Below are 56,240 nucleotides of genomic sequence, written 5' to 3'. Positions count from 1 at the left end.
GTGCGAATGGAATCGAGCAGCATCTAAAATTAATCCTCAGGCAGTACTTCTTCGCGCCACTGCAGGCCGTCGCGGCCGATCAGTGCCGAGGCCGCAGCAGGACCCCAAGTGCCGGAGGAATACGGCAGCGGGTAGCTGTCTTCCGATTCCCAGCTGTCGAGGATAGGTTCGACCCATTCCCAGGCCGCTTCCAGTTCGTCGCCGCGCATGAACAGCGTCAGCTGGCCGCGCAGCACGTCGAGCAGCAGGCGCTCGTAGGCTTCCATGCGCGGCGATTTGAATTGCTCGCGGAAGTCCAGTTCCAGCTCGGCCTGCTTCAGGCGCATGCCGTCGCCCGGCGTCTTGGCCATCAGGTTCATGCGCAGGCCTTCGTCCGGCTGCAGGCGGATCACCAGCGAATTCGGCTGGAAGCTATTGGTCGGCTGGTTGAAGATCGAATGCGGGATCTGCTTGAAGCGCACCACGATTTCGGCCAGGCCGTCGGCCATGCGCTTGCCGGTGCGCAGGTAGAACGGCACGCCGGCCCAGCGCCAGGTGTCGATCTCGGCCTTCATCGCCACGAAGGTTTCGGTGCGCGAGTGGGCCGGTGCGTCCGGTTCGTCGCGGTAGCTCGGCACGGCCTTGCCATCGACGTGGCCGGCGCGGTACTGGCCGCGCACGATGTTTTGCGCCAGCGTGGTCGGGGTGAATTTTTTCAGCGAGCGCAGCACCTGCAGCTTGGCGTCGCGCACGGCGTCCGGCGCGATCGAGGTCGGCGGTTCCATGGCGACGATACACAGCAGTTGCAGCAAGTGGTTCTGCAGCATATCGCGCAGCGCGCCCGAGGTGTCGTAGTAGCCGAGGCGATTGCCCACGCCGAGTTTTTCGGCGATGGTGATCTGGACGTCGGAGATCCACTCGCGGCGCCACAGCGGTTCGAACAGGATGTTGCCGAAGCGCAGGGCCAGCAGATTCTGCACGGTCTCCTTGCCCAGGTAGTGGTCGATGCGGTAGATCTGCGATTCTTCGAAGACCTTGCCCACTTCGGCGTTGATCTGCTTGGCCGAGGCCAGGTCCCGGCCCAGCGGTTTTTCCAGCACCACGCGCGAATTCGGCGTGACCAGGCCGTTTTCCTTCAGGCTCTCGCAGATCTTGGCGAAGATGGCCGGCGGCGTGGCCAGGTAGTAGACCTTGGTGATCGCTTCATCCTTGCGCAGGGCGTCGACCAGCGGCTTGTAGGTGGCGGCGTCGGTGGCGTTGAGCGACACGTAGACGATGCGCGCGGTAAAGCGCGACCACGCGGCCGGCGTCACGGCCGGCGATTTGATCAGCGGCTTGGAGGTGGTTTCCACGGTTTGCAGGAAGTCTTCCTGGCTGGCGTCCGCGCGGCCGACGCAAATGATGCGCGCGGTGTCGGGCAAGTCGTTGGCTACATCGCGGGCATACATCGCGGGCAGCAATTTGCGCATCGCCAGATCGCCGCTGCCGCCAAACAGAACCAGATCAAAATCGGAAAGAGCCATAGTATGAGTGTCGTCGCAAAAAAAGTGCCGAAGGAATCGCCGCGCGCAGCACGCGGCCGCTGGTGTAAATTTACTACTTATATCGGTGTATTGCAAGTAATTTTACTACATTCTCCTATGGAATGAGCGCTGTGCGGCAGGGTCGCGACATTTAGTTTCCACGTGGAATTATGCGTTATAATGGCCGTATTCCTGCATGCGATCTGTACGCCGTACCGCGCCATATTGCGCGGCCACACCGGATCATGTCGCGCATGCGCCGCCCCAATCGCGGCTCCCAGGTACCCCGGCCCTCTCCCCGCCGACCACCCGATACCCTCAAATTATAAGCTGGCTCGTCGTCGCGTGCAGTCGCATTGCGCTGGATGTTCCAGCCACGGAGCAATTCATGACGAATAAATACGACCCTCTGCAGGCGATTGCCGTACAGGCCGACAAGCTGATGCTGTGCGTACTGTGGGCGCTGCAGCTGTTTTCGCTGGCGCTGGCGGGCCTGAACGACACCTGGATGCTGGCGCTGCTGGTCGGCCTGCCGGCGGCGGGGCTGCCGACCGCGCTGCATTTCAGCGCGCCCGGCTCGGTGCTGACGCGCTGCGTGGTGGCGGTGAGCGTGATGGTGTTCGCGGCCCTGAACATCCACCAGGGCGCCGGCCTGACCGAACTGCATTTCGGGATCTTTGTATACCTGGCGTTTTTGCTGGCCTACCGTGACTGGAAACCGGTGGTGGTGGCGGCTGGCGTGATCGCCGTGCATCACCTGAGTTTCCACTATCTGCAGGAATGGAATTATGGCGTGATGTGCTTCACCCGTCCGCAACTGTCGACCGTGTTCATTCATGCGGCGTATGTGGTGGTGGAGTCGGCGGTGCTGATCTTCCTGGCGACGATACTGCGTCGCGCGGCCTGCCAGGCGGCGGAGCTGGAGAGCATCGTATCGACGCTGGCGGCGATTGAAGGGCGGATCGATTTGTCGGCCAGCGCGGCGGCGCCGCGCAGCCGTTTGGCGCGCTCGCTGGTGGAGATGCTGGTCACCATGCGCGACACCATCGCCGGCGTGCGCGATGGCGCGCATACGATTGCCGGCGCTTCCGGTGAGATCGCCCAGGGCAATGCGGAGCTGTCGCGCCGCACCGAGCGGCAGGCTGGCAGCATCGAGCAGACGGCGGCTTCGATGTCTCGTCTGGCGGCGACCGTAAGGCAGAACAATGAAAGCGCGCGCCAAGCCAATGAGCTGGCGCAGAGCGCATCGCAGATCGCGGCCAAGGGCGGAGAGGCGGTGCGGCAGGTGGTCGATACCATGGGCGAGATCAATGCGTCGTCGCGGCAGATTGTGGACATCATCGGCGTGATCGACGGGATTGCGTTCCAGACCAATATTCTGGCTTTGAATGCGGCGGTGGAAGCGGCGCGCGCCGGCGAGCAGGGCAGGGGCTTTGCGGTGGTGGCGTCAGAGGTGCGCAGCCTGGCGCATCGCTCGGCGGCGGCGGCCAAGGAGATCAAGGAATTGATCGGAAATACGGTGCAGACGGTCGACAGCGGCAGCAAGCTGGTGGACGAAGCCGGCGCCACCATGCTGGAGGTGGTGGACAGCGTGCAGCGCGTCACGGCCATCATGGGCGAGATGAGCAATGCGAATCAGGAGCAGAACGAGGGGATAGAGCGGATCAACAGCGCGATCGTGGAGTTTGACGAGAGCACGCAGCAGAATGCGGCGCTGGTGGAAGAGGATGCGGCGGCGGCCGATGCGCTGGCGCAGGAGGCGCAGCATTTGACCACGCTGGTGTCTGCGTTCAAGCTGGATGTGCGGGGTGCACCCCAAAACCTTACCCCGCGTCAGCCGCACCTCCGACTGGCGTCTGCGCTATAACCCGCACGGCGATCCGCTGAGGGGTCTGACCCCGTACGGGGTCAGACCCCTCTTGCCGTAGTGCGGGTCAGGCGCTGCGGTAGGCCGGCTCCTCGCGTCCCGCAACGTCCATTCGTATCGCCAGCAGCTTGCCGCTCAGCGGATACTGCTCCAGTTCCGGCGCCGGCCGCGCGCCGGCGCTGGTGACGTACAGGGTCTTCAGATCCGCTCCGCCGAATGCCGGCATGGTCGGGCAGCGCACCGGCAGCTTGATCTCGCCCAGCAGCTCGCCCTCGGGCGACAGCTTGGCAATCCGTGCGCCCTCGAACATCGCCACCCAATAATTACCCTCGCTATCCACCGCAGCACCATCCGGACGGCCGCCGTAGTTGTTCTCCTTGTCCATCGAGAACTGATGCAGCAGGCGCTGGTTCTCCACCGCGCCGGTCGAAACATCGAAATCCAGCTTGGTCACGCGGTGCGCGGCCGTATCGGCGTGGTACATCGACTTCTGGTCCGGGCTAAAGCCCGAGCCGTTCGAGTTGGTCATGCCGCCCGACCAGGCCTTGCGCAATTTGCCCTGTTCCAGCACATACATTTCCGCCGCCGGCTTGTCGCGCGGCTCATAAATGGTGCCGACCCAGAACCGCCCGGCAGGGTCCACATGCCCATCGTTGAAGCGCGTGATCGACTGGTCGTAAGGCGCCGCCACGATCTCGGTCAGACGCACCTCATCCGAGCCGGTATCCAAATGCGCAAAGCCGCTGCGCATGGCGACGATCAGGCCACCCTGGTCGCTGATGCCCAGCGTGGCCGGCTCGCTCGCCAGCTTCCACGAACGATGCGCGCCGCTGGCCGGATTCAGGCGGTGCACGGTAAAGGCGGGAATGTCCACCCAGTACAGCACGCGCTCCTGCGGGTGCCACAGCGGGCACTCGCCGGTTTGCATCACGGCGTCGTAGGCGACTTCAATCTGTGGGGTGCTCATATGTGTTGCGCCGCTTTCGCCATGATGATCAAGCCATTGGTCGAGCTGTCGTGACGCTCCGGCTTCACTTCGCCGGTCAGCTCCGACTGGATGTTTTTCGCCAGGACCTTGCCCAGTTCCACGCCCCATTGATCGAAGCTGTTCACGTCCCAGATCACGCCCTGCACAAAGGTCTTGTGCTCATACAGTGCGATCAGCGCGCCCAGCGTGGCCGGCGTCAGCTGGTCCATCAAAATGGTGTTGGACGGACGGTTGCCGGGGAAAGTCTTGTGCGGCACCAGCGCTTCGATTTCGTCGGCGCCGACATTGGCGGCGACCAGGTCGGCGCGCACTTCATCGGCGGTTTTGCCGGTCATGAACGCTTCCGATTGCGCGAAGCAGTTGGCCAGCAGCGCATCGTGATGGCCGGCCAGGTCGTGGGTGGCGCGCAGCGCGGCGATGAAGTCCATCGGCGTGATGTCGGTGCCCTGGTGCAGCAGCTGGAAGTAGGCATGTTGCGCGTTGGTGCCGCACTCGCCCCACACCACCGGGCAGGTGACGGTATCGACTTCGGCGCCGCTGCGGGTGACGCGCTTGCCGTTCGATTCCATGTCCAGCTGTTGCAGGTAGGCCGGGAAGCGGTTCAGGTCCTGGTGGTACGGTGCGATCGACAGCGAACCGGCGTTCAGGAACTGACGGTTCCAGAAGCCGACCATGGCCAGCAGCACCGGCATGTTCTGCTCCAGCGGCTCTTCGCGGAAGTGTTCGTCCATCGCGTGCGCGCCGGCCAGGAAGTCGCTGAAGTAGCCGAAGCCCACCGCCAGCGCCACCGACAAACCGATCGCCGACCATACCGAATAGCGGCCGCCGACCCAGTCCCAGAACGGGAACATATTGGCGGTGTCGATGCCGAATTCGGCCACCGACTTGGTGTTGGTCGATACGGCCACGAAGTGCTTGGCCAGGTTTTCATTCGTGCCGCCGTTCTGCAGGAACCAGGTGCGCGCGGTGTTCGCGTTCAGCATGGTCTCGGCGGTGGTGAAGGTTTTGGAGGCGATGATGAACAAAGTCGTTTCCGGATTCACCTGTGCCAGCGCGGCGTCCATGTCGTGGCCGTCGACGTTGGAGACGAAGTGCATCTTCAGGCGCGGGTGCGCGAACGAGCGCAGCGCCAGCACGGCCATCTTCGGACCCAGGTCCGAACCGCCGATGCCGACGTTGACCACGTCGGTGATCGGCTTGCCGCTGTAGCCCAGCCATGCGCCGCTGCGCACGCGGTCGGTGAAGTCCTTGACGTGGTCCAGCACCGCGTGCACGTCGGCGTTGACGTCCTGGCCGTCCACCACCAGCGCTTTGCCGCGCGGCATACGCAGGGCGGTGTGCAGCACGGCGCGTTGTTCGGTAAGATTGATCTTCTCGCCGCTCAGCATGGCGTCGCGCTGGCGCTCCACGCCGCGTTCACGGGCCAGGTCCAGCAGCAGGCCGATGGTGGTGGCGTCCAGGCGGTTCTTCGAATAATCGAGGAACAGGCCGGCCGCGTCGACCGTCAGTTTGGGGAAACGCTGGGCGTCGGCGGCGAACAACTGGCGCAATTGCCAGTCTTTGGCCTCGGCGGCGTGGGATTCAAGGGCTTTGAAGCTCGCGGTGGAAGTGAGTGCAGGCTGGCGCATAATGTCGGCTGTTGAGATAGGGGGAAGATGGTCGAATAATACAGGAAAATCAGGTAAATTCACTACGGTTTGCCGCCGGTGTTTCGTTTATTTGTCCCTCCAAAGGGAGGATGTAGCCGTGTTACGGACTGCCAGCGCGAGCCAGCCTATCTAAGAAAAGCCAGTCCGTTTTAGTATTTTGTAGTAAAATTTCACGGAAACCATTCATAAGGAACGATCATGGCGTTGCATCCAGTCCTAGAAACCGTCACCGCTCGCATTATCCAGCGTAGCAAACCATCGCGCGGCGCGTATTTGGCCCATCTCGAAGCGGCCCGCATCAAAGGTGGCCCTCAGCGCGGCGCTTTGGCCTGCACCAACCTGGCCCACGGCTTTGCCGCCTTCCCAGCCAACGACAAGCTGGTGCTGAAGGAAGTCAAAAAGCCATCGGTGGCGATTATCTCGGCCTACAACGACATGCTGTCGGCGCACCAGCCGTTCGAGCGCTTCCCGCAGATTATCAAGGATGCCGTGCGCGAAGTCGGCGCCGTGGCGCAATTCGCCGGCGGCACCCCGGCCATGTGTGACGGCGTGACCCAAGGCCAGCCGGGCATGGAGCTGTCGTTGTTCTCGCGCGACGCGATCGCCATGTCGACCGCCGTGGCGCTGTCGCACAATATGTTCGACTCGGCCGTCTACCTGGGCGTGTGCGACAAGATCGTACCGGGCCTGCTGATCGGCGCGCTGCACTTCGGCCACCTGCCTGCGGTGTTCGTGCCGGCCGGCCCGATGACCACCGGCCTGTCGAATTCCGAGAAAGCCAAGATCCGCCAGTTGTACGCACAGGGCAAGGTCGGCCGCGCCGAACTGCTGGAAGGCGAATCGCAGTCCTACCACGGCGCCGGCACCTGTACCTTCTACGGCACCGCCAACAGCAACCAGATGCTGATGGAAGTCATGGGCCTGCACCTGCCGGGCGCCGCCTTCATCACCCCGAACACGCCGCTGCGCGATGAACTGACCAAGGCTGCCGCCCAACGCGCCGCCGTCATCAGCGACCAGTCGGACGAATACCTGCCGGTCGGCCATGTGGTCGATGAAAAGGCCATCGTCAATGCGCTGGTGGCGCTGCTGACCACCGGCGGTTCGACCAACCACACGCTGCACCTGGTGGCGATCGCCAAGGCGGCCGGCATCGTGATCGACTGGAACGACTTCGACGAGCTGTCGAAAGTGGTGCCGCTGCTGTGCCGCATCTATCCGAACGGCGAAGCGGACGTGAACCACTTCCACGCCGCCGGCGGCACCGGCTTCGTGATCCGCGAACTGCTGGATGCGGGCCTGCTGCACGACGACGTCACCACCATCCTGGGCAAGGGCCTGCGCGCGCACTGCGCCGAGCCGTTCCTGGGCGAAGGCGGCAAGGGCGTGGTCTGGAAAGACGCGCCGCTGCAGTCGGGCGACGACAAGGTGCTGCGCAAGGCCGACGCTCCGTTCTCGCCGGACGGCGGCATGGTGCTGGTGCAGGGTAACCTGGGCCGCGCAGTGATGAAGGTGTCGGCCGTGAAGCCGCAGCACCGCACGGTGGAAGCGCCGGCGCTGGTGTTCAATTCGCAGGAAGACTTCATGGACGCCTACAAGGCCGGTTCGCTGGACCGCGACTTCGTGGCCGTGATCCGCTTCCAGGGCCCGCGCGCCAACGGCATGCCGGAACTGCACGCGCTGACCCCGGCGTTGGCCAACCTGCAGGATGCCGGCCGCAAGGTGGCGCTGGTGACCGACGGCCGCATGTCGGGCGCGTCGGGCAAGGTGCCGGCGGCGATCCACGTGTCGCCGGAGATCCTGGCCGGCGGTCCGCTGGGCCTGGTGCGCGACGGCGACATCATCAAGGTGTGCGCGGAAACCGGCACGCTGGAAGCGCTGGTCGATTCGGCGGTATGGCATGCGCGCTCGTTGGCGACCGCCGACATGTCGACCAATGGTGTCGGCATGGGCCGCGAGTTGTTCTCCATGTTCCGCAACAGTGTGTGCGAAGCGGAGAAGGGCGCCACCGTGTTCCCGCTGCCGTCGCCGATTCCTACCACGGTAGGCCTGCATGACAAAGACCCGGTCGGCAACACCGTGCCAGGTTCCGATGAAGATTTCTCGATGAAGAAAGAAGCGTAAATCATGACCATGACTCTGCTCGACATTATGCGTACCTCGGCCGTGATCCCAGTGATCGCGATTGACGAACCTGAACACGCCGTACCGCTGGCCAAAGCGCTGGTGGCCGGCGGCATCCGCGTGCTGGAAGTGACCCTGCGCACCAAGCACGGCCTGGGCGCGATCCGCGCCATGAGCGAAGTGGAAGGCGCCATCGTCGGCGTCGGCACGCTGACGCAGCCGGAAGAATTCGCTGCCGCGCGCGATGCGGGCGCGGTGTTCGGCGTGTCGCCGGGCCTGACCGAGGCGCTGATCGCCGCCGCCAAGAGCAGCGGCCTGCCGCTGCTGCCGGGCGTGATGACCCCATCGGAAATCATGGCCGCGCGCGAGCAGGGCTTCCGTCAACTGAAGCTGTTCCCGGCGGTTCCTGCCGGCGGCATCGGCATGCTGAACGCGATCAACGGCCCACTGCCGGACATCACCTTCTGCCCGACCGGCGGCATCTCGCAAGAGACCGCATCGGCTTTCCTGGCGCTGAAGAACGTCGCCTGCGTGGGCGGCTCGTGGCTGACGCCGAAAGACGCCATCGCCGCCGGCGACTGGGCGCGCATCACCGACCTGGCCAAAGCGGCCAGCGGCCTGCGCAGCTGAACGAAAAAAGACGCTAATGAACTGCCCCCGATAGTTGGCGGGTTTGGTTCGTCATGCAGCCAAGGGCTGAGTTCTGTATTGCACAGGACTCAGCCCTTTTGTTTTACGCGTGCGCCGGTATTGGGGAGAAAAGATTACGCTATTTTGCGGTTGTTTATTTTGTAATTCCGGCGTTTGCCCGGCTCTGCCCACTCTCATTGTTAAGGCGGCCAGATCATGAATTCCCATCCTGTGTTTCTGCGGCTGGCGCCGCTCTCGTTGGCCCTGGCGGCCAGTTTTGCCTTTGGCGCAACGGTCAATCACACCGGCCAACCCGGCGTACCTGGATTGCCGGGCGCGCTGCCCGGCGCTCCGGGTGGCAACGGTGGCGCCGGCCAGCCGGCGGCGGCGGTCGCCGCAGGCAGCGACAATAGCAACCAGGCGTCGGCGCAGGGCGGCACCGGCGGCGCCGGTGGCGACGGCCATGACGAGGGGGCTGGCGGCGGTGGCGGTAACGGCGGCGCTGCGGTCGCCGCCGCTGCCGCCGCGCCGCTGTCCGGCGCGGCCCAGGCATGGGCCAGCGCCGTCGGCGGCAATGGCGGTATGGGGGGGCGAGCCGGGATGCCTGACGCGCCGGGGCTCGTCGGCCTCGGTGGCGCTGCCGCGTCCAGCGCCGTCGCCACTGCCTTGGGCGGCAACGCCGCCAGCGCCAGCGCGGATGCGTATGGCGGCGGCGGTCGCCTTGGCGGCGCGGCCGCAGCCAACGCCCGCGCGGCTTCCGGCCACGGTGCGGTCAGCGTCAGCGCCAGCCAGTACGGCGGCCGTGGCATCGATGCCGTGGGCGCGGCCTATGGCAGCGGCGCCAGCGCTGGCGTAGGCGCCGACAGCATCAGCGTCGACGCCGTCAGCGGCAGCACCAGTGGTGCGCTGAGTCTGGCCCAAACGGCGGTCGGCGGCGCCGGCGGCGCCACCGAAGCCACGAACGCCGCAGCCGGCGCCGGTGGTCGTGCCAATGCATCGCTGACCGTGTTGGACGCGCAGGCGGCGTCGGTGCAGGCGACGGTCACCGCGCGCGGCGGCGCCGGCGGCGCCAATCCGTTCTATACGGCCGGCGCCGGCGGTGGCGCCGACAGTGCGCTGATCTTGCAGTCGTCGCGCAACGGCACGCCGCTGAGTGGCAGCGCCATCGCCGAGGGCGGCGGCACCAATACCGGCGGCACGGGCAACGGCCAGGGCGGGGCGGCGGACGCCTTTGTCGCGCTGTTCGGCAGCGGTCCGATCAACGCCAGCAGCCGCGCCTACGGCGGTTCGGTCGGCGGTCCATTGGTGGATCAGTATCAGCCGGTCGGCGTGGGCGGCGACGCCCATGCGCGCAATATCACCACGGGCGTCGGCAACCACGACGTCCAAGCCAGCAGCCTGGCGGTGGCCGGCGACATCGCCTTCGACCGCTATACCGGCGCCAGCCAGACCGGCGGCGCCGCCAGCAGCGAGACCTTCGGCGCCCTCGACGGCTACGGCGTGACGCTGACCGTCAGCTCGTCCGCTACCGGCGGGCGTGGCAACGGCAGCGGCGCCGGCGGCGCTGCGCTGGCCACGGCCAGCGGCGTCTCGCAGGGCACCGCCAATGTGAATGTCAACGCCACGCAGCGTTCCGGCGCCGGCGGCTACAACGGCGGCAACGGCGGCGATTCCATGATGCGCGATGCGGTGAGCGGCGTCACTACAGGCCAGCTGACGCTGGCGCAGAACGCCTTCGGCGGCAACGGCGGGAGCGGCATTTTCCACGGCGGCGCCGGTGGCAGCGCGCGCTCGACGCTGTCGCTCACGTCCACCTTCGCCAACCGCACCAGCGTCAGCATCAGCGCCCAGGGCGGCAACGGCGCCTCGGGCCGCATCGACGGGCTCGACGAGAGCACCGACTTGCGCGGTGGTGGCGCCACCGCCACGCTGGACGTCACCAGCGCCGGCGCCGGCGGCCTGAGCGCGAGCGCCAGCGCCCTCGGCGGCGCCAGCGGCACCCGCAACAACGAGCTCACCAGCGCCTTTGACGGCCCGGCCGCGCGCGCCAGTGCGGTCGGCGTGCATCAGTACAGTGGCCCGGTGGCCGTCAGCGCCACGGCGACCGGCGGCACCGGCGGCGACGCGCTGGGGCCGGAGCGCAGTCCCGGCATCGGCGGCGCGGCCACCGCACTAGCCAACGCCAGCGGTCAGGATCACGTGGTCAGCACGGCGGTGGCCGTCGGCGGCCTCAATGGCGGCAGCAACCAGGGCAGCGCCAACGGGCGGGGCGCGGCCAGCGCGCTGGCGCTGGCCACCAGCACTGCGGCCGGCGGCAGCAGCCAGGCCCACGCCAGCGGTGTCGGCAACCAGCTCGACGTGCAGGCGCGCGCGTACGCGGTCGGCGCCGGCGGCGCGCTGGCGCGGGCCGACGGCAGCGGTAGCAGCGGATTTGTACAGGCCGCCAGCCATGCCGGCGACGGCGCCGCGCTGCAGGCGGCGGCCAGCGCCGACGCCCCCGGCGCTACCGGCGTGGCGGCGCGCACCCAAGCCAATTACGGCGGCGCGGCCTATGGCGGCGCGACGCCGGCGCTGGCCTTCAATACCGCGTTCTCCGACGCCGCCGGCGCTCCCGGCGCGGCCAGCACGGCGGCATGGCTGGGCGGCGCGCCGGCGGTGGCGGCTGGATTTGCCGATGGCACGGTGGCCGGGCTGGGGGCGCAAGGTGTGCATTACGGCGGCGCCGTCGGCGGCTACAGCTTCACGACCAGCGGCGCCTATTCGGTGCGCAGCGACGGCCAGACCCATTTGCTGCTGGGCCTGCTCGACAGTGTGACGCTGGGTAGCGGTTTCAGCGACTTTGCGCTGACGGTCACCAACCACGGCGTGTTGATTTTGACGCAGAGCTTCAGCGCGGCCTCGGCCGCGCAGCTGTTCTTGCAGAACCAGGTATTGGACTTGGGCGCTTACGGCGCCGGCGTGCAGGAAATAACGGTGAGCGCCACCTACACCCTCGGCGGCAGCCAGGGCTTCGGCTTCAGCTACGCGGTCGGCAGCAGTAATGTGGTGGCGGTGCCGGAACCGCAAGCCTGGGTCTTGCTGCTGCTGGGCGGCGGCCTGATGCTGCTGCGCGCGCGGCGCCACGCTTCCACTCCGGATTGACCTGCCCCTTGGACGGAGGGTAAGAAGAGTTGACCACAAGCACAACTTGCTGCATAAGAAAAAATATTGGCCAATATTCAATTATTTATTTTATAATTTCTTGGCACGACTTGTGGTTACCATGTTTTCCTAACTCACTATCTTTTTGAAAGGGTCTGTTCATGCCGCGTTCCACCTCGCGCTCCCGCTTTGGCGCACCTCTGGTGCCGTTGTTGCTGTCGCTGGCTGTCAGTCAGGCGTATGGCGCCACCGTGACTGTTGTTGGCACCCCCGGTACGCCGGGCGACTTCGGCGTACTGGCGGGGGGCGGCCAGGCGGTGGGCGCCACCGCAACTGGCAACAGCGACGCCGTCAACACCGCCAACGCCACTGGCGGCAGGGGCGGCGACGCCGCATTTTTCACCGAGGATCTCGGTGGCGCCGGCGGCGCTGCGCAGGCCACGGCCGCCACCGTGCGTGCCAGCGGCAATGCGGCGGCCACGGCCGTCGCCACCGGCGGCGACAGCGGCTATAACGGCGGCAGCAGCACCCTACCGGTATTGAACGCGGCTGGCGGCGCAGCATCGGCGGCGGCGGCGGCGCAGACTGGCGGCAGCGGCGCGGTCAATGTCACGTCGTCGGCCACGGGCGGCGCCGGCGGCTTGGGCGGGCTGGCCAGTGCGATGGCCAGCGGCCAGTCCGGCAGCGGCGCGGTGACCGTGTCGGCGTCCCAATATGGCGGTCGCGGCTTGCCCGGCAGTTACGGCATGGGCTTGCCCGAGAACGGCGGCAACGGCGCCGACTCGGTCATGAACAACGCGGTCGCCGGCAGCACCAGCGGCGCGCTGACCTTGTCGCAGCGGGCGGTGGGCGGCAACGGCGGCGACGGCATGTGGGGGAATGAAGATTTCTACGCGCCGCAGAAGGCCGGCAATGGCGGCCTGGCGGGCCATGCCGCGTCCACGCTGGTGTTGACCGATAGCAGCGCAGCGTCGCTGCGGCTCGACAGCGTCGCTACCGGCGGCAAAGGCGGCAGCGCCGGCGCGGCCAATGCCGACTCCCCGCTGGCGTTGCGCGGCGTCGCCAGTGCTGGCGGCAACGCCAGCGCTGCCGTCAACGGCACCGGCAGCGGCGCCGTCACGGTAACGGCCACCGCCACCGGCGGCGCCAGCGGCACGGACGGTTTGAACAGCAAACTGGCCGGTGGCAGCGCCAGCAGCAATGCCCGGGCGGTCAGCCTTGGCGCATACGGCGCCAGCGCCACTGCTGTGGCCACCGGCGGCACGGGCGGCGGTGCTGACAATGGCTATTACGAGACGCCGGCCAAGCTAATCGGCGGCGTCGGCGGCACGGCGGTGGCCAGCGCGTATGCCGAATCGGCCGGTGGGCCGGCCACGGCTAGCGTGTCGCAGACCGGCGGCGCAGGCGGACCCGGCGGCGGCGCCGATTACGGCGACAAGTTTATCGGCGGCGCCGGCGCCGCCTCCAGCCTGTCGAACGCCGTCGGCGGCAGCACCAGCGGCGCGCTGACCCTGCTGCAGCGTGCGGTGGGCGGTGGCGGCGGCGGCGGCAATGGCGGCGGCGGCGCTGGCGGTGCGGCAAGCTCGTCTTTGCAACTGAGCGACAGTAAAGCCAGCGCGCTGAACGTGACGGTCGCGGCGCAGGGCGGCGCCGGCGGCGGCGTGAGTTGGGAGTCGCTTGCGCCGACCAAGGACGCCAGCGGCGGTGACGCCAGCGCCGTGCTGACGTTGTCCTCGGGCAAGGCCGGCGCCGCGCTGACGGCGCAAACCTTGGCGCAGGGCGGGCAGGGCGGACTAGGCGGCAAGGCAAGTTCCACGTTGACCGCCAGCGGCAGCGGTCCGCTCAGCGCCACCAGCCAAGCAGTGGGCGGCAATGGGTATACCACCCACTTTGCGAATTTCGCCGGCGCCGACGCGGGCGATGCCCATGCGCAAGTGAACGTGTCGGGCAGCGGCAATCATGATGTCCAAGGCAGCAGCATAGCCACCGGCGGCGGCTTCGCTTACCAGAACAATGGCTTGCCGAACGGAGCGGCCGGCAAAGCGGTCAGCAGCGCCACCGGCACCTTGAATGGCCAGGGCACGCTGACCATCAGCGCCACTGCGACCGGCGGCAACGGCGGCGGTAACTTTACCGGGGGCGAGGCGTTGGCCACCGCCAGCGGCAGCTCCAGCACCGGCGCCACGGTCATCGTGACGGCCACGCAGACTGGCGGCAAGGGCGGCTGGGGCGGCGGCCGCGGCGCCGACTCCGTGATGAGCAACGCGGTCAGCGGCAGCACCAGCGGCGCGCTGACGCTGAACCAGAACGCGGTCGGCGGCGATGCAGGCTCGGGCATGTGGACCGGCAATTCCGGCGGCGCTGCGTCGTCCTCGTTGACGGTGCAGAATCTGGCCGCCAGCAAGCTCACCGTCAATGCCAGCGCGGTGGGCGGCGCGCAGGACTTCAACCGTATCGGCGATCCGGCCGAAGGGCAGACGCTCGAGAACGGCGCGGCAACTGCGCTGGCGTCGGCACGCGGCATTGGCGTGGTCAGCGCCGGCGCACGTGCGACCGGCGGCCCCCTCTCCGGCTGGCCGTTGACCGGCGCCGGCGCGGCCAAGGCCACCGCCCTGGCCGCCAGCCTGCAGCAGGGCGGCAGCGCCACCGCCCACGCCAGCGGCATCGGCAGCGTGGTGGATGTGAAAGCGCAAGCCAGTGTGGTCGGCAGCGGCACGGCGGCGGCGCGCGCCGACGGCGCCGGCATCAGTGGCACGTTGACGGCCGGCAGCGAGGCCCGCCTGGGCTCGCAGTACGCGCTGGCCGGCGCCAGCGCGTCGGCGGCCAGTGGTGTGGCCGCTGTCACCAACGCCAATTACGGCGGCCTGCCGTATGCAACGACGCTGGTTGCCAACACCGTGACGTCGCAGGTCAGCGGCGCATCGGACAGCGCCGCCGCCGAGGCCTTGCTGGCCGTCGCGCCAGCGGTGGCGACGGCGTTCGACGGCCTCGACGTGGCCGGCATCGGCGGCCAGGCCGCCAGCTTTGGCGGCGTCGGCAGCTACACCTTCACCACCAGCGGCGCCGTGTCGGTGACGGGCAATGGCGGTGGTCATCTGCTGTTGGGCCTGCTCAGCGGTTTCGGCGTCGGCGGCGGCTTTAGCAACCTGGACTTCTCGGTGACCAGCGGCGGCGTGCTGTTGTTTACCCAGAGTTTCGCCTCCTTCGATGCGGCGCAGGGCTTCTTCAACAATGGCGTGCTGGACCTCGGTGTCGCCGGCGCCGGTGTCCATGACGTCCTGGTGAGCACCGCGTTCACCCAGGCCGCCGGCCAAGGCTATGGCTTCAACTATGTGATCGGCGTCGGCAATGCCCTGCTGGCGCCGGTGCCCGAGCCGCAAACCTGGGCGATGATGCTGCTCGGTAGTGGCGTGCTGTTGATGGCACGTCGCCGTAACAAGAAGGAGCGTGCATGAACGCAGTAGAAATGCGTGCGCCGGCAGAGGCGCCAGCCGTTCCCGTCAGGGTCGGCGCGGCGCGTTGGCCGGCGGTGGTGGGGGCGTTGTGCGGCGTGGTGGCGGCGCTGGCGCTGGCGGTGCTGGCGGTTAGCAGCTGGCGCGCGCAGCAGGGGCCTCGGCTGGACCCTGCCGCGCTGGGGACGTTGTGCGCAGTGCAACTGGTGAACGGGCCGATTTATTACGGCAACCTGGCGCGCATTGGGCACGACTTCCTGCAGCTTGATCAAGTGTATTACGTCCAGGCCTACACGCAGCCGAACGGCCAGCCGGGCAACCGGGTGGTCAGCCGGGCCCGCAATGACTGGCACGGCCCGTCATCCCAGACCATTCCGGTGGAAAAAATCCTGTTCGTGGAAACGGTCGGCCCGCAGTCTCAGCTGGCCGCCCTGATCGCGCAGGACAAGGCAGCCAATCAGCCCAAGTAAGCCCCTGCTTGTGCATTGAAACGACGCTTCGGCGTCGTTTTTCTTTACACGTGGGCGCAGACGTGCTCGCGCAGCCATTGGTGCGCGGGATCGCGGTGCGAGCGTTCGTGCCACAGCATCGCCATTTCATAGCCGGGAATATCGACCGGCGCGGCCGCCACGCGCAGTGCCGGATTGCCGCGCACCAGGCGCTCGGGCAGCATCGCCACCAGGTCGGTTTGTATCAGCGCCGAGATCACGAACAGGAAGTGCGGCACCGATAGCACCACGCGCCGCTCCAGGCCGGCCTGCGCCAGCGCTTTGTCCGTGGCGCCGCTGAAGCCACCGCCGTCCGGCGATACGATTACATGTTCCAGCTCGCAGAACTGTTTGGGCGTCGGCCGCCGTTTTAGGCGTGGATGGCCGGCACGGCCCGCCAGCACATAGCTTTCCTTGAACAGCAGGCGGTGGCGCATGCCTTGCGGTGCGCCGTCGCTGGTGTGGAAGGCAAGGTCGATGATGCCTTGCTCCGCCTGCCGGGCGATGTGCGGCGGCGCCAGTTCCGTAACAGCCAGCCGCGTGCCCGGCGCGGCCAGTCGCAAGCTTGCCATGGCGGGCAGCAGGATGGTCGATTCGCCGTAGTCGGTGGCGGCCACGCGCCAGGTTTGTTGGGCCTGTGCGGGATCGAAGGCTGTGGCAGGGGAGACTGCGTGACTCAGCGCTTCCAGCGCCAGTCGCAGCGGCTCGCGCAGTTCCTCGGCACGCGCGGTGGGACGCATGCCGCGCGGTCCGGGCAGCAGCAGCGGGTCGCCGAAGATGTCGCGCAGCTTGGCCAGGTGGACGCTGATCGACGGCTGCGAAAAGTTCAGCCGCTCCGCCGCGCGCGTGACGTTGTGTTCGGCCAGCAGTACATCCAGCGTGACCAGCAGGTTGAGATCCAGTCGCCTGAGATTAATCATGTCTATAGCAGGAATGTTGGGAATTCATTTCTACTATACCTGAGGCGCACGTATTCTGAGGTTTTTACGGAGAGCCTCTATGAATATCCTGATTGTGTATGCCCATCCCGCGCCCGACTCGCTCAACGGCGCTTTGAAAGATTACGCTGTGCGCCACCTGCAGGCCGCAGGCCATGAGGTCCGGGTGTCGGACCTGTATGCGATGGAATGGAAAGCCACGCTGGAAGCGAGCGAAATTCCGGAGCGCGTGCACCATCGCGCCGACGTGCTGGCCGAGCAGGAAAAGCTGCGCTGGGCCGATACCGTGATTTTCCAGTTCCCGTTGTGGTGGTTCTCCATGCCCGCCATCATGAAGGGCTGGGTGGAGCGCGTCTACACCTATGGTTTCGGCTATGGCGTCGGCGAGCATTCCGATGTGCGCTGGGGCGATCGCTACGGCGAAGGCACGCTGGCCGGCAAGCGCACCATGTTGGTGGTGACGGCCGGCGGCTGGGAGTCGCATTACGGCCCGCGCGGCGTCAACGGCGCGGTGGACGATCTGCTGTTCCCCATCCATCACGGCATACTGTACTACCCCGGCATGGAGGTGCTGCCGCCCTTGATGGTGTACCGCGCGCGCAGCATGGACGATGCGCGTTTCGCCGGCCTGTGTGTCCAGCTGGGACAGCGCCTCGATACGCTGGCGACGACGCCGCCGATTCCCTACCGCCGCCAGAACGCCGGCGACTACGAGATTCCCGCGATGACGCTAAAAAACGCCATCGCACCGGAACTGAGCGGCTTTGCGGCGCATCTGATTCAGCCACCGAGCTTGTTGTAGAGCGTTCCCGGCCAGCGGGCGGTGACGCGGCTGCAGTACATCTCGAACTCGTCGCCGTCCTTGGTTTTGGTGGCGTGGAAGTGGTTGATGGCGATGCGGGTCGCGTCCTGCAAGGCGCCGGCCTCGGTGATTTGCTTGGGCGGCGGCGCGTCCGTGATGTGCAGAAGGTACTCGACCTTCTTCGGGTCGGTATTCTGGTCGTACCAGATCTCGACCCGGATGGAGTCGTCGTCATGGTCGCTTTCCGCAAAACACCGCCCATGCCGCTTGGTCTCGAATTTGAACCGCATCGCGCCCTCCGTCGATAGTGAGGATGAGCGTAGCACGGCTGCCGCGTACGCGAAATATGCTTGCAAATCGGTAGTGCCCGGAAGCGGCCATACCATAAATGGGTGATTGTTAGATAAGCGCGCCTGGGATATTGTCTTAATTGGTACTTAAAAAGATAACTTACCCACTTCAGACGGAGCTTTCATGACCTTTTTACCCAAGAAACTACTGGCTGCCGCAGTGCTGGCGGCGTGTGCAAATGCGGCATCGGCGGTCGCGATGGTGACCAGTCCCATCTTGAGCGGTTTCGGCGGCGAGAGCGGCTATGGCGTCAAGATCATGGAACCCAACGATGACAACTCCAGCGTCCAGCAGAACTTGCCGTTTGCGCTGAACTTTTTCGGCAACAGCTACAACAATTATTTCGTCAATAACAACGGCAATATTTCGTTCGGTGGTGCGCTATCCCAGTTCACGCCCCAGGTCTTCCCGATTGCCAATGTGCCGATGATCGCGCCTTACTGGGGCGACGTCGACACCCGCAACCGCAACGACCTGGCCAGCCAGACGCTCAACAACGTCTACCTGGCCACGACCTCCAGCTCGGTGGTGGTGACCTGGGATACGGTGGGCTACTTTTCCAATCACAACGACAAACAAAATACCTTCCAGCTGGTGTTGACCGACCGCTCCAGCCCCGGCCACCTTGGCGATTTTGACATGGAATTCCGCTACGGTCGCCTGGAGTGGACCACCGGCGAAGCCAGCGGTGGCGTCGGCGGCCTGGGCGGCTATCAGGCGGTGGCCGGATGGAACGCCGGCGCGGCCCTCAACTCGTTCGCGCTGGCCGGTTCCGGCACCAACAATGTGCTGCAGCTGGTAAGCGGCAGCAATACCGGGCAGGCCGGCGTGTACCGCTTCGAAGTGCGCAGCGAAGCCGAAGTCGGCAGCGCGCCCTACAATCCTGTCCTGCCGAGCAACCCGGGCGCCGGCGATGGCGCCTGGGAGTTTGTCAACGTGCCGGTGTCGGCCACCACCCCGGTGTGGTTCGATCCCGAAGTGGCGGTTGGCTATGTCTATCGCGTCAACGGCGGTCCGCTGATCAGCTCGGTCATCCTGCCGCAGGGCATCGGCGATGGACGCTACGATATCTACATCTGGGAAAACGGCGCCTGGCTGCTGGACCAGGCCAATGTGCTGGGCGGCCAAACCTTTACCTTTGATTCGGCGGTGGACCGCTTCAAGGTGCTGGGCATCGAGGAAAGCGCCGGCCTGAATCCGAACAGCCCGATCGCTTTCTCGGCCGGCCTGCTGTTCGAACACGATGGCGTGGTGAACTTGAGCCAGGAGGCCATTTCGGTCACCGCCGTGCCTGAACCGGAGAGCTACGCCATGCTGGGCGCCGGCTTGCTCCTGCTGGGAGCGGTAGCGCGACGCCGCCGCGACCAGGCCTGAGCCGCCTGCGTGTGATACGGCTTGCGGACCATCAAATCTTCATCCGCAAGCCGATCGGCGACATGGTGAAGCCCATCAGTTCTTCGGGCGCGGCGCCGGTGGCGGTGGCGATGGATTTGATGTCAAAGCTCGACAGCAGCATGGCGCCGGCGAGTTTGATTTCCAGTAGCGCCAGATAGCGTCCGGGGCAGGTGCGCACGCCCGCGCCGAAGGGCATGGAGACGTGCTTGTTGATGGCTTGCTCGCCGCGCTGCAGCCAGCGCTCGGGATCGAAGTCGGCCGCATGCGGCACGTGCGATTCCGAGACGCTGTCGTTGCGCATTACGCACCACAGCAAGCCGCCTTTCGGCACCTGCACATCGCCCACCAGGCTGTCGCGCAAAGCCTCCAGCGGAATGAACGGCGCCACCGGTTTCAGGCGCATGGCTTCCTGGGCGCAGGCGTCCACGTAGTCCAGCGCATCCATCTGCTCGATGCTGAACGCTGCGGGATCGGGCGCCACGCGCAGCACTTCCTCGCGCGCCTTGCGCATAGCCTCCGGATTCTGCTGCAGTAAGTACAGCATCCACGCCAGCGTGTGGCTGGTGGTGTCCTCGCCCGCCAGCAGCATGGTGGTGACGTTGCCGGCCACCGCCACGTCATCGACGCCGCTGCCGCCCTCATCGGCCGCGCAGATCATCGCTTCCAGCAGATTGGCCGGATGGGCGCGGCGTTCCGGTTCCGCCGTCAGCCGCGCGCGCGCCGTGGCGACCAGGTCATCGATGGCGGTGTTCAGCGCCGCCAGGCTCACGTCGAGCTTTCGGTCCTGCGGCAGCTTGATGTAGCGCCAGTAAGGGAACAGGGCGATCGAACGGCGCGCCACCGCCGGCAGCACGATGTCCATGTGACGCTGGATCACGTCCTCGCCGCCGTCGATAGTGTTGACGGCGGTGCCGAACGCCAGCCCGGCGATGATGTCCACGCTGTAGCGCTTCAAGTCCTCGGCCAGGTCGATCACGCTGCCGTCGCGCGCGGCTTGTTGCCAACGCCGTTGCAGGCGCTGCACCACCGACACCAGCGACGGGAAGTAGGCTTTCACCGCGTGCGGCGCCAGCGCCGCCATCACCATGCGCCGCTGGTCGCGCCAGGCCGCGCCTTCGGCCAGGAACACGCCGGGCCGGCCGCCCATTTCGTCCGACACCTGCGCCGTGATCGACGGACGGCGGAAACCATCGGGACGGTCGCGCAGCACCGCGCTCACCAGTTCATGGCTGGACACCACCAGCACCGGCGTGCGGCCGAAGCTGATCTTGAACAGCGGGCCGTACTGCTTGCACCATGCCTCCACGTCCTGGTGGATGCGCAAGGGCCGCATCTGCGGCAGGTTGCCGGCCAGCGGCCACGGCTGTGGTCCGGGCAGGCCATGCATGTGGCGAAGTTCGGTGGCGACGGCTTGGTGCATATCGGTTCCTCGGTTCTGCAATGGATGATGGGCTCATTTTGCGACTAAGCGCAAGCGCCGTATTGAACGTTTGCGACATGGTATAAACTATTTGACATGGATACCGCCGAGCCGAGCACCCGTTTGATTTTCCCGCGCAAGTCGCTGGCATCCTGCGTGCGCGCCTACATCGTGCGCAGCACGGTCGAGGCGCCGTTGACCAGCGCGCAGGACCGCTACAACCATTTCCCCGCCACGCCGCATTGTTCGATCAGCTTTTACATGGAAGGCGAGGCGGACGTCGTCGAGCCGGCCAATATGCCGCAGGAGCGCATCCGCGTCGTGTTCTGTGGCCCGCAAACGCGCCCGCTCGTCACCTACAATCCGGGCCCGGTGCGGATCTTCATGGTGATGTTTTATCCGCAGGTGCTGCACGCCTTGTGCGGCGTCGATGTGTCGGCATGGGTGGACCGCTGGGCGTCGGTCGGGCAGGCGCTGGGCGCGGAGTGGCAGGACTTGGCCGAGTCGATGCTGGCTGATCCCGATAATGCGTTGGCGCTGCTGGAGGACTTTCTGGAGCCGCGCTGGCAGGCCGCGCGGCCGGTCGGCGTCGGCGCCGCAGCGGGCGACTGGGTGCGTCATCTGGCGGCGCAAGTCGCCGACACCGCCCTGGGACGCGGCGCGCGCAATATCGAGCGCCGCATCAAGGCGCGCGCCGGACAGCCGATGCGCAAGCTGCTGCGCCTGCAGCGTGCCGAGCACTCCTTCTTCGAAGCGCGCCAGGAGTTCATGACCGGCAAGGCCGTCTGGTCCGATATCGCCGCGCGCGGCGGCTACGCCGACCAGGCGCATCTGTGCCGCGAGGCGCGCGAGATCACCGGCCACACGCCGGGCGAGCTGGCGCGCGTGCTGGCTTCCTCCGATGAGCGTTACTGGATCTACAGGGTCTGGACTTAGCCGCAGGGCGCCAGGGCGGCGATGCGATTGCGGCCGTTGCGCTTGGCCTGGTACAGCGCGCGGTCGGCGCCGCCGATCAGTGCTTCGATCTCCACCTGTTCGTCGGCCCGCTTGGTGGCGATGCCGATGCTGACCGTGACCAGGTTGCTGGCGTCGGAACTGCGCGCATGCGGTATCGCCAGTTCCTGCGCCCGTGCGCGGATCGACTCGGCCATCAGCCCGGCCTGCTCCGCGTCGGTCTCCGGCAAAATCATCGCGAACTCTTCGCCGCCGTAGCGCGCCATCAGGTCGCACGGCCGCTTCAGCATTTCCGCCAGCGCGGCCGCCACCTGGATCAGGCACTGGTCGCCCTTCTGGTGGCCGTAGTGGTCGTTGTAGGCCTTGAAGTGGTCGATGTCGATCATCAGCAGCGACAGCGGCGTGCCGGCCCGCTTGGCGCGCCGGTGTTCCTTTTCCATCGCCACGTCGAAGTGGCGGCGGTTGGCGATGCCGGTCAGGCCGTCGGAGAAGGTCTGCGAACGCAGCACCAGCGCCTGCTCGCGCAGCAGCTTTTCGCGCCCGACCGCGATGCTGACGTCGGTGATCTGGATCAGGCAATGACGCGCCGTGTCGGCCACGGCGATCGGCGTCACCTCCACCGCCTGCTGGATGCGTTCGCCGCGCGCGTACAGCGCAAACGGCGCCTTGTTCAGGGTTTGCGACAGCAGCGATTTGAAGTTGTTATGTAGCGCGTAGTCGATGGCCGCCGCCACCCGTCCGTCGCGCAGGTCGGGGCAGATGTCGAAAAAATCGCGGCCGATCACCTTGTCCTGGTCCAGTCCCGAATGCCTGACCATCCAGCTGTTCCACAACACGATGCGGCGCGCGCCGTCGAGCACGATGGCGCCGAGGCTCACCGCGCAGAACACGCTTTCGAGCAGGGGCAGGCGCGGTGGCTGCATGGCGCCCTCAGCCCTGGCCCATCGCGCGCGCGATGTAGATGTTGATCTGGTCCTTGAGGTCGTGCAGCGCCGAGAGGTCCAGCACGAAGGCGACGTAGCCGTGGATCTGGTGCCGCTCCAGCAGGAAATCGATGTGCAGCATCAGCACCACGCTGTCGGCCTGGCTGCCGGTGGCGATGAGGATTTCGTCGCTGGTGCCCACGTGGTAGGTCGGCAGCGAACCTTGCAGCTCGCGCTGGAAGATATTGGCCAGCGTGCCGACGCAGGAGTTGAGCATGATGTTGCCGATCTCGCACATGGCTTCCTGCTCCATGTCGGTCAGCTCCTTGAGCGGCACCGCCTCGCCCACCATCAGGCGCACGATCTCCAGGCTTTTATCTTCCGGGAACATGAGGATGGCTTCGGTCTCGAAGGCGCCGTCGTAGTGCTGGCTGACGCCGCAGATGCGTTCCGGCGCGCCGTCCGCACGGCCCAGCAGGCGGGCCGCCTCGGCGCGCGGAATGAAACTGATCGACGGCACCGACATGCGCACCGCCTCGTTGACAATGGCGCTCATGGCGGCAGCGGCCTGGCCCACGCCGATGTTGAAGATCTCGATCAGCGCATCGTTTTCCAGTTCCGAGAGCATGAACATGGCTATGCGGCTTCCAGGATGGCCAGCAGTTGGGCGATGCGCGCCTCGGTGATCGGCTTTTCGACGAAGCCGATGCCCATGGCGGTGGCGCGCTCGCGCGTGGCCGTTTGCACGTTGGCTGTCAGCAGCGAGATCGGCACGCTGGGGAATTCCTGGCGCAGCTGTTCGGCGGCGGCGATGCCGCCCATGCCGGGCATGTTGACGTCCATCAGGATCAGGTCCGGCGCCGTGTGGCGGGCCTTGACCAGCGATTCTTCGCCAGTGCCGGCTTCCTCGACGATCCAGTCGGCGTGCAGGCTGGCGATGTACTGCCGCGCCATCATGCGCGATACGCGACTGTCGTCGACAATCAAGACGGTTTTAATAGTGGTCATGTCTCTTTCCCGGCGATCTGTTTGAAGCTGCTGTTTGGATTCATTCTCGCATATCCGGCGTGCTTGTCGATGGCTGGCGTGGCTTGCTTTGTACTCTTGTGCAAGTCTGCGACACCGCGCGCCGAGAGGTGTTGTCTCAACGCAATTTTTGATCAATTTTTAGGCAAAACGCGGGGTGGTAAAATAGCGCCATCCGATTTTCCCTCTCTTATGTATTTATCATGACTCAAGACGAACTGAAACAAGCCGTAGCCCGTGCCGCCATCGCCTATGTGGTGGAAAACGAGATCATCGGCGTGGGCACCGGCTCCACCGCCAATTTCTTCATCGATGAACTGGCCAAGATCAAGGACAAGATCAAGGGCACCGTGGCGTCCTCGGAAGCGACCGCCGCCCGCCTGCGCGGCCATGGCATCGAGGTGTTCGACCTGAACGACGTGCCGGAAATCGCCGTGTACATCGATGGCGCCGATGAAATCGACAATTCCGGCGCCATGATCAAGGGCGGCGGGGCGGCGCTGACGCGCGAGAAGATCGTCGCTTCGGTGTCGAAGTCGTTCGTCTGCATCGCCGACGGTTCCAAGCTGGTGGACGTGATGGGCAAGTTCCCGCTGCCGGTGGAAGTGATTCCGATGGCGCGTGCGTCGGTGGCGCGCGAGCTGGCCAAGCTGGGCGGCACGCCGAAGCTGCGCCTGAAGCCGGGCACGGAGGAGGCGTTTGTGACCGATAACGGCGGTTATCTGCTGGATGTGGCGGGATTGTCGATTACCGAGCCAAAGGCGCTGGAAGCGCAGATCAACCAGATCGTGGGCGTGATCGCGGTGGGCTTGTTTGCGGCGCGTGGCGCGAATGTGTGCTTGCTGGGGACTGCTGAGGGCGTGAAGACGTTGACGTTCTAAGCGGTTGTCGTTCCGGCGCAGGCCGGAACCCATAGAACGCCTGGCAGGACGCTCAGCATGGATTCCGGCGTTCGCCGGAATGACGTTCGTTACTCGGCTGGCGGCAGGTAACCCTGCGCCGCATCGGCGCCGTCGCCGAAGAAGTGTTTTTCCATCTGCGTCGCCAGGTATTTGCGGGCGCGCTGGTCGGCCAGGTTCAGGCGGTTTTCGTTGACCAGCATGGTCTGGTGCTTGAGCCAGGCGGCCCAAGCTTCTTTCGAAACCGACTCGTAGATCTTCTTACCCAGTTCACCCGGATACGGCGGGAAGTCCAAGCCCTCGGCTTCCTTGTTGAGTTTGATGCATTGAACGGTGCGGGCCATATGGGTTGCTCCTAAAGCTTGTGTAGAAAAACGAGATTATAAGGTCTTAATCAAAACCTGGGATTTGCGCTGCCAGTTATACATGCGCTGACGGTCCTTCGGCAGGGCGTCGACGGTGGCCGGCGCGAAGCCGCGCTTGATGAACCAGTGCGCGGTGCGCGTGGTCAGCACGAACAGCTTGTTGATGCCGAGTGCGCGGGCGCGGTTTTCCATGTGCTTGAGGATGCGGTCGCCGTCGCCCTGGCCCTGGACTTCCGGGTTGACGGTCAGGCATGCCATTTCGGCCATTTTCTGTTCCGGGAACGGGTACAGCGCAGCGCAGCCGAAGATCACGCCATCGTGCTCGATGACCGAGAACATCTCGATCTCGCGTTCGATCAGCTCGCGGCCGCGCTTGACCAGCGTGCCGTCGGCCTCCAGCGGTTCGATCAGTTTGATGATGCCGCCGACGTCCTCGATGGTGGCGGTGCGCAGCGATTCCAGGTTCTCGTGCGAGATCATGGTGCCCACGCCATCGTGGGTGAACAGTTCCAGCAGCGCCGAGCCGTCCATGTTGAACGAGACGATGTGCGAGCGCTCGACGCCGTTGTCGCAGGCCTTGATGCAGTGTTTCAGGTAGAAGGCGGTGGCGTCCGGCAGGAAGCCGGCCATCAGCACGGCTTCGGCCTGGTGCGAGGACAGTTCGCGGATTTCCATGCCGCCTGCGTCGGTCATCATCGCCGTTTCGGTGATGAAGATCAGCTTGTCGGCGTGCAGGGCGATGGCGGTGCTGCAGGCCACGTCCTCCATGGTCAGGTTGAACGCTTCGCCGGTCGGCGAGAAGCCCAGCGGCGACAGCAGCACCAGGCCGTCCGAACCGAGGATGGAGTGGATGGTTTCGGCGTCGACCTTGCGGGTGACGCCGGTCAGCTCCAGGTCCACGCCGTCGATCACGCCGAGCGGCCGGGCGGTGATGAAGTTGCCTGAAATAATACGGATGGCCGCGTTGGACATCGGCGTGTTCGGCAAGCCTTGGCTGAATGCGGCCTCGATGTCGAGGCGCAGTTCGCCGGCGGCTTCCTTGGCGCACTCCATGGCGGCCGTGTCGGTGATGCGCAAACCGTTGTGGAAACGGCCTTCGACGTTACGCAAAGCCAGTTGTTCGGCCACCTGCGGACGCGAGCCGTAGATCACGGTGACGTTGATATCGAGCGCGTGCAGCAGCGACAAGTCGTGGGCCAGCACGGGCAAGGCGCCGGCGGCCACCAGTTCACCAGGGAAGGCGACGACGAAGGTCTTGCCGCGGAAGGCGTGGATGTAAGGCGCGACGGAACGCAGCCATTGGACGAATTGGGTAGGGTTTTCCATTAGCCGCATTATAATTCGGGGCGCGACGTCCGCGCCAAAACCTTTGTAAAAAACAATGTCAGAAGCCAGCAACAAGCCAAAAAGTCAGCCTAGCCGTCCGCAAAACGCTACTCCTCGTCCCGCGCAAGCGCCGAATGCCCGTTCCGGGCAGAAGCCGCCGCGCGGCAGTGGCCGACCACGTTTAACGCCGGAGGAGCTGGCCGTGCGCGAGGCCGAGCGCAATTTCCGCAATCCGCTGCCGCCGATTACCTATCCCGAAGACCTGCCGGTGTCCGGCCGTCGCCAGGAAATCGCCGAGGCGCTGCAGAACAACCAGGTCATCATCGTCTCCGGTGAAACCGGTTCCGGCAAGACCACGCAGCTGCCGAAAATCTGCCTGGAGCTGGGACGCGGCCAGAAAGGCCTCATCGGCCACACCCAGCCGCGCCGTATCGCCGCCTCGTCGACCGCCAAGCGCATCGCCGCCGAACTGGGCTCGCCGCTGGGCGAACACGTGGGCTTCAAGGTGCGCTTCGCCGACACCTTGCAAAAAGGCGCCTCGGTCAAGCTGATGACCGACGGTATCCTGCTGACCGAGACCCAGAGCGACCCGCTGCTGCGCGGCTACGACACCATCATCATCGATGAAGCGCACGAGCGCAGTCTGAACATCGACTTCCTGCTTGGCTACCTGAAGCAGCTGCTGCCGCGCCGTCCCGACCTGAAGGTCATCATCACCTCGGCCACCATCGACGCCGACCGCTTCGCGCGCCACTTCGGCACGCCGGAGAAGCCGGCGCCGGTGATCGAGGTGTCGGGCCGCCTGTACAAGGTGGAGGTGCGCTACCGCCCGATCGAAAGCGATGTGCCGAACAAGGCCAACCCGGGCGGCAACGCCGTCGCCATCGCGAATGCGGAAGGCAAGGGCGCGCGCACCGCCGCCGCCCGCGAAAAGCGCGACCTGATGGACGCCGTGGTGGACGCGGTCGATGAACTGGCCCGCCTGGGCTCGGGCGACGTGCTGGTGTTCCTGCCCGGAGAACGCGAAATCCGCGACGCCGCCGAAGCACTGCGCAAGCACCACCCGCCGCACGTGGAAATCCTGCCGCTATTCGCCCGCCTGTCGGCCGAGGAGCAGGAGCGCGTGTTCAAGCTGACCAACGCGCGCCGTATCGTCCTGTCCACCAACGTGGCCGAGACTTCGTTGACCGTGCCGGGCATCCGCTACGTGGTGGACGCCGGCCTGGCGCGCGTGAAGCGCTACAGCTACCGCAACAAGGTCGAGCAGCTGCAGATTGAGCCGATCGCGCAGTCGGCCGCCAACCAGCGCGCCGGCCGTTGCGGCCGCGTGGCCGACGGCGTCTGCATCCGCTTGTATGAAGAGCAGGACTATCTGCAGCGGCCTAAATTTACGGAGCCGGAGATCCTGCGTTCCTCGCTGGCCTCCGTCATCCTGCGCATGAAGACCCTGCACCTGGCCGATGTGGAGACTTTCCCGTTCATCGAGCCGCCGCTGGCGCGCGCTATCGCCGACGGCTATCAGCTGCTGCAGGAGCTGGGCGCGGTCGATGAGTACAACCAGATTACGCCGCTCGGCAACAAGCTGGCCAAGCTGCCGCTCGATCCGCGCGTGGGCCGCATGATTTTGGCCGCGCTGGACAACGTCTGCCTGAACGAAGTGCTGATCATCGCTTCGGCCTTGTCGGTGCAGGACCCGCGCGACCGTCCGCTGGAGCACCAGCAGGCGGCCGACGAGGCGCACAAGAAGTTCGCCGACGAGAAGTCCGAGTTCCTCAGCTATCTCAAGATCTGGAACTGGTTCGAGAACGCGATTGAGCACAAGAAGACCAACCGTCAGTTGCAGGACAACTGCCGCAGCAACTTCCTGTCGCAATTGCGCCTGCGCGAATGGCGCGACGTGCATTCGCAACTGCTCACCATCGTCAAAGAGCAGGGCTGGCGCCTGAACGAGCTGCCGGCCACGTACGAGAACCTGCACATGGCGCTGTTGACCGGCTTGCTGGGCAACGTCGGCTTCAAGCAGGAAGACGATCCTGGCTTCCTGGGCGCGCGCGGCATCAAGTTCCATATCTGGCCGGGTTCTTCGCTCAGCAAGAAGCCGGGTAAGTGGATCATGGCGGCGGAACTGGTGGACACCACGCGCCTTTATGCGCGCTGCATCGCGCAGATCCAGCCGGAATGGCTGGAGAAAGTCGGCGGCCACCTGCTGAAGAAATCGTGGGGCGAGCCGCGCTGGGAGAAGAAAACGGCGCAGGTCACCGCGTCCGAGCGCGCCACCTTGTACGGGCTGGTGGTGTACAGCCAGCGCCGCATCAACTACGGCTTGTTCAATCCGGCCGAGGCGCGCGAGATCTTTATCCGCGATGCGCTGGTGGGTGGCGACTACGAGACGCGTGCGCCGTTCTTCGCGCACAACCACAAGATGATCAAGGATATCGAGAACCTTGAGCACAAGTCGCGCCGCCAGGACGTGCTGGTGGACGATGAACTGATCGCCGCGTTCTACGACAAGCTGATTCCGGCGGAGGTGGTCAACGGCGCCGGTTTCGAGAAGTGGCACAAGGACGTCACTGCCAAGGAACCGAAGCTGCTGTTCCTGAACCGCGATGAGCTGATGCGCCACGAAGCGGCCGGCGTTACCACCGACTTGTTCCCGAAGATCATGAACGCTTCGGGGTTGGAACTGGCGCTGACCTATCACTTCGAACCAGGCAGCGTGCGCGATGGCGTGACGCTGGCGGTGCCGCTGTATGCCTTGAACCAGCTGTCGCGCGAGCGTTGCGAGTGGCTGGTGCCGGGCATGTTGAAGGAGAAGGTGCACCTGCTGCTGAAATCCCTGCCGCAGAAACTGCGCCGTCACTGCGTGCCGCTGCCCGATTACGTGGCCAAGTTCTGCGAACGGGTGGAGGAGAAGCACGCTTTCGGCCGTGGTGAGTTGATCGACGCGATCATCGCCGACATCCGCGCGCAGATCACCATCACGCCGCTGACCACGGACTTCAAGCCCGAGACGCTGCCGGCGCACCACTTCATGAATTTCAAGGTGATCGACGAGCATGGCCGCCAGTTGGACATGGGCCGCAACCTCGCCACCTTGCAGGCGGAGTACGGCACGCAGGCGCGCGAAAGCTTCCAGAAGATGGCGGAAGCCTCCGGCCCGCAGAGCACCGTCGCCGCCCGCGCCATCGCACCGGCTAAGGGCAGCACCGCACCTGTGAACGTCGCTCCCGCGAAAGCGGGAGCCCATACAGCGCCTGCCGCATCAACCAGCAACATCACGCTGACCAACCTGACCTCATGGACCTTCGGCGAGCTGCCGGAACTGCTGGAAATCGCCCAAGGCAAGCTGACGCTGATCGGCTTCCCCGCGCTGGTGGACAAAGGCACGCACTGCGACCTCGAAGTCTTCGACGACCCGACGGTCGCCGCGCGCACGCACCGCATCGGCCTGCGCCGCCTGTTCGCCTTGCAGATGAAGGACCAGATCAAGTTCATCGAAAAGAGCATCCCCGGCCTGCAGCAAATGGGCATGCAGTTCATGAGCATGGGCACGCAGGAAGAATTGCGCGAGCAGATCATCAACAAGGCACTGGACATCGCCTGCCTGCAGGATCCGTTGCCGATCGACGCCGCCAGCTTCACCAAGCGCAAGGAAGATGGCAAGTCGCGCCTGGTGCTGTTGGTGAACGAGATCGCGCGCCTGCTGTCGCAGGTGTTGACCGAATTCCACGGCCTGCCCAAGCGCCTGCAAGGCTTGCCGCAGCAGGCGGCGCAGGACATGCAGCAGCAGCTGCAAGGCCTGGTGCACAAGCGCTTCCTGATGGAGAACGACTACAGCCAGCTGTCGCACTTCCCGCGCTATCTGAAGGCGATGAACGTGCGGATCGAAAAGCTGCGCGGCGATCCATCCCGCGATACGAAATTGATGGCCGAGTGGCAGCAGGCCGCGACCTTGTATCAGCGCGCCAACCGTGAAAAATCGGCTGGCAAGAACACCGATCCGAAAATGGTGGAATTCCGCTGGATGCTTGAAGAATTGCGCGTGTCGCTGTTTGCCCAGGAACTGCGCACGCCGATGCCGGTATCGGCCAAGCGCTTGCTGAAAGTGTGGGAATCCATGCAGCGTTAAGCGCGCTGCCGAACGTTGGCGACGGCGGCTTTCCGGTAGACTATTTTGCAACAATGGGAGTGTTGCGATGGTCAAGTCCGGTAAGCTGCTGCGAAGTCTGATACGTGCCGGTACGCGCACGGCGAAACTGTTCGCCGCCGCCACCGCGCCGCCCAAACCCAAACCCAAGCCGAAGCCGAAGCCGAAGCCGAAGCCGAAGCCGAAGCACGCCGCCGCCAAGCCGCGTGCCACCACGCCCCTCGCCAAGCCGCGTGCCGCACCTGTCGCGAAACCGCGCGCCGCGCCCGTCTCGAAGCCCGCCACCGCCGCGCGCACATCGCGCAGCACTGCCGCGCCGTCGCCCGTCGCTCCCGGCAAATGGCTGTCCTCCCACGTCCCCACTGCGGGCGGGCAGCGCATGAACTACTGGCTCTACCTGCCCAACAAGATCCCGGAACGCGCCGCAAGCAAAGGCCTGCCGCTGATCGTCATGCTGCACGGCTGCCAGCAAACCGCGACCCAACTGGCGCAAGGCACGCGCATGAACCTGTGGGCCGAGAAAAAAGGCTACGCCGTTCTCTATCCTCAGCAGCTGGCCAGCAGCCACCCGCAGCGATGTTGGAAATGGTACGACCGCGACACGCAGCACGGCGGTGGCGACGTCCCCACCATCGTCGGCATCATCCACAAAGTACTGACGCAATACCTGATCGACCGCTCGCGCATCTACGTCGCCGGCATCTCCGCCGGCGCCGGCATGGCCAACATCCTCGCGCTGAATCATCCCCGTCTGTTCGCTGCGGTCGGCCTGCACTCCGGCCCCGCCTTCGGCGCCGGCCACAGCACGCTCGGCGCGCTGGGCGTGATGCGCCATGGCGCACCGGGCCTGCGCGCCGACGTCGCCGTCAACGAAATCCTGCAACGCCACCCGCAGTTTCCTGGCATGCCCACCATCCTGATACAAGGTGAGAGCGACGACGTGGTACGTCCCATCAACCAAATCCAGTTGATGCGCCAAAGCCTGCTGCTGAACCGCCTGAACACACCGGCCAAGGTCACGCACAAGCCGCGCGGCCGCCACAACGCCCACCGGCTGCACGATTTCTACGCCGGCCGAAAACTCATGCTGCGTGTGGCGCCCATCGAACAACTGGACCACGCATGGAGTGGCGGCGATCCCGCGCTGGCCTTCAACGCCAAATCAGGCCCCGACGCCAGCAAGATGATGCTGGAATTCTTCTCACGCCATCAGCGTACCTGAACCTTGCTCACACGGCCCTGCGCATCGAGCATCACAATGGCTGGACTCTCACCGTGGCGAGGAGAACACCAGCGTGCGCGGCTTCTCGGCGCCCGGCGTAATGGCCTAATCATGAGTTGAATCAACGAGGAGGCAGCGGCTGCTCAATAGAATACTTCTTGTTTATGTGTATCCCATGAAATACACTTCAAAGGCTAGCTATGGACGTCCTCCAGACGGAACGCTTCAGCTCCTGGTTCTCGCGCTTGACGGACATTAAGGCTAAGGCCCGCATCCAAGTAAGGATAGATCGGGCAGAGGCGGGTAACTTTGGTGATCACAAGTTCGTGGGGGAAGGTGTATCTGAAATGCGGATTGATTATGGTCCCGGTTATCGGGTGTACTACACGCTTCGCGATGGTGTGCTGATTATTCTTCTTGCCGGAGGGGATAAGTCATCGCAGGCCAAGGACATCAAAATTGCGCGTGATCTCGCGCGACAGTTGTAGGAGGTTGTATGTCACTCAAACTGAAAAAATGGGACAGCGCTGAACATCTCCAGACCAAGGAAGATATCGCGATGTATTTTGATACCTGCCTTGAGGAGGCTGGCGATGATGTAGCGTTTATTGCCAAGGCGCTTGGCAACATTGCTCGCGCTCATGGGATGACGGAGCTTGCCAATGATACCGGGCTCGGGCGGGAAAGCTTGTACAAGGCCCTTTCCGTTGAGGGCAACCCAAGCTTCTCCACGATATTGAAAGTCACGCGCGCACTCGGTTTGCAGTTGCGCGTGTCCGTGGCGGTCTAAAGCAGCAGGAAGGCCAGCGCTGATACGGCAGTGGGCAGCAGTGCGCCGGCCAACAGGCCGAGGGTGCCAATGGATTGGTCCTGGAAGCCGCGCCGCAGCAACGACACGCCGGCCGGATTGGGCGCGTTGGCGATCACCGTCAGGCCGCCGCCGGTGACCGCGCCGGCCACCAGCATGTATTGCGACTGCACCGAGATGCCATCGATGAGCGAACCGAGATAGGTGAGGGCGGCGTTGTCGGTGATGGCGGTCAGGCTCATCGCGCCGAAGAACAGTGCCAGCGGCGACAGGCTTTCCACAATCGGCTGCAGCCACCATTGCTGCATCCCGCCCAGCACCACCAGCCCGGCCAGGAAGAAGCCCACCAGCAGCCCCTCCTTGATGATGAGCGGATTCTGGTAGCGCTGGTAAGCCGTGGTGAATCCCAGGAACAGCATGAAGATGCCGAGGAACAGCACCGGATGGTGGCCCAGCACCACCACCGCCGCCAGGAAGCCCAGGTGGATCAGCGTAACCGCCAGTGGCACGGCTGGCGCTACCTGTACCGCTTCTGAGGACGGCGCGTTGGCAGCCGTGGCGCGCAAATGCTTGCGCAGCACGATGCTGATCGCGGTGGCGTTGATGATCACGGCCACCATCGCCTTCCAGCCGAAGTGCGCGGCCATGTAGCTGCTATCCCAGTTCCAGGTGCCGGCCACCATCAGCACCGGCGGCGCGGCATAGGCGGTCAGCAGGCCGCCGATCGAGATGTTCACGAACAGCACGCCCAGCGCGGCGTACTTCAGCTTTTCCGGCATGCCCTCGCGGAAGATCAGCGGCGCCAGCATCAGCGCGGCCAGCGTCATGGCGGCCGGCTCGGTAATCAACGAACCGGTCAGCGGCACCAGCGCCATGCCGAACCACACCAGCGCCAGTTCGGTCGCTACCGGCATGCGCCTGGCCAAGGCCAGCAGCACTTGCTGCACCACCTCCAGCACCGGCCGCGAGGCCGCCACCACCATCACCACGAACACGAACAGCGGCTCGGTGTACTGGCGCGATTCGGCATACGCGATGGCCGCCTGGCCGCCGTTGAGAAAGGCGATGGCGATCATCAGGATGAAGGCCCAGAAACCGAACACCACCTCCACCTCGCCCAGCAGATGGAACAGCCCGGCGTGACGCGGATGGCGGTGCGATAGCACCTCGAATGATTTGGCGGCGAAGGTGTGCAGCAGCGCCAGGCCGAACAGGATGGCGCCGACCAGTTGTATCGTTTGCAAGGTGTGTCCTTTGATAATTGACTCTACTGCATGGTACAGCAAGGCAGATAGACCTTGCCAAATTCCGGTGCAAAGAGTACTGTGTATTTATACAGTATTTGTGGTAAAATGCCATGACACACCCGGAAACCCTGCACCCGTCCTTGTGGCGCGCGGACCAGCTCGCACAAAGCGCCACGCGCTGCATGGACACAGGCTTTGCCGCCTTGTCCGCGCAGTTGCCCGGCGGCGGCTGGCCGGTGGGCACGCTGATCGATCTGCTGGTGCAACAGAACGGCATCGGCGAACTGCGCCTGTTGCAGCCGGCCTTGGCCGCGTTGGACAAGCGTCCCATCGTGCTGCTGCAGCCGCCACACGAACCGCAAGCGCTGGCGCTGGCCGCCTTGGGCCTGGAACCGTCGCAACTGCTGTGGGTGCGCAGCGGCGCCAAGGCCGGCGATGCGCTGTGGGCCGCCGAGCAGATTTTGCGCAGCGGCTGTTGCGGCGCGCTGCTGCTGTGGCAAAAGCATGCGCGCGGTGAAACGCTGAGGCGCCTGCACCTGGCCGCGCAAAGTGGCGAAACCCTGTTCTGCATGCTGCGGCCCTTGGCGGCGGCGCAGGACGCCTCGCCGGCGCCGCTCAGATTGTCGCTCAGGCCGGCGGCGGGCGGCATCGATATCGGTTTTGTGAAACGACGCGGGCCGCAACGCGATACGCCATTGTTCTTACCCTTAACGCCTTCTTTGTTGCAACGACATGCGCCTCTGGATCGCCCTACACCTGCCACGGCTCCCGCTCGAAGTATTCTGCCCGCGCTGGTCGGAGGATAACTGCACCGTCGTGCTGGAACAGGAGCGGGTGGTGGCGCTGTCGGACCAGGCTTATGCCGCCGGCGTGCGGCTGGGCTTGCGGCGCGGCGGCGCCATCATGCTGGCGCCGCAATCGCAGTTCCAGCAGCGCTCTTTGGCGCTGGAGCAGGAGTCGCTGCAAGCGGCCGCCATGGCGCTGCTGCAATTCACGCCGCAACTGGCGGAGGCGGAGGAAGCCACGCTGCTGCTGGACGTCGGCGCCAGCCTGCGCCTGTTCGGCGGTCTGCGCGCCCTGTGCCGCAAGGTGGCCGAGAGCGTGCGCGCGCTGGGCTTTACCGGCACGCTCAGTTGCGCGCCCACCGCGCGCGGCGCCTGGCTGCTGGCGCGCAGCGGCGGCGGGCGTGTGGTGAAGATGGCCTCGCTGGAACGCCGTCTGGATGCGCTGGCGGTGGACCTGCTGCCGCCCGCGCGCGCTTATCTGGCCTGGCTGGAAGGCATAGGCTGCATGACCCTGGGCCAATTGCGCGGCCTGCCGCGTCCCGGCCTGCAGCGCCGTTGCGGCCGCGCCGTGCTGGACATGCTGGACGACGCCCACGGCGCGCGTCCCGAACTGCACGAATGGCTGGCGGCGCCGGCCAGCTTCCACGCCAAACTGGAACTGTTCGACCGCGTGGACAACGCCGAAGCGCTGCTGTTCGGCGCGCACCGCCTGCTGCTGCAACTGACCGGTTGGCTGAGCGCGCATCAATTGGCCGTCGAGCGCATCCGCCTGTTGCTGGAGCACGAGCGCGGCCGCACCGCCGGCCCGCCGACCGTGATCGAAGTGGTGCTGGCCGAGCCGACCTGGAAGGATGTTCACCTGGTGCGGCTACTGAAAGAGCGCCTGGCCAAGCAGGAGCTGGACGCGCCGGTGATCGGCCTGCGCCTGGAAGCGCCGCAGGTGCAGCCGATGGCGCCGCTCAGCGATTCGCTGTTCCCCGAGCCGGGCGGCAGCAAGGAAGACTGGCAACGCCTGCTGGAACTGCTGGCCGCGCGCCTGGGGCCGGAGAACGTGCTGCAAGCCGTACCCAGCGCCGACTACCGTCCCGAGCAGGCCAACACCTGGCTTAGCATCCAGAAAAAAGTCCGCCCGGCCGACGCCCGCGCGCAGCTGCCGCCGGACATGAGCAGCTTGCCGCGTCCGACCTGGCTGCTGTCCAAGCCGATCCCGCTGCTGATGCGCGACCACCGTCCCTACTACGGCTCGCCGCTACGCATCCGCTCCACCGGCGAGCGCATCGAAGCCGGCTGGTGGGGCGACATGCAAACCCGCGACTACTTCATGGCCCAAGGCGACGACCACGCCCACTACTGGCTATTCAAGGAACGCGGCGGCACCGCGAAGGAACCCGAACCGCGCTGGTATTTGCAAGGATTCTTTGGCTAGCGAGTGTAGATGAGTTAGAGTCCTGGATTACCGATACGGCCAAGCGCAATTATGAAATACGACCCCATCTCTGAAGTGAATGATGCACCCCTCGATGTTGATGACATGACGGTGATGAAGTTACACATCCTTAAAGCTGTGGAAAAATTCGCTTCCCTTCCAGGTGACAACACAGCAGAAGAGAAGGAGCGCCTGTCAACGGTGCTCAATGACTTGCTCAATCGATTGATCGATGGTGTTCAAGCCAACCCGACAAAGCGCTGGGTGCTAGCCGAGTTTCAGCGCTCTTTAGTCTTGGTTGAGAACGAGGACACGGAAGGGCGTGAACATTTCGGTACCGAGCTGGAGCGGATAATGGACGTCTTGGGTATTGAAAGCTCCGATGGCCTGCTTGCTGCCTACCTCGGAGGAATTTGACCCGGCATTAATCGATAGGCACGAAGCGCTGCACTTGCTTGCCGTCGACCTCGATCAATTCGAAAAACACCTCGCGCGGGCGGCACCAGATGGAGCCGTTGGCGGCGCGATATACAATCATGGTCGAGAGATCCGATTCCAGCGTGGCTTCGCACACGTGTTCGTAGATCCCGCCTTTGTAGTGTTGGTAACGCATAGCCTATCCTTTTATGAAATCACAACGACTAGAATTTATCGGCGCCCACGGCCACAAGCTGGCCGCGCGCCTCGATGCTCCCGACGGCGAGGCCAAAGCCTACGCCCTGTTCGCCCATTGCTTCACCTGCGGCAAGGACGTGTTTGCCGCCCGCCGCGTGGCGCAGGCGCTCACCGAACATGGCATCGCCGTGCTGCGCTTCGATTTTACCGGGCTCGGCGATAGTGAAGGGGAGTTTGCCAACACCAATTTCTCTTCCAACGTGGCCGACCTGGTGGTCGCCGCCGATTTCCTGCGCACCAACTACCAGGCGCCGCGCCTGCTCATCGGCCATAGCCTGGGCGGCGCCGCCGCGCTGGCGTCGGCCGCGCAGATGCCGGAAGTGAAGGCCGTGGTCACCATCGCCGCCCCCAGCACCACCATCTCCATCACCGGCATGTTCAGCCAGCACCTGGACGAGATCGCCCGCGAAGGCGAGGCCGAGGTGCAATTGGCGGGACGGCCGTTCCGCATCAAGCAGCAGTTCGTGGACGATGCGGGCGAGCACAATTTGAAGGGGATGATCGCCGGCCTGCGGCGCGCGCTGCTGGTGATGCATGCGCCGGGCGACGATACAGTGGGCCTGGCCAACGCCATGGAGATTTTCACGGCGGCCAAGCATCCGAAAAGTTTTATTTCGCTCGACAGCGCCGACCATTTGCTGACGCAGCGTGAAGACGCCGCCTACGTGGCCAACCTGATCGCGGCTTGGTCGGATCGCTACCTGTTTTAGAAGTCTTCCGACAGGTCTTTCCAGCCCTTGCTGGCGGCAAAGGTGGCGAACTCGTCGGGCGATTCCAGTACCAGCAGGCGTGCTTCCTGCAGCACCGGGTCGCCGGCCGTCAGTTCCGGGCCCTTGTAGCCGACGGTGCGCAGTTGCGCCACCACCGAAGCGATCAGGGATTTATCTTTGTGCAAGCCGGAAATCGGCGCATTGAAATCCACGTACACTTCGATGGCGCCGTAACCTTCGTCGAAGATGCGGATCGCCTTGGCGTCGTGGGCACGGTTGGAACCGTCGGTGGCCTTGAAGGGGCCGCTCAGTTGGATGTCGGTGTCATTGTTCATGAGCGCAGCATACAAGTTTAGTCGACCTTGGGCAAGGCCATGCCGCGCTGTACCGCGGGCCGGGAACCGATCAGTTTGAGCCAGCGCTGTAGCCCTGCCATGTTGTCGAGCTTGTCGCCCAACACCGGTTTCATCTTCTCCAGGACCGCCATCACCCACGGGTAGCAGGCGATGTCGGCAATGCTGTAGTCGTCGCCGGCGAGGTAGGTGTGGCGGGCCAGCTGTTTGTCCATCACGCCCAGCAAGCGCTCGGCCTCGTCGATGAAGTGCTTGGTCGCCATCTCCGATTTCTCTTCCGCGCGCAAGGCGAAAAAGCCGAGCTGGCCCAGCATCGGGCCCAGGCCGCCGATCTGCCAGTGCAGCCATTCCAGCACCTGGTAGCGCTGCGGGCCGGACGCCGGCAGCAGCTTGCCGGTCTTTTCCGCCAGATAGGTCAGGATGGCGCCGCTTTCAAAGATGCTGACGCGGTTGCCGTCGGCGTCGATATCGACGATGGCGGGGATTTTGTTATTGGGGGAAATCTTGAGGAACTCGGGCTCGAACTGCTCGCCCTTTTGGATGTTGACGGTCTTGATGGTGTATTGCAGGCCCAGCTCCTCCAGCATGATGGGAATCTTGCGGCCGTTCGGTGTGGTCCAGGTGTGCAGTGTCAGCATGGGGTTTCCTTCAGCGCGATACCGTGTTACGTCCCTTGTGCTTAGCACGGTACAGCGCCTGGTCGGCCAAGCGATAGATTTCCTCCTGGCCCTGTTCCGACTCCGGCGCGATAAATGCCAGCCCTAGCGACAAGGTTACATGGTTTGCCGGCGGATTGCCCTGATGCGGAATCAACCGTGCGGCCATGCAGGAGCGTAACTGTTCCGCCAGCGCCAGGCTTTGACTTTCGCCGCTGCTGGCGAACAGGCAGGCGAATTCGTCGCCGCCGGTGCGGAAGCACAGGTCGCCCGGACGATGCAGCGTCTGCCGCATGCACTCGGCCACGGTCTTGAGCACCAGGTCGCCCTGCGGATGGCCGTAGGTGTCGTTGTACTCCTTGAAGCGGTCGACATCGACCAGCAGCAGGGTCAGGATGCGCTCGTCGCGGCGGGCGCGTTTTTGTTCTTCGGTGAAACGGATGTTGTAGTAGCGGCGGTTGTAGAGGCTGGTCAGCTCGTCGGTCACGCTGTCGATGCGCGCGGCCTTGGCGTCGGTGATGTCGGTGGAAACGGCGCAGGTCGCGTAGACCTCGCCGCTGGCGTCGAACAGCGGGAATTTCACCGTCATGTAGGTGTGCAGCGTCTTGTCGCGGTGGTAGACCTGTTCTTCCTCGTGGATGGCGCGCTTTTCCAGCGCGGCCTTGCGGTCGTTGGCCCACAGTTGTTCGGCAATCTGCGGCGGGAATAGTTCGAACACGCTGGAGCCGACAAAGGTGTTGGCGTCGTAGCCGTCGAGGATTTCGAAGTGGCGGTTGGCCATGGTGACCTTGCCCTGCAAATCCTTGGTGGAGATCAGCACCGGCGCATGGTCGAGCAGGGCGCGCAGGATGCGGTCGGACTCGCGCAGTTCGTCCAGCTCTGCGCGTGGTGGGGAGGAGGCGTTGTTCCGGTCTTGCATGAAACCAGTATAGCGCCAGGCCTCCCCAATATTGTGAAAAAATTACTTCAGCGGTTGCAGAATAGCATCAAGGCGATCAGGCGTTCCGGTGATGCGTTCCAGGCGCGGATACTTCAGGCCGTCGTGGTAGTCGAGCGCCACGGTCTGGTACAGATTGCCCTTTTTGATCAGCAGCTTGATCGGCTCCTTGCCGCCTTTGGCCGCCGTCACCGCCGCGCGCAGCAGCTCCGCTTTGTAGGCGCGGCCGTTGACCGCCAGCAGCACCGAGCCGCCCGACAGGCCGGCCTTGAAGCCCACGCCCTGCCACTGGAACGCTTCCAGCTTGCCTTCCTCGCCTACCGAGAAGCCCAGCGAGTATTGGAAGTTGGCCGACTTGCTCAGGTCTTCCTGGGCCTTGAGGAACTCGGTCGGTTTTTCCGTGTAGACCAGCTTCCAGCCGGCGCGCGCCAGGCCGTCCAGCGGCGCGCCGGGACCGTTGCCGTCCAGGCGGCTGCGCAGGAAGGACTTCCAGTCGTAAGGCTGGACCGCGTTGAGGGCCTTGACCACGTCCTCGAAGGTGTAGTGGCTGGCCACGTTGACGCCGTCGTCGACGCCGAAGAAGCTGCGCGCGAAGTCGTTCAGCGATTTGGTTTCGCCGGACAGTTCGCGGATCTTGGTGTCGGCGTCCAGCCAGATCAGCTGGCCTTCCGAGTAGTAATCCTCGGCGCGCTGCCAGTTGTTCCAGCCCTGCGGGCGGCGGGCGTTGACGATCGGGTCGTTGACGGTGTCCTGCACGGCGCGCCAGTCGCGGCCCTTGACGTTGTCGTAGCGGGCGGCGGTGGCGGCGATCAGGTCGCGCGTGTGTTCGGCCTTGATCAGGCCCGAGCGCGCGGCCAGCACGGCGCCCCAGTACTGGGTCTGGCCTTCGTACACCCACAGCAGTTCGTTCTGCAGCGGGGTGTTGAAGTCCGGTACGTTCTGGCCGGCGGGGCGGCGGAATTTGCCGTTCCACGAGTGGGTGAATTCGTGCGACAGCAGTTCGCGGCGCGCCTCGTGCTTGCTCCAGTCGGCGAAGTAGCCGAGCTTGACGCCGTTCTCGCTCGACTGATGATGCTCGCGGCCGATGCCGCCGAATTCATCGCTGATGGCGAACAGGAAATCGTAGTGCTTGTAGTGCTGCGAGTTGAACAGCTTGTAGGCTTGCTGCACCATGTCGCGGTGCGGCGCGATCTGTTCCGGCGTTGCTTCCAGCTGCTCGGGCGAGTCGGCCACCACGTTCAGGTGCACCGGAATCTTCGCGCCCGGATCGAGGTCGATGCGACGGAAATAGCGACCGGCGAACAGCGGCGAATCGATCAGGGTTTCCAGGTCCAGCGGCTTGAATGCGACCACGTCGCCATTGCGTTGCTGCTGTTCCAGCGCGCTGCCGTACTGCCAGCCCGGCGGCACGGTCAGGTTGGGTTGCACGGTGATCTGGCGGCTCTGGTAGCCGGCCGGATACAGCGTCACCGATTGCCATTGCACGCCGAGGATGTCGTTGGTCATGGTGGTGCGGCCCTGGTTGGGTTCGACCGGCGACAGGTATTGGAATTCCACCTCGATGCCGCGCGCGCCCTTCGGCACCGTGACGCTGAAGGCGTACACATTGACCGGGTCGCGCTGCCACACCAGCGGCTGGCCGTTGGCGCTGACCTTGAGGCCGGCGAACTGGTTCAGCGCGCCGCTCGGGCCGTGGTTGCCGGGGATCCATTGCGGATACAGCAGCGTCAATTTGCCCGGCTTGGCCGGAATGCTCTGGCGCACGCGGAAGATGTTTTGCGCGGTGTCGGAAGCGTCTACATTCAGAACGATGGTGCCCGGGTAAGGCTGATCGGAGGCGGCCTGGGCGCTAAAGGCGGTGGCCAGCGCGGCGGCAAGTACAACACGGGTAAGGAACATGGCGGTTTCAAAAAACATTGGACAAGAGGACGAGTGTAGCACGTGGGCAACGAAATCTTTTTTAAAAAAAGTCCCTTGAAAGGCTACCGACGCATCCTATATGGGACTCACCGGTTGCCCAGAAGGGGGCCGGCAGAGGGGAACTCCCCACCATATCGCTTAAACTGAAAAGGATATTTACCATGCGTAATTTTGACCTGACTCCACTGTATCGTTCCGCTATCGGCTTTGATCGTCTGGCACAACTGCTGAACGACTCCCAGCGCAGCGACACCCCTAGCTATCCCCCATACAACATCGAGCTGGTCTCGGACGACCAGTACCGCATCGTGATGGCGCTGGCCGGCTTCAGCCGCTCGGAAATCGACATCACCTTCGAACGCGATTCGCTGCACGTGGTCGGCCGCAAGCAGAAAGACGCCACCGAGCGCACCTATCTGCACCGTGGCATCGCCGCCCGTGATTTCGAACAGCGCTTCCAGCTGGCCAACCACGTCAAGGTGACCGGCGCCAGCTTCGACAACGGCATGCTCACCATCGAACTGGTGCGTGAGATTCCGGAAGCGCTGAAGCCGCGCAAAATCGTCATCGACGGTGGCGACAACGTGACCGCCCTGGAGCAGCGCGCCGCTGCTTAATCTAGGCATAAGGTAGCAACAAGACTGGCCGGTTTATCCGGCCAGTTTTACGTTGCAACACCGTATTTTGATTAAGTAGGGCCTAAGTTTTTAGCGTCATATTGGATACATCTAAAGTCCTCATTTAACAGGGAGAACCGTTATGTCCAAATCTACTCTCAAGCGTGCCGCAGTCGCCGTCGCCGTGCTGGGCGTGGTCGGCGTCGGCGGTGCGGTCGCAGTCAAACAAAACGCCGCTGTTGCCGCCGCCACCGTGCCTGCCGCCGCCATTGCGCCGGCCGCTACCACCGCCGCCACGGGTGCGCCGGCGCCGGTTGCCGCGCCAGTCATCTCGCTGCCCGATTTCAGCGTCATCGTCGCCCACAACGGGCCGGCGGTGGTCAACATCAGCGTCACCGGCAGCACCAAGGCCGCTTACGGCGGCGACGGGCCGCAGGGCCGCAACGATCCGTTCGCGGACGATCCCTTCTATGAATTCTTCCGCCGCTTCCAGGGCCAGCAGCGCGGCGGCCAGCGCGCGCAGCCTACCCATGGCATGGGCTCGGGCTTCATCATCAGCGCCGACGGCATCATCCTGACCAACGCCCACGTGGTGCGCGACGCCAGCGAAGTGGTGGTCAAGCTGACCGATCGCCGCGAGTTCCGCGCCAAGGTACTGGGCTCCGATCCGCAAAGCGACGTCGCCGTGCTGAAGATCGACGCCAAGAACCTGCCGGTGGTGCCGCTGGCCAGCAACAACGACCTCAAGGTCGGCGAATGGGTGCTGGCGATCGGCTCGCCTTTCGGCCTCGACAACACGGTGACCGCCGGCGTGGTCAGCGCCAAGGGCCGTTCGCTGCCGGATGGTAATGTGCCCTTCATCCAGACCGACGTGGCGGTCAATCCCGGCAACTCGGGTGGTCCGCTGTTCAACACGCGTGGCGAGGTGGTCGGCATCAACTCGCAGATCTACAGCCAGACCGGCGGCTACCAGGGCTTGTCGTTTGCGATCCCGATCGATGTCGCCAACAAGATCAAGAACCAGATCGTCGCCACCGGCAAGGTGGTGCACGCCAAGCTGGGCGTGAGCGTGCAGGAGGTGAATCAGGGCTTTGCCGATTCCTTCAACCTGGCCACGCCAGAAGGCGCGCTGATCGCCAACGTCGATCGCGGCGGCCCGGCCGACAAGGCCGGCCTGAAGGCGGGCGATGTGATCCGCTCGGTGAACGGCAACAAGATCGTCAGCTCGGTCGACCTGCCGTCGATGGTGGGCCTGTCGACGCCGGGTGAGAAGATCACGCTGGAAGTCTGGCGCCAGGGCAAACTGGTGCAGCTGACCGCGACGCTGGGCAACGCCAACGACAAGGTGGCGCGCGAAGAAGTCGCCACCGAGGAGGTGGGCGCCAAGCTGCGTCTGGGCCTGTCGCTGCGTCCGCTGGACGCGATGGAACGCCGCGAGTCGGGCATCGCCAACGGCCTGCTGATCCAGGATGCCGGCGGCGCCGCCGCCAACGCCGGGGTGCAGCCGGGCGACGTGCTGCTGTCGGTGAATGGCCGTCCGGTCAGCAGCATCGACCAGGTGCGCGACGTGGTGGGCAAGGCCGGCAAGTCGGTGGCATTGCTGATCCAGCGTGGCGACGATAAAATCTTCATCCCGGTACGTTTGGGGTAATCTACGGGCTGGCAGAAACGCTCAACAAAAACAGAAAGGAAACAATATGCGCCTTTTGCTGGTGGAAGACGATACGATGATCGGCGAGGTGGTGCTCGACCTGCTGCGGGCCGAGCACTACGCGGTCGACTGGGTGAAGGACGGTGACATGGCCGACACCGCCCTGCAAACCCAAACCTACGACTTGGTGCTGCTGGACCTGGGCCTGCCGCGCAAGGACGGCCTGGAAGTGCTGCGCTCGATGCGCCTGCGCAAGGAGCTGACACCGGTGCTGATCGCCACCGCGCGCGACGCCAAGGAGCAGCGCATCGCCGGCCTCGACGCCGGCGCCGACGACTACGTGCTCAAACCCTACGACCTCGACGAACTGCTGGCGCGCATCCGCGCCTTGCTGCGCCGTTCGGCCGGCCGCGCCGAGCCGGTGTTCGAGCACGGCAACGTCTCGGTCAATCCGCAAACCCGCGAAGTGCTGGCTGACGGCAAGCCGGTCAGCCTGTCGGCGCGCGAATGGGCGGTGCTGGAGGCGCTGATCGCGCGGCCGGGCATCGTGCTGTCGCGCCATCAGCTGGAAGAAAAGCTGTACAGCTGGAAGGATGAGGTCAACAGCAACGCGGTGGAAGTCTACATCCACGGCCTGCGCAAAAAGCTGGGCGCCGAGCTGATTCAAAACGTGCGCGGCCTGGGCTATATGGTTCCAAAACTATGAAGGTGAAGATGCCGTCGTTGCCGTCGCTGCCGCGCGTGCCGGTGGTGACGCACTCGCTGCGCGGCCGCCTGCTGTGGTTCCTGCTGGCGGCCATCACCATGGCGGCGGTGGCGCAGGCGATGATCGCCTACCGCACCGCGCTCAGCGACGCCGACCAGATCTTCGACTATCACATGCAGCAGATGGCGATGTCGCTGCGTTCCAGCTCCACGCTGACCAACAAGGCGGCCGATACGGCCGCCGATCCCGAAAACGACGACCTGGTGGTGCAGGTCTGGACGCCCGACGGCGCCCAGGTGTTCCGATCGCTGTCGCGCGCGGCGTTGCCGCAGCGGGCCGTGCTCGGCTTCTCCAACGTGCGCGTGAAAAACACCACCTACCGCATTTTCTCCGTACAGACTTCCAACCAGACCGTGCAGGTGGCGCAGGACATGGCGGTGCGCCAGCGCATGGCCGGCACGCTGGCGCTGCGCACGGTCGGCCCGATCGCCGTGATGGCGCCGGTGCTGATGCTCGTGGTGTGGTGGGTGGTGTCCGGTTCGCTGGCGCCGGTGTCGCGCGTCAAGCGCCAGGTGGCGGCACGCCAGGCCGACGATTTGTCGCCGGTGTCGGAAAACGATTTGCCCGATGAAGTGCTGCCGCTGGTGCAGGAGCTGAATTTGTTGTTTGCCCGCGTGCGCACGGCGTTCGCAGCGCAGCAGCACTTCGTGGCCGACGCCGCGCACGAGCTGCGCACGCCGTTGGCCGCGCTCAAGCTGCAGGTGTTGAGCCTGGAGCGGGCGCCGGACGAGGCGGCGCGCAAGGTGGCGGTGTCGCGCGTGACCGGCGGCATCGAGCGCGCCACGCGCCTGGTCGAACAGCTGCTGGTGCTGGCGCGACAGGAGGGCGGTGGCGAAGAGATCAAGCTGGAACCGGTCAGCCTGGGCGAACTGATTAAACGGGTGCTGGGCGATATGAACGGCCTGGCGCAGGCGCGCCAGATCGACCTCGGCCTGCACTACGCCGACGAAGTGACGGTGGCGGGCCAGCAGGACGCCTTGATCATCCTGCTGCGCAACCTTATTGACAACGCCATCAAGTACACGCCGGCCGGCGGCACGGTCGATATCGAGGTGCGGCGTAGCGTGGCCGCCACAAAAACCGCCAAGCCACGGGTGGTGCTGAGCGTCGAGGATTCCGGCCCCGGCATCCCGCCGGACGAGCGCGAACGCGTGTTCAGCCGGTTCTACCGCGTGCCCGGCAGCCCTGCCGGCGGTAGCGGTCTGGGCATGGCCATCGTGCAGTCGATCGCCGAGCGCCACGGCGCCGTGCTGTCGCTCGATCAGTCCGAGCGCCTGGGCGGCCTCAAGGTCAAAGTCGATTTTCCTGAGACTGGCAAGCCCACTCCAGCTTAAAATGCCGTTTTGACACGGTGTTGGAGCAGGCATGAAGAAAATCGGCTTTTCGGGAACCCTGGACCCGATCACCAACGGTCACATGTGGGTGATCAACGAAGCCCGTTCGCTGGCGGACGAGGTGGTGGTGTTCCTGTCGGAGAACCCGGCCAAGAGGCCCCGGTTCTCGGCCGAGGAGCGCAAGAGCATCATCTCGCTCAGCTGCGCCGAGCAGGGCTGGGACAATGTCTCGGTGCTGATCGTGCGCGGCGACTACACGGCGCGCGCGGCCAAGAAGCAGGGCGTCGAATGCCTGATCCGCGGCATTCGCACCACCGCCGATTTCGATTACGAAAACCTGATCCAGCAAACCAATGTGGACGTGCTGCAGGGCGCCAAGACCGTGTTCGTCATGCCGCCGCGCGACCTCGGTTCGGTCAGTTCTTCGTTCGTGAAGGCGCTGGAAGGGCCGATCGGCTGGAACTGGATCATGAAGAAGTTCGTGCCCGGTCCGGCCTACCACGCCTGGGTGCTGGGCTGGCTGCGGCGCGAATGGGAAATCCTGTGGGACTACGAGCACCGCGACGCCACCGCCATCGCCCACGCCGACCAGTGGTTCGTGCAGCTGACCGGCGCCACCGCCTACGGCGGCCAGGCGCGCTACTATCACAATCTCGACCACCTGGTGCATGGCCTGTGCGAAATCCGCGTATGGGCCGCCAACACTCAGCCCGAGCCGGCCGACGTCGATATCGTCAAGCAGGCGTTCTGGTTCCATGATGCGGAGTACGGCCACAACGCCGCGCCGGACGCGCCGAGCAACGAGGAGGCCAGCGCGCAGTTATGGCTGGGCAGCCATCTGGCGCAGGAGATGGGCGATGCGGCGGAACTGATCCGCGCCACCGACCATTTCCAGGAAGCGGCGATCACACACCGTTTGAAGGATGTGCTGTTGTGCGTGGATCTGGCCATCCTGGGGCAGGACGACGAGGTGTATCAGAACTATGCGCGCGCCATCCGCCAGGAATACAGTCATCTGTCGGACGCCCGCTACCGCGAGCAGCGTGGCGGCGCGCTGGCGCACCTGTGCCGCAAGGCGCAGGCCGGCCAGCTGTATGGCAACGAGTATTTCGCCGACCAGTACAACGAGCGCGCCATCGATAATATGCAGCGCGAGATGGCGCGGCTTGCCGCCTAGGACTGCTTAGACGGTAGGAGGCAGCTCGATCTGTTCCTTGCGCGCGGCGATGGCTTCGCCCAGCGCCATCAGGTCGAGCTTGGCCTTGCGGGCTTTCGGGAACATTTCTTCTTCCTCTTCCTTCACGTGGTGGTCGATCAGCTCGCCCAGCACCTTGACCTTGGCGTCGAACAGGTCTTCGGTCGGTTCCATGCTGATGATCTGCGCGATCAGGTCTTTGGCCGATGCGTGCTCGACCACGGCTTCGTCCACCAGGTCATCTTCCTTGGTTGCCTTGCGCACGGCCGGGTAGAAGATTTCTTCCTCGGCGGTGGCGTGCTTGGTCAGCTCTTCGCAGATCTGCAGCGCGAGTTTGTGTTTGCTGACATGCGCGCGGTCGCCCAGTTCCTCGTACTGCTCGAACATCGATTTCACGTGTTCGTGATCTTCAATCAGCAGCGCAATCGCGTCTTTGGGTTGGGTTTCGGTCGGAATTGGCTTAGGAATCTTGCTCGGCGAATGGGAAGTGGTTCTCATGTTGGCTCCTTGCATGGCTAATGAACAGGCGGGTGACTACCTGTTCACTTTAGGAGCGACAGCCATGCCGGTCTGTGCGCCGCACCACGCTGCTTCAGAAGCGATTCCAGTTATTGCGCCGGTGCTCGCTGGCCTCCATCATCAGATGGCCGGCTTTTTGCTCATCCTTGGGCGTCAGGGTGTCGCCCACCTGCATGGTCAGGGCCAGCTCCTGGATCGCCGGGGGATATTCGTGTTCGGCCGCTTCGTGCAATAACTCGCGACCCTTGGCGCGGTCCTGCGCCACGCCGATGCCTTCGGTGTAGATGTTGGAGAGCAGGAACATGGCATGCGCATTGCCAAGCTCGCTCGCCTGCGCCAGCCAGCGCGCCGCCTGCACATCATCGCGTTTGACGCCATCGCCGTTCTTGTAGAGCAGGCCCAGCATGAGCGAGGCGCGGGCGTGCCGGCGCTGCGCGGCGATGCTGTACCACGGCACCGCAGCGGCTGGCGCTACGGTGCGCTGCATCTCGCCGAGCTGGAACGCCGCTTCCGTATCGCCGCCGCGCGCGGCCTGCTCGAACAGACGCAGGGCGTCGGCGCGTTGCTCCGGCCGCGCCTGGTACACGATGGCCAGCTCACGCTGCGCCACCGGCAGCTTCTGCTGCGCCCAGGCCATGAGCTTGCGCTCGGCATGGGCGTCGGCCTCCTGCCGGGCCTTCATGCCGATGACCTCGATCTGCGCCGAGCTCGGCTTTTCATGCTGGATCTGGCAGCCGAACAGCAAGGCCGAGCCCAGGACGACGATCAGGGCGCGCATCTTACTTGCTCAGGTCGATGGTGTACTTGCCGAAGCCGCTGGCGTCCTGGCCGCCTTCCGCCGTCACCGCCGTGATGCCGCTGCTCTTGGCCAAGGCCAGGTGGCCGGGCGCCGAACGCAGGATCACCGGACCGGCGGTGGCCACCTTCACAAAGCTCCAGCTGCGCGCGCTGCCGTTGCCGCTCAGCGTGACCTTGCCGGTGGCCGTGCCCTGCGCGCTCAGGTAGTTGCTGACCACGGTCTGGTTGGCGTCCGGCGACTTGATGATGGTCTTGCTGCCGTCGATGCCGGGCACCGCACCGCCGCCGCCCGCGCGATAGTCGTTGGTGGCGACGATGAAGTCGTCCGCATCCGCCACCGCCTTGCCGAGGTAGCTCAGGTTGACGATGCGGCTGCCGGCCGGCTTGGTGACGTCGATCTGGTAGGTCAGGGCGTTGTTCTCGGCGTAGAACACGTCGTAGTTGTAGATGGTGCCGTAGCTCGGCACCAGATCCTGCTCGGCGGTCTTGGCCGGGTCGATCTGGCCGAATTGCTTGGCTGCCGTTTCCAGCCACGCCTTCAGGTCGGAACCCTTGATCTTCACGGCTTGCAGGTTGTTGTTCGAGTACAGGTACAGGTCACCCGGATTGCGTACCTGCAGGCCAATCGGCGCGGCGGCGCTGGCGCCCGGCGCCACGTCGGTAAAGTCGGAAGGACCGTTGCGGCCGGCCTTGAACGGGGCGCTGCACGAGATCACCGGGATGTTCTTGTAGCTGGCCAGCGTGGCGTCGGTGCTGGTGGCGATGAAGTTCTTCACGTAAGCCAGCTGGGCCTGGTTGACCAGCTGGATGGCGCTGACATCGCCGGCCAGCGAGAAGTAGGACGACATCTCGAAGTCGGTGCTCACGCCCAGCGGCTGCTTGGCGTAGGCAATGGTGGCGGCGTGCTCGGTGGCCACCAGCGGCGCGACGGTGGCGTCGGCGGCGATGTTGGTGGCGCCGTCGGTGTACTTGAAGCCGCGCGATTCGACCGTGGTCTTGGCCGGCTGCACCACCCACTTGCCGTTGGTGTAGGCCAGGGTCAGCTTGATGATGCCGAGGCGGCGGCCCCAGCTTTGCGCCATCACGGTCGGCACGCCGTTGACGAAGCCGTTCACGGCGTCGATGTTGGCGCTGGCCGGGAAGGCCACGAACGATGGATCGAGCGCGGCGGCGCCGGTCTCTTTGCCTTTCGGGAAGATCAGGTGCGAGTGGCCGATCAGCAGGGCGTCGATGCCGGTGCTGGTCAGGTGGTAGGAGCCGTTTTCCATTTTCGGGCTGTAGGCGCTCGGGTCGAGGCCGCCGTGCGACAGCGCCACCACCAGGTCGGCGCCCTTGGTGCGCATCTCTGGCACGTACTGCTTGGCCGCTTCCTGCACGCCGGTGATGGCGACCTTGCCGGCCAGGTTTTTCTGGTCCCATTCCAGGATCTGCGGCGGCACAAAGCTCATGATGCCGATGTTCAGTTTCACGTCCAGCTTGCTGCCGTCCGGTTTCAGCGCCGAGAAGGTGCGCGGCAGCAGGGTGTAGGGTTGCACGATCGGCTTGCCGCTGGCCACGCCGGTGACGTTGGTCAGCACCAGCGGGAAGGCCGGAGCGCCGCAGGTGCCGGTTGGCTTGGTCACGCCGGGAATGCCGAAGTCGGTGTTGGTGATTTGGCTCAGCAGTGGCAGGCCATAGTTGAATTCATGGTTGCCGAAGCCGCCGCCGTCGTACTTCATGGCGTTCATGACTTTGTGCACGGCCATGGTGTCGCTGCATGGAATTGGTTTGGTCACGGCTTGCAGGTCGCCCAGCAGCGTGCCCTGGATGGTGTCGCCGTCGTCCAGCAGCACGTTGTTTGGATTCTCCGTGCGTGCGGCGTTGACCAGCGAGGCGGTGCGTTCCAGGCCGAGACTGGTGTCCTCGGCCAGCGAGTAGTAGTTGTAGCTCATGACGTTGGCGTGGATGTCGGTGGTTTCCAACAGCGCCAGCGTGACCGTGGTGCCTTCCGGGATCGCCGGAGTGGCGGGAGTGGTGGCAACCGGGGCGCTGTCGCCGCCGCATGCTACGAGACCGGCTGCGCTCAGGGCGGCCAGCATCACCAGATTCAATTTCATCGCTACCTCAAAGGTGAAAATTCAAGGTTGCGACTTTAGCCATTTATCGTGACAGCGCCATGACATTACTCAATCGTAATCTTTCGCGCTATTTTTGGGGAGCAGGAGCAGGAGCAGGCTGGGCGTAGACAATCACCGGCGGCTGGGGCGCCGGCGGCGGCGCCTTGGGGACAGCGTTGTTGAGGACGAAGGTGATGACCGTCAGGCCGGTGCCGCCCAGCACGATGGCCGTGCCGACCACCCACTTGATCATGTCGGCAAAGCCTTTGTGCATCTCGACTCGCAGCGCACCGATCTTCTCCTCCAGGTCCGCCTTGGTGGCCATGAGTTCCAGGCGTGCCTCGATCTTGGCCAACCTGATGTTGGTTTCCGCTGCGAATTCCTCAAGTTTTGTGATCCGGGCTTCCATCTTTGAATGTTAGCCAGCGAGTGCGGTGACGTCCAGTGGAACCGGACGTCACCTTTGCGCTAGATCATCAGAACTTCACGTACAGGCGGCCGAAGTAGGACGCGCCATTCAGGCCGAACTGTACCGACTCGTACTTGAAGCCATTGTCGGTCTCGTCTGGATTCTGCTCGCTCGGATGAACGTTGAAGATGTTGTTGCCACCGAACGTGAACTTCATGTTCTTGTTGATGGTGTAGGTGAACGCCAGGTCGGCCGAGGTCTTGGGCTTGTAGTACTGGTTCGCCACACCGCCGGCGGTACCGCTGTAGGTGCCCAGGGTCTGCTGGCCGAAGTGAATGATCTTCAGGTCGCTTTCCCAAGCGCCGTGGATGTAGTCGAAGCCCAGCGTGGCCTTCGAGCGCGGCGCGCCCTGTTCGATGTACAGGCGCTCCTTCTCCGACAGCAGCACGTCCTCATAGCCCTTCAGCGAGGCCGGCGCGTGGATGCCGGTCACTTCGGTCTTGCTGACGTTCAGGCCCAGGAAGGTGGTCAGCTTGTCCGCACCGAAAGTGGCCTTGTGCGAGGCGGTCAGGTCCAGGCCCTGGGTCTTGGTGTCGACCGAGTTGACGAAGAACTGCGCCTGGCCCACGCCCAGCGTCGACAGCTTGGTCGCCAGGTCAGGGTAGTTGCTGTCGTCGAAGCGGCCCGACAGCACGATGCGGTCCTTGATCTTGATCTGGTACAGGTCGGCGGTGACGGACACGGCTTGCGTCGGCGTCCAGGTCGAGCCCAGCGTGTAGCTGGTGGACTTTTCCTTGGTCAGCTTCGGAATCCCGGCCAGGTTGGTGACGGCGCTGTTGTTCGGCGCCAGCACCACGTCGGTCGGCACGCCGCCGATGAAGTCGGTGAAGGTCGACGAGAAGTACATCTGCTGCAGCGACGGCGCGCGGAAGCCGGTCGAGGCCGAACCGCGCAACAGCACGGTCGGCGCCACGCGCCAGCTGCCGGCCAGCTTGCCGGTGGTGGTCGAGCCGAAGTCGCTGTACTTCTCGTAGCGCACCGCGCCCTGGGCCTTGACCGTATCGGTCAGGTCGGCCTCCAGGTCGAGGTAGGCCGCCACGCTGTGGCGGTTGGCGTCGACCTGGTCGGCCGGCTGGAAGCCCGGGAAGCCCTGGCTGCCGGCGTTGCCGCCCACGCCCACGCCGTCGGCGTCGATGTAGGAACCGGTTTCGCCGGAGAAGATCTTGTAGTTCTCGTGGCGGTACTCGCCGCCGAAGGCGACGTTCAGGCCGCGGCCGATGGCGCCGTCGAAGTAGCGGTTGAAGTCCAGGTTGGTGGTCAGCTGCTCGAACGAGAAGCCGCCGGCGTTGAAGTGGCTGGCGCTGACGCCCTTGCCGCCGGCCAGCAGATCCTTGTTGGCGATCGACGCGTTCAGCGTGTTGCTGATGTCGTAGATCATCTTGTTCTTGCCGTAGGTCTGCGACACGTCCATATTCCACTCGCCGAGCTGGTTGCGGTGGCCGAGGATGGCGTACTGGTCGTCGATCTTGGCGTTGATGAACGGCACGAAGCCGTTCGGGTACATGGCCGCCGAGTTACGCGACGGGATGTCGTCGCTGTCGATGCCGCCGCGCGCCCAGGCGCCGGACGAGGCGTCGCGCTTTTGCGCGCCGGCCGTGAAGTACAGGCGCCCGGTGCCGGTAGTCGGCAGTTCGCCGTTCAGGTAGATGGTCTGGTTCTGGGTCTTGCTGTCGCCGATGGTGCGCGGATTGTCGGCGTCGGCGCGGTTCGAACGGCCACGGTCGAGGTATTCGCCGGTGATGCCCAGCACGCCGTTGTTGCCGATGTCAAAGCCGCAGTAGGCCGAGGCCAGCCAATTCTTGCCGTCGCGCTTGCTGTACTGGCTGTAGCCGGTGACCGCTTCGCAGGTCTTGGATTTCTTCAGGCCGATGTCCATCACGCCGGCGATCGCGTCCGAGCCGTACTGGGCGGCGGCGCCGTCGCGCAGCACCTGCACGTCCTTGATGGCCAGCATCGGGATGGCGTTCATGTCGGTGCCGGTGTTGCCGCGGTTGCGCGCGCCGAACAGGTTGACCAGCGCGGTGGTGTGGCGGCGCTTGCCGTTCACCAGCACCAGGGTCTGGTCCGAGCCGAGGCCGCGCAGGGCGGCGGAGTCGACCAGGTCGGCGCCGTCCGAGCCGGTCTGGCGGGTCGAGTTGAACGAAGGCGAGACATAGGTCAGCGTCTGGGCCAGGTCGAACTGGCCGCCGCTTTCGGAGATCTTGCTCAGGGGAATGACATCGACCGGCACCACGGTGTCGGTGGCGGAGCTGGCGGCGCGGCGCGAGCCGATCACGCTCACCGATTGCATGGTGGTGTCGGTGGTTTGTGCGTAGGTCTCAGTCATCAGGGCCAGGGTGCTGGCGCCGTACAGGCTGAGTAAGACGGCTTTACGTAAGGTAGTGGTTGCGAACACGTGTCGTCTCCCATGAAAAATTTGATTTTATGCAAATTAGTCATATAGACAGGTGTTTTTGTAGCAATTTGACATGCAAACATTATTTTGTGTTGTATGCATGCTTCACCCGGCTGTCTCTCTACGTAGAGTTACGCAGGCTCGGTTTTTCCACTAATTAAAATATTTTCATCGCGCAAGGTGGTATGCAGCCGGCACGGGGTGCCGAGATGGGCGCCCTGGTACAGGGTCAGGCCGGTGCCCAGGTGCACGCTGAGGGCGCCGGCCGCCACGCCGGTGGCGCTGTCTTCGGCGGCTGGATCGAGATGATTGAGGTTGCGGCCTTCAAACGCGCCGTCGGCGCGGCGGCACCAGACGTAGCAACCGCTGACGCCGTGCTGCTTGCCCCACTCATGAATGCGCGGCAAGTCGGGCGTCAGCGCTTGCAGGGTGGCGCTGTCGGCCACCTCCAGCAGCAGCTTGGGGCTGCCGACCGACGCGATCGCCGGCGGCGAGGCCAACTGCAAGCCCGGCGCGGCCAGCAACTGCGCGGCCAGCGCCGGCGTCACCGCCACTTCGGGGGCGGCCTGGGGCGTTAGCGCGATGAAGACGTCGTCATCCTGCAGGATCAGCGTCAGCGGCTGGCGGCGCATGGCGGTGTGCACCAGCAATTGTGGCCGCTCGGCCGACAGCAGCATCCGCGCTGCCGCCAGGGTGGCGTGCAGACAAAGCGGGCTGCGCATATGCGGATAAAAATAATCGAGCACGATGCCGCCATCGTCCGCCACATCGACAAACACGCAAGCCGGCTTGTTGCGCGCCCGTGCCCACAACTGCCGCTGCGCCACATCCGAGCGGTCCCGCTGCACCACAACCACTGCATTCCCGCCTCCGGGCGCAACGCCAAAACAAAGAAATTCCTGTACCACGCTCATTCGCTGTCCTGCATCAAAAAACAAGTCCCAATTTTGGTCACCATTCGATGACCGAACAGATCATATGACATATCCATGCACAGCGACCCTGCACTTGATGTTTTGCTGGACTTCAATGGTGTGCGGTTGGAGCAGAGTGGCGGATACTGGATTAAGATTGAAGCCAGGTTGGTAGATGCATCGCGTGCTGCCCCTCATGGCATTCGATACTTCGGATATCGCGGGAGGTAAAAGAGTAATGGAAGCGTTAGCAGTTGGTGTCATGTCGCCGGAGCGCATGCGTGAGCGTGTGCAGGGGATGGTGAGCGGGGCGTATAAACCGGAACCGGAGGAACCTAAGATTTGGTTCGCCTCGATGGAGTCTCTTGCGGAGATGCTCAGCGACGAAAACCGTGCATTGCTGCGCGTTATCGCCGATACCAAGCCTGACTCCATCTCCGCGTTGGCCAAGACCACGGGACAGAAACCGGGAGAGCTATCGCGCATCTTGAAGAAAATGTCCAATTGTGGCGTCGTGGAATTAAAGCGTTGTCGAAATTATCTTCGCCCAGTAGCTAAGGCTGTCGAATTCCGCATCGTCGTTTCTTGAAGCATCAATAGGGATGGGTGTAAAATACTGTATAAAAACACAGTATTCATATGAGCACGCCATCGCCCACCGTCGGACTGCCGGCCTATGCCGAGTTGTTCTGTTTGTCCAACTTTTCCTTTCTGCACGGCGCTTCGCATGCGGAGGAGCTGGTCGCGCGCGCGGTGCAGCTTGATTATTCGGCGCTGGCCATCACCGATGAGTGCTCGCTGGCCGGGGTGGTGCGTGCCCACGGCGAGGCCAAGGACAAGCTGCCGCTGATTATCGGTAGCTATTTCCGCCTGATGAATCCGGACGGCACGCCCGGCCTGGCGTTCGTGGCGCTGGCGCAGAACCGCGAAGGCTATGGTAACCTCTGCGAAATTATCACCATCGCGCGCAACCGCGTGGCCAAGGGCAGCTATCTGCTGACCCCGGCCGACCTGGCGTCGCCGCCGCCGCAGTTCGCCCACCTGCAAGGCTTGCCGGACTGCCTGCTGATCCTGCTGCCCGATTATCCGGCCCACATGCCCAAGGACGTGGACCGCCTGCACGCGCAGGCCGCGTGGATGGAAACCACGTTTCCCGGCCGTGTCTGGATGGGGCTGAACCTGCTGTTGCGTTCCTTCGACGAGGCGCACCGGCTCAGCATTGCGGAGGTGGCCGCGCAGCACCAGATGGCGGTGGTGGCGGTGGGCCATGTGTGCATGCACGTGCGCTCGCGCAAGCCGCTGCAGGATACGCTGACGGCGATCCGCGTCGGCAAGCCGGTGGCCGAGTGCGGCTATGCGCTGGCGCAGAACGCCGAGCAGCATCTGCGTCCACGTATGCAGCTGGCCAACCTGTATCCGCCGGCGGCGCTGGCCGAGACACTCAAGATCGCCGAACAATGCACCTTTAACCTCACTGAACTCAAATACCAGTATCCGCATGAGTTGATTCCATCAGGCCATACGGCGGCTAGCTACCTGCGGCAGGAAGTTGAAAAAGGGACGGTAGAGCGCTGGCCCGATGGCATGCCTGAAAAGGTCGGCACGCAGATCGAGGCGGAGCTAGCGTTGATTGTCGGCCTGGAATATGAATCCTATTTTCTCACCGTGCATGACATCGTCCGGTTTGCCAGATCGAAAGGAATACTCTGCCAGGGGCGAGGCTCGGCGGCGAATTCCGCCGTCTGTTATGCCCTGGGCGTGACCGCAGTCGATCCCGCACAAGGTAACTTGCTGATGGGGCGATTCATCTCGAAAGAGCGCAATGAACCGCCCGATATCGACGTGGACTTTGAGCACCAACGGCGGGAAGAAGTCATTCAGTACATCTACGAAAAATATGGCCGCGACCGCGCCGCCCTCGCTGCCGTGGTGATCAGCTACCGCCCCAAAAGCGCATTGCGCGATAGCGGCAAGGCACTGGGTGTCGACCTGGCGATCGTGGAAAAGGTCTGCAAGTCGCAGCGCTGGTTTGATAGCCGCCATGACCTGGTGGAGCGGTTGGCTGAGTGCGGATTAGACCCTGAGTCGCAATTGGCGCAGCAATGGGCGGCGCTCGCGTTTGCCTTGCTGGGATCTCCTCGGCATTTATCACAGCATCCAGGCGGTTTTGTGATTTCACAGGAAAAATTGACGCGGCTGGTGCCTGTTGAAGCGGCCACCATGGAAGGCCGTCACGTCATTCAATGGGACAAGGATGATCTGGAAGAGCTGGGCTTGATGAAGGTCGATGTGCTGGCCTTGGGCATGTTGTCAGCCTTGCGGCGAGCGCTGGATCTGCTGGGAACTATGCGCGGAAAGCG

48 protein-coding genes and 2 pseudogenes (2 of these 50 only partly in view) are annotated in these 56,240 nt (G+C 64.6%); 26 read left to right on the top strand and 24 right to left on the bottom strand.

The annotated features are described in order from the left end of the window. Positions 1-23 carry the 5' end (the start) of an SIS domain-containing protein gene (locus ACXZ1M_RS06640; RefSeq protein WP_459052399.1) on the bottom strand. 832 nt of this gene lie to the left of the window's left edge, so 23 of the gene's 855 nt are visible here — the first part of the coding sequence; the start codon lies at positions 21-23; its stop codon lies off the left edge, out of view. A gap of 6 nt (positions 24-29) precedes the next feature. Continuing rightward, a complete protein-coding gene (gene zwf / locus ACXZ1M_RS06635; protein ID WP_373988463.1) occupies positions 30-1,502 on the bottom strand; it encodes a glucose-6-phosphate dehydrogenase in 1,473 nt (490 codons plus the stop codon). Positions 1,503-1,890: 388 nt separating this feature from the next. On the opposite strand from zwf, the gene ACXZ1M_RS06630 reads away from it, so the two are divergent. Continuing rightward, a complete protein-coding gene (locus ACXZ1M_RS06630) occupies positions 1,891-3,369 on the top strand; it encodes a methyl-accepting chemotaxis protein (RefSeq protein ID WP_459052398.1) in 1,479 nt (492 codons plus the stop codon). Positions 3,370-3,436: 67 nt separating this feature from the next. On the opposite strand, the gene ACXZ1M_RS06625 is transcribed toward ACXZ1M_RS06630, so the two are convergent. Next, the gene (locus tag ACXZ1M_RS06625) at positions 3,437-4,336 is read right to left on the bottom strand and encodes an SMP-30/gluconolactonase/LRE family protein (protein ID WP_459052397.1); all 900 of its coding nucleotides are present in this window, start codon (positions 4,334-4,336) and stop codon (positions 3,437-3,439) included. After that, on the bottom strand, positions 4,333-5,985 hold the full coding sequence (gene pgi, locus ACXZ1M_RS06620) for a glucose-6-phosphate isomerase (protein WP_459052396.1): 1,653 nt from the start codon (positions 5,983-5,985) through the stop codon (positions 4,333-4,335). The genes ACXZ1M_RS06625 and pgi overlap by 4 nt, the downstream gene beginning before the upstream one ends. A gap of 219 nt (positions 5,986-6,204) precedes the next feature. Here pgi and edd point away from each other — a divergent pair, with 219 nt between their 5' ends. The 5 genes from edd (at position 6,205) to ACXZ1M_RS06595 (ending at position 15,823) form a co-directional block, all read left to right on the top strand. Continuing rightward, positions 6,205-8,130 carry a phosphogluconate dehydratase gene (gene edd / locus ACXZ1M_RS06615; RefSeq protein ID WP_459052395.1) on the top strand — a complete coding sequence of 642 codons (1,926 nt, stop codon included), beginning with the start codon at positions 6,205-6,207 and terminating at the stop codon, positions 8,128-8,130. Positions 8,131-8,133: 3 nt separating this feature from the next. Beyond that, a complete protein-coding gene (gene eda, locus ACXZ1M_RS06610) occupies positions 8,134-8,760 on the top strand; it encodes a bifunctional 4-hydroxy-2-oxoglutarate aldolase/2-dehydro-3-deoxy-phosphogluconate aldolase (protein ID WP_459052394.1) in 627 nt (208 codons plus the stop codon). A 216-nt stretch (positions 8,761-8,976) separates the two neighbouring features. Then, positions 8,977-11,901 (top strand): beta strand repeat-containing protein, encoded by a 2,925-nt coding sequence (locus ACXZ1M_RS06605; protein WP_459052393.1) that lies wholly within the window; start codon positions 8,977-8,979, stop codon positions 11,899-11,901. A gap of 161 nt (positions 11,902-12,062) precedes the next feature. Further along, positions 12,063-15,356 carry a beta strand repeat-containing protein gene (locus ACXZ1M_RS06600; RefSeq protein ID WP_459052392.1) on the top strand — a complete coding sequence of 1,098 codons (3,294 nt, stop codon included), beginning with the start codon at positions 12,063-12,065 and terminating at the stop codon, positions 15,354-15,356. Next, the gene (locus ACXZ1M_RS06595; RefSeq protein WP_459052391.1) at positions 15,353-15,823 is read left to right on the top strand and encodes a hypothetical protein; all 471 of its coding nucleotides are present in this window, start codon (positions 15,353-15,355) and stop codon (positions 15,821-15,823) included. The genes ACXZ1M_RS06600 and ACXZ1M_RS06595 overlap by 4 nt, the downstream gene beginning before the upstream one ends. A 44-nt stretch (positions 15,824-15,867) precedes the next feature. On the opposite strand, the gene ACXZ1M_RS06590 is transcribed toward ACXZ1M_RS06595, so the two are convergent. Next, the gene (locus tag ACXZ1M_RS06590) at positions 15,868-16,761 is read right to left on the bottom strand and encodes a LysR family transcriptional regulator (RefSeq protein WP_459052390.1); all 894 of its coding nucleotides are present in this window, start codon (positions 16,759-16,761) and stop codon (positions 15,868-15,870) included. Positions 16,762-16,840: 79 nt separating this feature from the next. Between ACXZ1M_RS06590 and ACXZ1M_RS06585 the strand changes: the two genes are divergently transcribed. Beyond that, the gene (locus ACXZ1M_RS06585; protein ID WP_459052389.1) at positions 16,841-17,581 is read left to right on the top strand and encodes an NAD(P)H-dependent oxidoreductase; all 741 of its coding nucleotides are present in this window, start codon (positions 16,841-16,843) and stop codon (positions 17,579-17,581) included. Here the strand turns inward: ACXZ1M_RS06585 and ACXZ1M_RS06580 are convergent. Then, complete coding sequence (locus ACXZ1M_RS06580) at positions 17,560-17,871, bottom strand: hypothetical protein (protein ID WP_459052388.1); 312 nt, start codon at positions 17,869-17,871, stop codon at positions 17,560-17,562. The genes ACXZ1M_RS06585 and ACXZ1M_RS06580 overlap by 22 nt on opposite strands. Positions 17,872-18,055: 184 nt before the next feature. Between ACXZ1M_RS06580 and ACXZ1M_RS06575 the strand changes: the two are divergent. Together ACXZ1M_RS06575 and ACXZ1M_RS06570 are read left to right on the top strand one after the other, a co-directional pair. Then, positions 18,056-18,769 (top strand): annotated as a pseudogene (locus tag ACXZ1M_RS06575) (nidogen-like domain-containing protein); the annotation flags it as partial. A gap of 432 nt (positions 18,770-19,201) precedes the next feature. Next, a pseudogene (locus ACXZ1M_RS06570) lies at positions 19,202-19,306 on the top strand (PEP-CTERM sorting domain-containing protein); the annotation flags it as partial. Between the two features lie 31 nt (positions 19,307-19,337). Here ACXZ1M_RS06570 and ACXZ1M_RS06565 read toward each other — a convergent pair. Continuing rightward, a complete protein-coding gene (locus ACXZ1M_RS06565) occupies positions 19,338-20,747 on the bottom strand; it encodes a cytochrome P450 (protein WP_459052387.1) in 1,410 nt (469 codons plus the stop codon). 96 nt (positions 20,748-20,843) lie between these two features. Between ACXZ1M_RS06565 and ACXZ1M_RS06560 the strand changes: the two genes are divergently transcribed. Continuing rightward, positions 20,844-21,683, top strand: coding sequence for a DUF6597 domain-containing transcriptional factor (locus ACXZ1M_RS06560; protein ID WP_459052386.1), 840 nt, complete (start codon positions 20,844-20,846; stop codon positions 21,681-21,683). Here the strand turns inward: ACXZ1M_RS06560 and ACXZ1M_RS06555 are convergent. From ACXZ1M_RS06555 to ACXZ1M_RS06545, 3 genes are read right to left on the bottom strand one after another with little or no spacing between them, the layout of a single operon-like run. Then, positions 21,680-22,624 carry a GGDEF domain-containing protein gene (locus tag ACXZ1M_RS06555; RefSeq protein WP_459052385.1) on the bottom strand — a complete coding sequence of 315 codons (945 nt, stop codon included), beginning with the start codon at positions 22,622-22,624 and terminating at the stop codon, positions 21,680-21,682. The genes ACXZ1M_RS06560 and ACXZ1M_RS06555 overlap by 4 nt on opposite strands. A gap of 7 nt (positions 22,625-22,631) precedes the next feature. Next, positions 22,632-23,258, bottom strand: coding sequence for a chemotaxis protein CheC (locus ACXZ1M_RS06550; protein ID WP_459052384.1), 627 nt, complete (start codon positions 23,256-23,258; stop codon positions 22,632-22,634). 2 nt (positions 23,259-23,260) lie between these two features. Beyond that, positions 23,261-23,632 carry a response regulator gene (locus ACXZ1M_RS06545; RefSeq protein WP_459052383.1) on the bottom strand — a complete coding sequence of 124 codons (372 nt, stop codon included), beginning with the start codon at positions 23,630-23,632 and terminating at the stop codon, positions 23,261-23,263. 221 nt (positions 23,633-23,853) lie between these two features. Between ACXZ1M_RS06545 and rpiA the strand changes: the two genes are divergently transcribed. After that, positions 23,854-24,531, top strand: a complete 678-nt coding sequence (gene rpiA / locus ACXZ1M_RS06540) for a ribose-5-phosphate isomerase RpiA (protein ID WP_459052382.1) — start codon at positions 23,854-23,856, stop codon at positions 24,529-24,531. Between the two features lie 89 nt (positions 24,532-24,620). Here rpiA and ACXZ1M_RS06535 read toward each other — a convergent pair whose 3' ends face one another. Together ACXZ1M_RS06535 and argA are read right to left on the bottom strand one after the other, a co-directional pair. Beyond that, positions 24,621-24,893 carry an oxidative damage protection protein gene (locus ACXZ1M_RS06535; protein ID WP_459052381.1) on the bottom strand — a complete coding sequence of 91 codons (273 nt, stop codon included), beginning with the start codon at positions 24,891-24,893 and terminating at the stop codon, positions 24,621-24,623. A 36-nt stretch (positions 24,894-24,929) separates the two neighbouring features. Next, positions 24,930-26,240, bottom strand: a complete 1,311-nt coding sequence (argA, locus tag ACXZ1M_RS06530; RefSeq protein ID WP_459052380.1) for an amino-acid N-acetyltransferase — start codon at positions 26,238-26,240, stop codon at positions 24,930-24,932. A gap of 55 nt (positions 26,241-26,295) precedes the next feature. Between argA and hrpA the strand changes: the two genes are divergently transcribed. The 4 genes from hrpA to ACXZ1M_RS06510 all read left to right on the top strand — a co-directional run bounded on the left by hrpA (position 26,296) and on the right by ACXZ1M_RS06510 (position 32,399). Further along, entirely contained in the window at positions 26,296-30,369 is a 4,074-nt protein-coding gene (gene hrpA, locus ACXZ1M_RS06525; RefSeq protein ID WP_459052379.1) for an ATP-dependent RNA helicase HrpA, read from the top strand. A 67-nt stretch (positions 30,370-30,436) separates the two neighbouring features. Continuing rightward, entirely contained in the window at positions 30,437-31,609 is a 1,173-nt protein-coding gene (locus ACXZ1M_RS06520) for an extracellular catalytic domain type 1 short-chain-length polyhydroxyalkanoate depolymerase (RefSeq protein ID WP_459052378.1), read from the top strand. Between the two features lie 200 nt (positions 31,610-31,809). Then, the gene (locus ACXZ1M_RS06515) at positions 31,810-32,097 is read left to right on the top strand and encodes a type II toxin-antitoxin system RelE/ParE family toxin (RefSeq protein ID WP_459052377.1); all 288 of its coding nucleotides are present in this window, start codon (positions 31,810-31,812) and stop codon (positions 32,095-32,097) included. Positions 32,098-32,105: 8 nt separating this feature from the next. Further along, positions 32,106-32,399, top strand: coding sequence for an addiction module antidote protein (locus ACXZ1M_RS06510; RefSeq protein WP_459052376.1), 294 nt, complete (start codon positions 32,106-32,108; stop codon positions 32,397-32,399). Here ACXZ1M_RS06510 and ACXZ1M_RS06505 read toward each other — a convergent pair. After that, positions 32,396-33,661, bottom strand: a complete 1,266-nt coding sequence (locus ACXZ1M_RS06505; protein WP_459052375.1) for a putative Na+/H+ antiporter — start codon at positions 33,659-33,661, stop codon at positions 32,396-32,398. The genes ACXZ1M_RS06510 and ACXZ1M_RS06505 overlap by 4 nt on opposite strands. Positions 33,662-33,774: 113 nt before the next feature. Here ACXZ1M_RS06505 and imuA point away from each other — a divergent pair, with 113 nt between their 5' ends. The 3 genes from imuA to ACXZ1M_RS06490 are packed head-to-tail and all read left to right on the top strand — an operon-like array spanning position 33,775 to position 36,292. Beyond that, on the top strand, positions 33,775-34,470 hold the full coding sequence (gene imuA / locus ACXZ1M_RS06500) for a translesion DNA synthesis-associated protein ImuA (protein WP_459052374.1): 696 nt from the start codon (positions 33,775-33,777) through the stop codon (positions 34,468-34,470). Then, positions 34,397-35,875, top strand: coding sequence for a Y-family DNA polymerase (locus tag ACXZ1M_RS06495; RefSeq protein ID WP_459052373.1), 1,479 nt, complete (start codon positions 34,397-34,399; stop codon positions 35,873-35,875). The genes imuA and ACXZ1M_RS06495 overlap by 74 nt, the downstream gene beginning before the upstream one ends. Positions 35,876-35,926: 51 nt before the next feature. Next, positions 35,927-36,292 (top strand): DUF4844 domain-containing protein, encoded by a 366-nt coding sequence (locus ACXZ1M_RS06490; RefSeq protein WP_459052372.1) that lies wholly within the window; start codon positions 35,927-35,929, stop codon positions 36,290-36,292. A gap of 7 nt (positions 36,293-36,299) precedes the next feature. Here ACXZ1M_RS06490 and ACXZ1M_RS06485 read toward each other — a convergent pair whose 3' ends face one another. Beyond that, complete coding sequence (locus ACXZ1M_RS06485; RefSeq protein ID WP_459052371.1) at positions 36,300-36,488, bottom strand: DUF1653 domain-containing protein; 189 nt, start codon at positions 36,486-36,488, stop codon at positions 36,300-36,302. A 13-nt stretch (positions 36,489-36,501) separates the two neighbouring features. Here ACXZ1M_RS06485 and ACXZ1M_RS06480 point away from each other — a divergent pair, with 13 nt between their 5' ends. Beyond that, a complete protein-coding gene (locus ACXZ1M_RS06480; protein WP_459052370.1) occupies positions 36,502-37,260 on the top strand; it encodes an alpha/beta hydrolase family protein in 759 nt (252 codons plus the stop codon). On the opposite strand, the gene ACXZ1M_RS06475 is transcribed toward ACXZ1M_RS06480, so the two are convergent. Genes ACXZ1M_RS06475 through ACXZ1M_RS06460 form a run of 4 tightly spaced genes read right to left on the bottom strand, consistent with a single transcriptional unit; the run spans position 37,257 to position 41,105 of the window. After that, the gene (locus ACXZ1M_RS06475; RefSeq protein ID WP_459052369.1) at positions 37,257-37,595 is read right to left on the bottom strand and encodes a hypothetical protein; all 339 of its coding nucleotides are present in this window, start codon (positions 37,593-37,595) and stop codon (positions 37,257-37,259) included. The two genes, ACXZ1M_RS06480 and ACXZ1M_RS06475, sit on opposite strands and share 4 nt — an antisense overlap. Positions 37,596-37,612: 17 nt before the next feature. After that, positions 37,613-38,251: a glutathione S-transferase family protein gene (locus tag ACXZ1M_RS06470; protein WP_459052368.1), complete on the bottom strand. Its 639-nt coding sequence runs from the start codon at positions 38,249-38,251 to the stop codon at positions 37,613-37,615. 10 nt (positions 38,252-38,261) lie between these two features. Beyond that, positions 38,262-39,188 (bottom strand): sensor domain-containing diguanylate cyclase, encoded by a 927-nt coding sequence (locus ACXZ1M_RS06465; protein WP_459052367.1) that lies wholly within the window; start codon positions 39,186-39,188, stop codon positions 38,262-38,264. 42 nt (positions 39,189-39,230) lie between these two features. Next, on the bottom strand, positions 39,231-41,105 hold the full coding sequence (locus ACXZ1M_RS06460) for a M61 family metallopeptidase (protein WP_459052366.1): 1,875 nt from the start codon (positions 41,103-41,105) through the stop codon (positions 39,231-39,233). 182 nt (positions 41,106-41,287) lie between these two features. On the opposite strand from ACXZ1M_RS06460, the gene ACXZ1M_RS06455 reads away from it, so the two are divergent. The 5 genes from ACXZ1M_RS06455 to coaD all read left to right on the top strand — a co-directional run bounded on the left by ACXZ1M_RS06455 (position 41,288) and on the right by coaD (position 46,671). Continuing rightward, on the top strand, positions 41,288-41,743 hold the full coding sequence (locus ACXZ1M_RS06455) for an Hsp20 family protein (RefSeq protein ID WP_459052365.1): 456 nt from the start codon (positions 41,288-41,290) through the stop codon (positions 41,741-41,743). Positions 41,744-41,885: 142 nt separating this feature from the next. Continuing rightward, on the top strand, positions 41,886-43,394 hold the full coding sequence (locus ACXZ1M_RS06450) for a DegQ family serine endoprotease (protein WP_459052364.1): 1,509 nt from the start codon (positions 41,886-41,888) through the stop codon (positions 43,392-43,394). Positions 43,395-43,440: 46 nt separating this feature from the next. Beyond that, the gene (locus ACXZ1M_RS06445) at positions 43,441-44,100 is read left to right on the top strand and encodes a response regulator (RefSeq protein ID WP_373988430.1); all 660 of its coding nucleotides are present in this window, start codon (positions 43,441-43,443) and stop codon (positions 44,098-44,100) included. After that, positions 44,097-45,494 (top strand): ATP-binding protein, encoded by a 1,398-nt coding sequence (locus tag ACXZ1M_RS06440; RefSeq protein ID WP_459052363.1) that lies wholly within the window; start codon positions 44,097-44,099, stop codon positions 45,492-45,494. Before ACXZ1M_RS06445 ends, ACXZ1M_RS06440 begins: the two co-directional genes overlap by 4 nt. A gap of 31 nt (positions 45,495-45,525) precedes the next feature. Then, complete coding sequence (gene coaD, locus ACXZ1M_RS06435) at positions 45,526-46,671, top strand: pantetheine-phosphate adenylyltransferase (RefSeq protein WP_459052362.1); 1,146 nt, start codon at positions 45,526-45,528, stop codon at positions 46,669-46,671. Between the two features lie 6 nt (positions 46,672-46,677). Here coaD and ACXZ1M_RS06430 read toward each other — a convergent pair whose 3' ends face one another. The 6 genes from ACXZ1M_RS06430 to ACXZ1M_RS06405 form a co-directional block, all read right to left on the bottom strand. Further along, a complete protein-coding gene (locus ACXZ1M_RS06430) occupies positions 46,678-47,187 on the bottom strand; it encodes a hemerythrin domain-containing protein (protein ID WP_459052361.1) in 510 nt (169 codons plus the stop codon). Positions 47,188-47,281: 94 nt separating this feature from the next. Further along, positions 47,282-47,986 carry a tetratricopeptide repeat protein gene (locus ACXZ1M_RS06425; protein WP_459052360.1) on the bottom strand — a complete coding sequence of 235 codons (705 nt, stop codon included), beginning with the start codon at positions 47,984-47,986 and terminating at the stop codon, positions 47,282-47,284. 1 nt (position 47,987) lies between these two features. Then, on the bottom strand, positions 47,988-50,102 hold the full coding sequence (locus ACXZ1M_RS06420) for a bifunctional 2',3'-cyclic-nucleotide 2'-phosphodiesterase/3'-nucleotidase (RefSeq protein ID WP_459052359.1): 2,115 nt from the start codon (positions 50,100-50,102) through the stop codon (positions 47,988-47,990). An 88-nt stretch (positions 50,103-50,190) separates the two neighbouring features. Then, positions 50,191-50,511, bottom strand: coding sequence for a hypothetical protein (locus tag ACXZ1M_RS06415; RefSeq protein ID WP_459052358.1), 321 nt, complete (start codon positions 50,509-50,511; stop codon positions 50,191-50,193). Between the two features lie 67 nt (positions 50,512-50,578). Further along, entirely contained in the window at positions 50,579-52,966 is a 2,388-nt protein-coding gene (locus tag ACXZ1M_RS06410) for a TonB-dependent receptor plug domain-containing protein (protein ID WP_459052357.1), read from the bottom strand. Positions 52,967-53,097: 131 nt separating this feature from the next. Then, entirely contained in the window at positions 53,098-53,880 is a 783-nt protein-coding gene (locus tag ACXZ1M_RS06405) for a PhzF family phenazine biosynthesis protein (protein ID WP_459052356.1), read from the bottom strand. A gap of 196 nt (positions 53,881-54,076) precedes the next feature. Between ACXZ1M_RS06405 and ACXZ1M_RS06400 the strand changes: the two genes are divergently transcribed. Next, complete coding sequence (locus ACXZ1M_RS06400; protein ID WP_459052355.1) at positions 54,077-54,469, top strand: HVO_A0114 family putative DNA-binding protein; 393 nt, start codon at positions 54,077-54,079, stop codon at positions 54,467-54,469. A gap of 50 nt (positions 54,470-54,519) precedes the next feature. Next, a protein-coding gene (locus tag ACXZ1M_RS06395; protein WP_459052354.1) for an error-prone DNA polymerase crosses the window boundary here: on the top strand, positions 54,520-56,240 show its 5' portion. It continues 1,444 nt past the right edge of the window; 1,721 of the gene's 3,165 nt are visible here — the first part of the coding sequence; the start codon lies at positions 54,520-54,522; its stop codon lies off the right edge, out of view.

This window comes from Duganella paludis (genome assembly GCF_054461335.1).
This window is presented reverse-complemented; position numbering and strand designations above follow the sequence as displayed.

Bases quoted from the DNA above. Each gene is read 5' to 3' on its own strand.
- zwf (WP_373988463.1), bottom strand. From the start codon at position 1,502: ATGGCTCTTTCCGATTTTGATCTGGTTCTGTTTGGCGGCAGCGGCGAT.
- ACXZ1M_RS06630 (WP_459052398.1), top strand. From the start codon at position 1,891: ATGACGAATAAATACGACCCTCTGCAGGCGATTGCCGTACAGGCCGAC.
- ACXZ1M_RS06625 (WP_459052397.1), bottom strand. From the start codon at position 4,336: ATGAGCACCCCACAGATTGAAGTCGCCTACGACGCCGTGATGCAAACC.
- pgi (WP_459052396.1), bottom strand. From the start codon at position 5,985: ATGCGCCAGCCTGCACTCACTTCCACCGCGAGCTTCAAAGCCCTTGAA.
- edd (WP_459052395.1), top strand. From the start codon at position 6,205: ATGGCGTTGCATCCAGTCCTAGAAACCGTCACCGCTCGCATTATCCAG.
- eda (WP_459052394.1), top strand. From the start codon at position 8,134: ATGACCATGACTCTGCTCGACATTATGCGTACCTCGGCCGTGATCCCA.
- ACXZ1M_RS06605 (WP_459052393.1), top strand. From the start codon at position 8,977: ATGAATTCCCATCCTGTGTTTCTGCGGCTGGCGCCGCTCTCGTTGGCC.
- ACXZ1M_RS06600 (WP_459052392.1), top strand. From the start codon at position 12,063: ATGCCGCGTTCCACCTCGCGCTCCCGCTTTGGCGCACCTCTGGTGCCG.
- ACXZ1M_RS06595 (WP_459052391.1), top strand. From the start codon at position 15,353: ATGAACGCAGTAGAAATGCGTGCGCCGGCAGAGGCGCCAGCCGTTCCC.
- ACXZ1M_RS06590 (WP_459052390.1), bottom strand. From the start codon at position 16,761: ATGATTAATCTCAGGCGACTGGATCTCAACCTGCTGGTCACGCTGGAT.
- ACXZ1M_RS06585 (WP_459052389.1), top strand. From the start codon at position 16,841: ATGAATATCCTGATTGTGTATGCCCATCCCGCGCCCGACTCGCTCAAC.
- ACXZ1M_RS06580 (WP_459052388.1), bottom strand. From the start codon at position 17,871: ATGCGGTTCAAATTCGAGACCAAGCGGCATGGGCGGTGTTTTGCGGAA.
- ACXZ1M_RS06565 (WP_459052387.1), bottom strand. From the start codon at position 20,747: ATGCACCAAGCCGTCGCCACCGAACTTCGCCACATGCATGGCCTGCCC.
- ACXZ1M_RS06560 (WP_459052386.1), top strand. From the start codon at position 20,844: ATGGATACCGCCGAGCCGAGCACCCGTTTGATTTTCCCGCGCAAGTCG.
- ACXZ1M_RS06555 (WP_459052385.1), bottom strand. From the start codon at position 22,624: ATGCAGCCACCGCGCCTGCCCCTGCTCGAAAGCGTGTTCTGCGCGGTG.
- ACXZ1M_RS06550 (WP_459052384.1), bottom strand. From the start codon at position 23,258: ATGTTCATGCTCTCGGAACTGGAAAACGATGCGCTGATCGAGATCTTC.
- ACXZ1M_RS06545 (WP_459052383.1), bottom strand. From the start codon at position 23,632: ATGACCACTATTAAAACCGTCTTGATTGTCGACGACAGTCGCGTATCG.
- rpiA (WP_459052382.1), top strand. From the start codon at position 23,854: ATGACTCAAGACGAACTGAAACAAGCCGTAGCCCGTGCCGCCATCGCC.
- ACXZ1M_RS06535 (WP_459052381.1), bottom strand. From the start codon at position 24,893: ATGGCCCGCACCGTTCAATGCATCAAACTCAACAAGGAAGCCGAGGGC.
- argA (WP_459052380.1), bottom strand. From the start codon at position 26,240: ATGGAAAACCCTACCCAATTCGTCCAATGGCTGCGTTCCGTCGCGCCT.
- hrpA (WP_459052379.1), top strand. From the start codon at position 26,296: ATGTCAGAAGCCAGCAACAAGCCAAAAAGTCAGCCTAGCCGTCCGCAA.
- ACXZ1M_RS06520 (WP_459052378.1), top strand. From the start codon at position 30,437: ATGGTCAAGTCCGGTAAGCTGCTGCGAAGTCTGATACGTGCCGGTACG.
- ACXZ1M_RS06515 (WP_459052377.1), top strand. From the start codon at position 31,810: ATGGACGTCCTCCAGACGGAACGCTTCAGCTCCTGGTTCTCGCGCTTG.
- ACXZ1M_RS06510 (WP_459052376.1), top strand. From the start codon at position 32,106: ATGTCACTCAAACTGAAAAAATGGGACAGCGCTGAACATCTCCAGACC.
- imuA (WP_459052374.1), top strand. From the start codon at position 33,775: ATGACACACCCGGAAACCCTGCACCCGTCCTTGTGGCGCGCGGACCAG.
- ACXZ1M_RS06495 (WP_459052373.1), top strand. From the start codon at position 34,397: ATGCGCCTCTGGATCGCCCTACACCTGCCACGGCTCCCGCTCGAAGTA.
- ACXZ1M_RS06490 (WP_459052372.1), top strand. From the start codon at position 35,927: ATGAAATACGACCCCATCTCTGAAGTGAATGATGCACCCCTCGATGTT.
- ACXZ1M_RS06485 (WP_459052371.1), bottom strand. From the start codon at position 36,488: ATGCGTTACCAACACTACAAAGGCGGGATCTACGAACACGTGTGCGAA.
- ACXZ1M_RS06480 (WP_459052370.1), top strand. From the start codon at position 36,502: ATGAAATCACAACGACTAGAATTTATCGGCGCCCACGGCCACAAGCTG.
- ACXZ1M_RS06475 (WP_459052369.1), bottom strand. From the start codon at position 37,595: ATGAACAATGACACCGACATCCAACTGAGCGGCCCCTTCAAGGCCACC.
- ACXZ1M_RS06470 (WP_459052368.1), bottom strand. From the start codon at position 38,251: ATGCTGACACTGCACACCTGGACCACACCGAACGGCCGCAAGATTCCC.
- ACXZ1M_RS06465 (WP_459052367.1), bottom strand. From the start codon at position 39,188: ATGCAAGACCGGAACAACGCCTCCTCCCCACCACGCGCAGAGCTGGAC.
- ACXZ1M_RS06460 (WP_459052366.1), bottom strand. From the start codon at position 41,105: ATGTTCCTTACCCGTGTTGTACTTGCCGCCGCGCTGGCCACCGCCTTT.
- ACXZ1M_RS06455 (WP_459052365.1), top strand. From the start codon at position 41,288: ATGCGTAATTTTGACCTGACTCCACTGTATCGTTCCGCTATCGGCTTT.
- ACXZ1M_RS06450 (WP_459052364.1), top strand. From the start codon at position 41,886: ATGTCCAAATCTACTCTCAAGCGTGCCGCAGTCGCCGTCGCCGTGCTG.
- ACXZ1M_RS06445 (WP_373988430.1), top strand. From the start codon at position 43,441: ATGCGCCTTTTGCTGGTGGAAGACGATACGATGATCGGCGAGGTGGTG.
- ACXZ1M_RS06440 (WP_459052363.1), top strand. From the start codon at position 44,097: ATGAAGGTGAAGATGCCGTCGTTGCCGTCGCTGCCGCGCGTGCCGGTG.
- coaD (WP_459052362.1), top strand. From the start codon at position 45,526: ATGAAGAAAATCGGCTTTTCGGGAACCCTGGACCCGATCACCAACGGT.
- ACXZ1M_RS06430 (WP_459052361.1), bottom strand. From the start codon at position 47,187: ATGAGAACCACTTCCCATTCGCCGAGCAAGATTCCTAAGCCAATTCCG.
- ACXZ1M_RS06425 (WP_459052360.1), bottom strand. From the start codon at position 47,986: ATGCGCGCCCTGATCGTCGTCCTGGGCTCGGCCTTGCTGTTCGGCTGC.
- ACXZ1M_RS06420 (WP_459052359.1), bottom strand. From the start codon at position 50,102: ATGAAATTGAATCTGGTGATGCTGGCCGCCCTGAGCGCAGCCGGTCTC.
- ACXZ1M_RS06415 (WP_459052358.1), bottom strand. From the start codon at position 50,511: ATGGAAGCCCGGATCACAAAACTTGAGGAATTCGCAGCGGAAACCAAC.
- ACXZ1M_RS06405 (WP_459052356.1), bottom strand. From the start codon at position 53,880: ATGAGCGTGGTACAGGAATTTCTTTGTTTTGGCGTTGCGCCCGGAGGC.
- ACXZ1M_RS06400 (WP_459052355.1), top strand. From the start codon at position 54,077: ATGGCATTCGATACTTCGGATATCGCGGGAGGTAAAAGAGTAATGGAA.